This is a genomic window from Streptomyces sp. HM190, from assembly GCF_009857135.1.
Taxonomy (GTDB): Bacteria; Actinomycetota; Actinomycetes; order Streptomycetales; family Streptomycetaceae; genus Streptomyces; species Streptomyces heilongjiangensis.
Genome location: NZ_CP047318.1, coordinates 746,685 through 804,355, shown reverse-complemented (window position 1 = coordinate 804,355; position 57,671 = coordinate 746,685). Strand labels below are relative to the sequence as shown.

At 72.7% G+C, this 57,671-nt stretch carries 43 protein-coding genes and 1 pseudogene (1 of these 44 only partly in view); 27 read left to right on the top strand and 17 right to left on the bottom strand.

From position 1 onward, the window contains the following. Positions 1–18, bottom strand: the beginning of a protein-coding gene (locus GSY65_RS02905) for a hypothetical protein (RefSeq protein WP_159765795.1). 306 nt of this gene lie to the left of the window's left edge; 18 of the gene's 324 nt are visible here — the first part of the coding sequence; the start codon lies at positions 16–18; its stop codon lies beyond the left edge, outside the window. Positions 19–377: 359 nt separating this feature from the next. Here GSY65_RS02905 and GSY65_RS02900 point away from each other — a divergent pair, with 359 nt between their 5' ends. Next, positions 378–1,511 carry a PLP-dependent cysteine synthase family protein gene (locus tag GSY65_RS02900; protein WP_159765794.1) on the top strand — a complete coding sequence of 378 codons (1,134 nt, stop codon included), beginning with the start codon at positions 378–380 and terminating at the stop codon, positions 1,509–1,511. A 109-nt stretch (positions 1,512–1,620) separates the two neighbouring features. Here the strand turns inward: GSY65_RS02900 and GSY65_RS02895 are convergent, their stop codons facing one another. Next, a complete protein-coding gene (locus GSY65_RS02895) occupies positions 1,621–2,448 on the bottom strand; it encodes a DeoR/GlpR family DNA-binding transcription regulator (RefSeq protein WP_159765793.1) in 828 nt (275 codons plus the stop codon). A gap of 289 nt (positions 2,449–2,737) precedes the next feature. Here GSY65_RS02895 and GSY65_RS02890 point away from each other — a divergent pair, with 289 nt between their 5' ends. Continuing rightward, positions 2,738–5,140, top strand: coding sequence for a hypothetical protein (locus GSY65_RS02890; RefSeq protein WP_443043195.1), 2,403 nt, complete (start codon positions 2,738–2,740; stop codon positions 5,138–5,140). Between the two features lie 341 nt (positions 5,141–5,481). Here the strand turns inward: GSY65_RS02890 and GSY65_RS02885 are convergent, their stop codons facing one another. The 4 genes from GSY65_RS02885 to GSY65_RS02870 form a co-directional block, all read right to left on the bottom strand. Next, complete coding sequence (locus tag GSY65_RS02885) at positions 5,482–7,926, bottom strand: right-handed parallel beta-helix repeat-containing protein (RefSeq protein WP_201452760.1); 2,445 nt, start codon at positions 7,924–7,926, stop codon at positions 5,482–5,484. Between the two features lie 111 nt (positions 7,927–8,037). Then, positions 8,038–8,661 carry an Rv1733c family protein gene (locus GSY65_RS02880; RefSeq protein ID WP_159765791.1) on the bottom strand — a complete coding sequence of 208 codons (624 nt, stop codon included), beginning with the start codon at positions 8,659–8,661 and terminating at the stop codon, positions 8,038–8,040. Between the two features lie 251 nt (positions 8,662–8,912). Beyond that, a complete protein-coding gene (locus GSY65_RS02875; RefSeq protein ID WP_159765790.1) occupies positions 8,913–9,737 on the bottom strand; it encodes an MOSC domain-containing protein in 825 nt (274 codons plus the stop codon). 68 nt (positions 9,738–9,805) lie between these two features. After that, positions 9,806–10,258, bottom strand: a complete 453-nt coding sequence (locus GSY65_RS02870; protein ID WP_159765789.1) for a DUF6643 family protein — start codon at positions 10,256–10,258, stop codon at positions 9,806–9,808. 316 nt (positions 10,259–10,574) lie between these two features. Between GSY65_RS02870 and GSY65_RS02865 the strand changes: the two genes are divergently transcribed. Then, entirely contained in the window at positions 10,575–11,897 is a 1,323-nt protein-coding gene (locus GSY65_RS02865) for a TerD family protein (RefSeq protein WP_159765788.1), read from the top strand. A gap of 278 nt (positions 11,898–12,175) precedes the next feature. On the opposite strand, the gene GSY65_RS02860 is transcribed toward GSY65_RS02865, so the two are convergent. After that, positions 12,176–13,351 (bottom strand): glycosyltransferase, encoded by a 1,176-nt coding sequence (locus tag GSY65_RS02860; protein WP_236579682.1) that lies wholly within the window; start codon positions 13,349–13,351, stop codon positions 12,176–12,178. Positions 13,352–13,408: 57 nt separating this feature from the next. Here GSY65_RS02860 and GSY65_RS02855 point away from each other — a divergent pair, with 57 nt between their 5' ends. Next, on the top strand, positions 13,409–14,215 hold the full coding sequence (locus GSY65_RS02855) for a glutamate racemase (protein ID WP_159765786.1): 807 nt from the start codon (positions 13,409–13,411) through the stop codon (positions 14,213–14,215). 50 nt (positions 14,216–14,265) lie between these two features. Continuing rightward, positions 14,266–14,823 carry a hypothetical protein gene (locus GSY65_RS02850; RefSeq protein ID WP_159765785.1) on the top strand — a complete coding sequence of 186 codons (558 nt, stop codon included), beginning with the start codon at positions 14,266–14,268 and terminating at the stop codon, positions 14,821–14,823. 112 nt (positions 14,824–14,935) lie between these two features. Here the strand turns inward: GSY65_RS02850 and GSY65_RS02845 are convergent, their stop codons facing one another. Next, positions 14,936–15,928, bottom strand: coding sequence for an O-antigen ligase family protein (locus GSY65_RS02845; protein WP_201452435.1), 993 nt, complete (start codon positions 15,926–15,928; stop codon positions 14,936–14,938). Between the two features lie 322 nt (positions 15,929–16,250). Between GSY65_RS02845 and lnt the strand changes: the two genes are divergently transcribed. The 4 genes from lnt (at position 16,251) to GSY65_RS02825 (ending at position 21,419) form a co-directional block, all read left to right on the top strand. Then, positions 16,251–17,867, top strand: a complete 1,617-nt coding sequence (gene lnt / locus GSY65_RS02840) for an apolipoprotein N-acyltransferase (RefSeq protein ID WP_159765784.1) — start codon at positions 16,251–16,253, stop codon at positions 17,865–17,867. 67 nt (positions 17,868–17,934) lie between these two features. Then, complete coding sequence (locus GSY65_RS02835) at positions 17,935–18,408, top strand: NUDIX hydrolase (protein ID WP_159765783.1); 474 nt, start codon at positions 17,935–17,937, stop codon at positions 18,406–18,408. Between the two features lie 190 nt (positions 18,409–18,598). Beyond that, the gene (locus GSY65_RS02830; protein WP_159765782.1) at positions 18,599–19,810 is read left to right on the top strand and encodes a hypothetical protein; all 1,212 of its coding nucleotides are present in this window, start codon (positions 18,599–18,601) and stop codon (positions 19,808–19,810) included. A 370-nt stretch (positions 19,811–20,180) separates the two neighbouring features. Continuing rightward, positions 20,181–21,419 carry a cation:proton antiporter gene (locus GSY65_RS02825; protein WP_159765781.1) on the top strand — a complete coding sequence of 413 codons (1,239 nt, stop codon included), beginning with the start codon at positions 20,181–20,183 and terminating at the stop codon, positions 21,417–21,419. A 170-nt stretch (positions 21,420–21,589) separates the two neighbouring features. On the opposite strand, the gene GSY65_RS34245 is transcribed toward GSY65_RS02825, so the two are convergent. From GSY65_RS34245 to GSY65_RS02800, 5 genes are all read right to left on the bottom strand, one after another. Then, positions 21,590–22,807, bottom strand: a complete 1,218-nt coding sequence (locus GSY65_RS34245) for an extracellular solute-binding protein (RefSeq protein WP_159765780.1) — start codon at positions 22,805–22,807, stop codon at positions 21,590–21,592. Further along, on the bottom strand, positions 22,804–23,715 hold the full coding sequence (locus GSY65_RS02815) for a hypothetical protein (RefSeq protein ID WP_159765779.1): 912 nt from the start codon (positions 23,713–23,715) through the stop codon (positions 22,804–22,806). Before GSY65_RS02815 ends, GSY65_RS34245 begins: the two co-directional genes overlap by 4 nt. After that, positions 23,712–25,202 carry a zinc-ribbon domain-containing protein gene (locus tag GSY65_RS02810; RefSeq protein WP_236579680.1) on the bottom strand — a complete coding sequence of 497 codons (1,491 nt, stop codon included), beginning with the start codon at positions 25,200–25,202 and terminating at the stop codon, positions 23,712–23,714. The genes GSY65_RS02815 and GSY65_RS02810 overlap by 4 nt, the downstream gene beginning before the upstream one ends. An 89-nt stretch (positions 25,203–25,291) precedes the next feature. Then, on the bottom strand, positions 25,292–27,625 hold the full coding sequence (locus tag GSY65_RS02805) for a serine/threonine-protein kinase (protein ID WP_159765778.1): 2,334 nt from the start codon (positions 27,623–27,625) through the stop codon (positions 25,292–25,294). Next, positions 27,622–29,340, bottom strand: a complete 1,719-nt coding sequence (locus tag GSY65_RS02800) for a trypsin-like serine peptidase (RefSeq protein ID WP_159765777.1) — start codon at positions 29,338–29,340, stop codon at positions 27,622–27,624. Before GSY65_RS02800 ends, GSY65_RS02805 begins: the two co-directional genes overlap by 4 nt. Positions 29,341–29,435: 95 nt before the next feature. Here GSY65_RS02800 and GSY65_RS02795 point away from each other — a divergent pair, with 95 nt between their 5' ends. Together GSY65_RS02795 and GSY65_RS02790 are read left to right on the top strand one after the other, a co-directional pair. Beyond that, positions 29,436–29,738, top strand: a complete 303-nt coding sequence (locus tag GSY65_RS02795; protein ID WP_236579679.1) for a trypco2 family protein — start codon at positions 29,436–29,438, stop codon at positions 29,736–29,738. A 179-nt stretch (positions 29,739–29,917) separates the two neighbouring features. Further along, positions 29,918–30,881 (top strand): annotated as a pseudogene (locus GSY65_RS02790) (SGNH/GDSL hydrolase family protein); the annotation flags it as partial. Positions 30,882–30,917: 36 nt separating this feature from the next. On the opposite strand, the gene GSY65_RS02785 reads toward GSY65_RS02790, so the two are convergent. Beyond that, positions 30,918–32,012 carry a carboxylate-amine ligase gene (locus GSY65_RS02785; RefSeq protein ID WP_159765775.1) on the bottom strand — a complete coding sequence of 365 codons (1,095 nt, stop codon included), beginning with the start codon at positions 32,010–32,012 and terminating at the stop codon, positions 30,918–30,920. Between the two features lie 748 nt (positions 32,013–32,760). Between GSY65_RS02785 and GSY65_RS02780 the strand changes: the two genes are divergently transcribed. From GSY65_RS02780 to GSY65_RS02760, 5 genes are all read left to right on the top strand, one after another. After that, positions 32,761–33,846 carry an S-(hydroxymethyl)mycothiol dehydrogenase gene (locus GSY65_RS02780; protein WP_159765774.1) on the top strand — a complete coding sequence of 362 codons (1,086 nt, stop codon included), beginning with the start codon at positions 32,761–32,763 and terminating at the stop codon, positions 33,844–33,846. Next, entirely contained in the window at positions 33,843–34,478 is a 636-nt protein-coding gene (locus tag GSY65_RS02775) for an MBL fold metallo-hydrolase (protein ID WP_159765773.1), read from the top strand. The genes GSY65_RS02780 and GSY65_RS02775 overlap by 4 nt, the downstream gene beginning before the upstream one ends. 196 nt (positions 34,479–34,674) lie before the next feature. Then, positions 34,675–35,037, top strand: coding sequence for a bifunctional 3-phenylpropionate/cinnamic acid dioxygenase ferredoxin subunit (locus tag GSY65_RS02770; RefSeq protein WP_159765772.1), 363 nt, complete (start codon positions 34,675–34,677; stop codon positions 35,035–35,037). After that, positions 35,034–36,194 (top strand): NAD(P)/FAD-dependent oxidoreductase, encoded by a 1,161-nt coding sequence (locus GSY65_RS02765; protein ID WP_159765771.1) that lies wholly within the window; start codon positions 35,034–35,036, stop codon positions 36,192–36,194. The genes GSY65_RS02770 and GSY65_RS02765 overlap by 4 nt, the downstream gene beginning before the upstream one ends. A gap of 130 nt (positions 36,195–36,324) precedes the next feature. Further along, positions 36,325–37,476: an aromatic ring-hydroxylating oxygenase subunit alpha gene (locus tag GSY65_RS02760; protein WP_159765770.1), complete on the top strand. Its 1,152-nt coding sequence runs from the start codon at positions 36,325–36,327 to the stop codon at positions 37,474–37,476. Here GSY65_RS02760 and GSY65_RS02755 read toward each other — a convergent pair. Continuing rightward, positions 37,464–38,210: an IclR family transcriptional regulator gene (locus tag GSY65_RS02755; RefSeq protein ID WP_159765769.1), complete on the bottom strand. Its 747-nt coding sequence runs from the start codon at positions 38,208–38,210 to the stop codon at positions 37,464–37,466. The genes GSY65_RS02760 and GSY65_RS02755 overlap by 13 nt on opposite strands. A 200-nt stretch (positions 38,211–38,410) precedes the next feature. On the opposite strand from GSY65_RS02755, the gene betA reads away from it, so the two are divergent. Continuing rightward, on the top strand, positions 38,411–40,081 hold the full coding sequence (gene betA, locus GSY65_RS02750) for a choline dehydrogenase (RefSeq protein WP_159765768.1): 1,671 nt from the start codon (positions 38,411–38,413) through the stop codon (positions 40,079–40,081). A 3-nt stretch (positions 40,082–40,084) separates the two neighbouring features. After that, positions 40,085–40,921: a methylenetetrahydrofolate reductase gene (locus GSY65_RS02745; RefSeq protein ID WP_159765767.1), complete on the top strand. Its 837-nt coding sequence runs from the start codon at positions 40,085–40,087 to the stop codon at positions 40,919–40,921. A 141-nt stretch (positions 40,922–41,062) separates the two neighbouring features. On the opposite strand, the gene purU is transcribed toward GSY65_RS02745, so the two are convergent. After that, positions 41,063–41,935, bottom strand: coding sequence for a formyltetrahydrofolate deformylase (gene purU / locus GSY65_RS02740; RefSeq protein WP_159765766.1), 873 nt, complete (start codon positions 41,933–41,935; stop codon positions 41,063–41,065). A 217-nt stretch (positions 41,936–42,152) separates the two neighbouring features. On the opposite strand from purU, the gene GSY65_RS02735 reads away from it, so the two are divergent. The 9 genes from GSY65_RS02735 (at position 42,153) to GSY65_RS02695 (ending at position 56,448) form a co-directional block, all read left to right on the top strand. Next, positions 42,153–43,622, top strand: a complete 1,470-nt coding sequence (locus GSY65_RS02735; protein WP_159765765.1) for an aldehyde dehydrogenase family protein — start codon at positions 42,153–42,155, stop codon at positions 43,620–43,622. A gap of 20 nt (positions 43,623–43,642) precedes the next feature. Then, positions 43,643–44,731 (top strand): quaternary amine ABC transporter ATP-binding protein, encoded by a 1,089-nt coding sequence (locus GSY65_RS02730; protein WP_159765764.1) that lies wholly within the window; start codon positions 43,643–43,645, stop codon positions 44,729–44,731. Beyond that, the gene (locus GSY65_RS02725) at positions 44,731–46,761 is read left to right on the top strand and encodes an ABC transporter permease (RefSeq protein WP_159765763.1); all 2,031 of its coding nucleotides are present in this window, start codon (positions 44,731–44,733) and stop codon (positions 46,759–46,761) included. The genes GSY65_RS02730 and GSY65_RS02725 overlap by 1 nt, the downstream gene beginning before the upstream one ends. Positions 46,762–46,773: 12 nt before the next feature. After that, positions 46,774–47,751 (top strand): ABC transporter substrate-binding protein, encoded by a 978-nt coding sequence (locus tag GSY65_RS02720; protein WP_159765762.1) that lies wholly within the window; start codon positions 46,774–46,776, stop codon positions 47,749–47,751. A 225-nt stretch (positions 47,752–47,976) separates the two neighbouring features. Further along, on the top strand, positions 47,977–50,415 hold the full coding sequence (locus GSY65_RS02715) for a GcvT family protein (protein WP_159765761.1): 2,439 nt from the start codon (positions 47,977–47,979) through the stop codon (positions 50,413–50,415). Positions 50,416–50,424: 9 nt separating this feature from the next. Beyond that, positions 50,425–51,321 carry a bifunctional methylenetetrahydrofolate dehydrogenase/methenyltetrahydrofolate cyclohydrolase gene (locus tag GSY65_RS02710; RefSeq protein WP_159765760.1) on the top strand — a complete coding sequence of 299 codons (897 nt, stop codon included), beginning with the start codon at positions 50,425–50,427 and terminating at the stop codon, positions 51,319–51,321. Between the two features lie 31 nt (positions 51,322–51,352). Next, entirely contained in the window at positions 51,353–52,585 is a 1,233-nt protein-coding gene (locus GSY65_RS02705; RefSeq protein WP_159765759.1) for a sarcosine oxidase subunit beta family protein, read from the top strand. 28 nt (positions 52,586–52,613) lie between these two features. Further along, positions 52,614–55,853, top strand: a complete 3,240-nt coding sequence (locus tag GSY65_RS02700; protein ID WP_159765758.1) for a sarcosine oxidase subunit delta family protein — start codon at positions 52,614–52,616, stop codon at positions 55,851–55,853. After that, positions 55,846–56,448, top strand: a complete 603-nt coding sequence (locus GSY65_RS02695) for a sarcosine oxidase subunit gamma (RefSeq protein WP_159765757.1) — start codon at positions 55,846–55,848, stop codon at positions 56,446–56,448. Before GSY65_RS02700 ends, GSY65_RS02695 begins: the two co-directional genes overlap by 8 nt. A gap of 261 nt (positions 56,449–56,709) precedes the next feature. Here the strand turns inward: GSY65_RS02695 and GSY65_RS02690 are convergent, their stop codons facing one another. Continuing rightward, entirely contained in the window at positions 56,710–57,492 is a 783-nt protein-coding gene (locus GSY65_RS02690) for a thioesterase II family protein (protein WP_159765756.1), read from the bottom strand. Between the last annotated feature and the right edge of the window lie 179 nt (positions 57,493–57,671).

Sequence of the window (57,671 nt, the reverse complement as noted above, 5' to 3'; positions counted from 1 at the left end):
GAACTCCGGCTCCGCCATGTGCCCCGCCCCCTAGTGCGCCCTCGGCTCTCCGCTGTCGTGATCCGTACCGGACCGTGATCCAGTGTGCCCGAGGGGCGCGTTTCCCCGTGCCACCCCCTCGGGGGGACCGACCAGGTCCGTGCGGTGAAGTCTGCACGTCCCCGCCGTCGAGCACCAGTGCGCACGGTTGGTCGGGGGCAGGGTTCCGGCGCACGCGCGGCATGCGCCCCCCATGCGCCCCGCGCATTGCCGCCACAGCAGTGTCTTTGGGGTGCTCAAAGGCATGTTTATGCAGGTGAGAAGCGTGCGGAAGGTGTCTATCATCGGGACGTCCGACGCTGCGACACGCCGTCGGCGCACCTCGTGAGGAGCACGCCGTGAGCACCCCCCAGACCACTCGCCCTGGCGCGACCCTCGATGTCGACCACAGCGACGCCGATTACCGGACCTGGCTCAAAGAAGCGGTCCGCCGGGTCCAGGCCGACGCCAACCGCTCCGCCGACACCCACCTGTTGCGCTTCCCCCTGCCCGAGCGCTGGGGGATCGACCTGTATCTCAAGGACGAGTCGACCCACCCGACGGGCAGCCTCAAGCACCGCCTGGCCCGTTCCCTCTTCCTCTACGGCCTGTGCAACGGCTGGATCCGGCCGGCCCGCCCCGTCATCGAGGCGTCCAGCGGCTCCACCGCCGTCTCGGAGGCGTACTTCGCCAAACTGATCGGCGTCCCCTTCATCGCCGTCATGCCGCGCACGACCAGCGCCGAGAAGATCCGCCTCATCGAGTTCCACGGCGGCCACTGCCATTTCGTGGACGACTCACGCAAGATGTACGAGGAGTCGGCCCGCCTCGCGGTGCAGACCGGCGGTCACTACATGGACCAGTTCACCTACGCCGAGCGGGCCACGGACTGGCGGGGCAACAACAACATCGCCGAATCCGTCTTCCGGCAACTGGAGTTGGAGCGCTTCCCCGAGCCCGCCTGGATCGTCGCCACGGCCGGCACCGGCGGCACCTCCGCCACCATCGCGCGCTACGTCCGCTACATGCAGTACGACACCCGCATCTGTGTCGCCGATCCCGAGAACTCCTGCTTCTTCGAGGGCTGGACCACCGGCGACCCGGACGTCACCTGCGACTGCGGCTCCCGTATCGAGGGCATCGGCCGCCCCCGCATGGAGCCCAGCTTCCTCCCCGGCGCCATCGACCGCATGATGAAGGTCCCCGACGCCGCCAGCGTCGCCGCCGTACGGGCCCTGGAGCAGGCCATCGGCCGCAAGGCGGGCGGCTCCACCGGGACGGGCCTGTGGAGCGCGCTCAAGATCATCGCCGAGATGGTCGGGGAAGGGCGCCGGGGCAGCGTCGTCACGCTCCTGTGCGACCCCGGCGACCGCTACCTCGACAAGTACTACTCCGACGCGTGGCTGGGGGAGCAGAGCCTGGACATCGCCCCGTACACGGCGGCCATCGAGTCCTTCCTGGCGACCGGGGTGTGGGCGGCGCCCCCGCGGTGACGCGAGCGGTGCGACCGAACGCGAGCGGTGCGACCGAACGCGACCGCCCGTCCGCCCCGTCCACCCGGCGTGACGCCGGCGCCTGGGCGGACCGCCGTCGGCGTCCTCGTCAGAGGTCGCCGTCCTGGTCCTCCCCGGCGACCACCAGCCGCCGCAGGTGCTCGGCGATCTCCGCCCGCGCCTGCGCGGCCAGCCCCGCGTCCGTCACCAGCGTGTCCACCTGGTCGAGCGCGGCGAACGAACTCAGACCCACCGTGCCCCACTTGGTGTGGTCGGCGACGACGACGACGCGCCGCGCCGACTGCACGAGCCGGCGGTTGGTCTCGGCCTCCGCCAGGTTCGGCGTGGACAGGCCCGCCTCGACCGATATCCCGTGGACACCGAGGAACAGCACGTCGAAGTGGAGTGCCGCGATCGCCTGATCGGCCACCGGACCCACGAGCGAGTCGGACGGGGTCCGCACGCCACCGGTGAGCACGACGGTCGCCGCTCCCTGCCGGGGGCCCGTCGAGCGCTGCGCGGCGTGGAAGACGTCCGCGACCCGCACCGAGTTCGTGACCACGGTCAGATCCGGCACGTCCACCAGCCGGTGCGCGAGCGCGTAGGTCGTCGTGCCGCCCGACAGGGCGATCGCCGAACCCGGCGCCACCAACTCGGCGGCGGCCCGCGCGATGTCCTCCTTGGCGCTCAGCTCCAGCCCGGACTTCGCCTCGAAACCCGGCTCGTGCGTACTCGCCTCGGCCACCGGGACCGCGCCGCCGTGCACCTTCTCCACGGCGCCCTGGCGGGCCAGCGCGTCCAGGTCGCGACGGACCGTCATGTCGGAGACGCCCAGCTTCCGCGTCAACTCGTTGACCCGGACCCCGCCCCTGCGGCGCACCTCGTCGAGGATCAGGGCACGCCGCTGCTCCGCGAGGAGGTTCTGATTCTCACTCACGCTCGCTCCGGTCCTTTCGCCCCATTGCGCCCGACACGCACCCATACCCCCTCTGAAGCGGACATTTCCCCGCCCCCGGTCCCGAGGACGTCCCATATTCGCACGCCACACCACTGGTCGCGCCACCACCCGCACACGCGCGAACAGCCCGAATCGCTGTCCGCGCCCGTCACTATCACACGGATCGGGGAGATTCGGTGACCGCAGGTGTACGAGCACCGCTCAGCGGCGATCATCTGTACCTGCACATGACACCTGCCTCGCGGCGCATCACGGGGGAAGCGGACCAGTGGAACGTGCGACGGAGCACGCCGAGTACGGACAACGACCCGGACGGCCCGAGACGGACGGGCGCGAGGCCACCGGCCGCACCGGGACCGACGACGGCACCGCCCTGGAACTGCTCGTCCACGGAGTCGGCGGCACCACCCCCGAGCGCATGCTGGACGATCCGCGCACCGTCCGCGTCACCGGCGACGACACGGCGGCCGTCTTCCGCCGCATCGCCGACGCCGACGCCGAGTCCCGCCCCGCCGACCACCGCGAGGGCCCCGTGCCCGAGGCGTACGTCTGGTGCAACCTCACCTCCGGCAACGGCTCCCGCGCCCTGTGGCTGTTGCTGCTGCCGTTCATGGTCGTCAACCTCGCCCACTGGATGCGCCCCAGCACCCACCGCGGCCGACGGACCGTACGACTGCACGGCCTCCTGGTCCGCCTGACCGGCCTGACCCTGACCGTGCTGCTCGTCGCCGCCGCCTGCGAGGTCGCCCTCGACCTGACCGCCTGGCAGTGCGCGGGCAACCGCGGGTGCGCCGAGGCGCACACCTGGCTCGGCTTCCTCTCCCCGGACCTCTCCCATCACGGCTGGTGGAGCAGCCCGGGCCGCCGCCTGGCCCTGGCCGCCCTGGTGCCCACCGCCCTGACCGTGCTCCTGTGGTACCTCTCCCACCGCACCTGGAGCGAGTACGAGTCCCAGCGCCCCATGGACCGCGCCGAGGTCCGTCCCACCGAGGACGACGCCGAGCCCGTCGCGCTCGGCCGCCCCGGCTTCTGGTACGGGCGCCGCCTCGTTGCCCGGCTGCGCGCCGCCCACACGGCGGCCGGTTTCCTGACGGTCGCGGCGGCCGTGGGCTCGTCCGCCGCCCGCGAGGACCGCCGCCCGGGCGGGCCCGCCGTCCTGGACCTCCTGGGATGGCTGTTCACGGCGGCACTCGTCGTGCTCGCCGGGGCCGTGGTGTGGGTGGTGTGCCGCAGGGGCCGCTCCGAGAGACGCCTCGACCGCGAACTCGACCGACACCTGGTGCGCGGCCTGCCCACGGCCTCGATCGCGGTGCTCGTCCTCGCCATGGGGTACGCGGGCTGGTCCCGCCCCGGCTGGAGCTCGGCGGGCCGGCTGCCGGGGGACCTGACCTTCGGCGGGATCACCCTGGTCCAGGGCATCCTCGTCCTGGCCCTCGGCGTGGTCGCCCGCGTCCTCCACCGTTCCCGCCCCGACCCGAGGACCGCGCTGTACGGCCTGGGCGGGCCCGCCGTCGCGATGCTGGCCTGCGCCCTCGGTGGAGTCATGTCCGCCGGTGTCGCCCAGCGCGTCGCCGACTGGCTCGGCGGCACCGACGACGCCCTCCCCGGCCCGCCCATCCTCCTCACCTGGCAGGCCGCCGTCATCCCGCCCCTGCTGGTGGTCGTGGTGATCCTGCTCGGCTGGCTGGCCCGCCGCACCTGGGTGCTGCGGCGCGAGGAGACGGCGGCGGTGGAAGAGGAGTACGGCCTGGCCGAGGCCGCACGCCGGCGCGCGAGCGGTCCGGACGGCGGGGCCGAACCCCGTGACACCGCCCGGACCCTGCGCATCGCCCGTGCCCGTGCCATGGCCGCCCTCACCGACCGCGCGCCCCGCGTCGTCGGCATCATCTCGACCGTGACGCTGCTGCTCGGCGCCGGAGCGCTGGCCGGCGCGTTCGCCACCGGGCAGACCCCCGCGCGGGCGGCACGGGACTCGTACGCCTTCGTCGCGGGCGCCGCCCAGACCGCGCAGGCGCTCGGGTCCTGGCTGATCGGCGTCGGCTTCCTCCTCTTCGTCACCTGGGGCCGCCGCGCCTACAAGGACGCCTCCGCGCGCCGCACCATCGGCATCCTCTGGGACGTCGGCACCTTCTGGCCGCGTGCCGCGCACCCCTTCGCGCCGCCCTGCTACGCCGAGCGCGCCGTGCCCGACCTCACCTGGCGGATGGCCACCTGGACACAGACCACGGGCGGTCGGCTGGTCATCTCCGGACACTCCCAGGGCAGCGTCCTCGCCGCGGCCGCCGCCTGGCAGCTGACCCCGTCGGTCCGGCGCCGGGTCGCGCTGCTGACCTACGGCTCACCACTGGAGCGGCTGTACGGGCGCTGGTTCCCGGCCCACTTCGGCCCGGAGTCCCTCGCCTCCCTGCACCGAGAGGTCGACTGCTGGCGCAATCTGTACCGTCTCACCGACCCCATCGGCGGCCCCGTGCGGCTGCCGGGCCGGTGCGGGCCGGAGGTCGACGCCGAGCCCTTCAAGGACCCGCTCGCCTACGGCCGCACCGCCGACCATCCGTTGCCCGCCCCGATCCTCGGCCACTCCGACTACCAGGCGGACCCGGCCTTCGCCGCCGAACGCCGGAGCCTGCTGGCCCGTATCGGCCCCGAGGTGCCAGGTCCCCGGGAGTGCTAGGGCGTGCCGCGGCCGACGGCCGGGGCCTGGGGGCGCCGGCTCGGGTCCGGGGGCGCCCGCCCCCGGGGCGCGCCCCGCCTACGCGTCCCGGCAGGACACGTCCCGCTCGGGCCACTGCTCCGTGAGCAGGAACGTGGTCACCACCCGGTCGCCGCACGCGTTGTCCGCGCAACGCCTTCCCCTGCCGGGTCGGACGCCGGACGCCCGAACCACCGGGGCCGCCCGGCATCACCAGCAGCGTGCCGCGCCGTGCTTCCGGGCGCCCCATCCGGCCGGTGCCGCACGAGGGCTCCCCCAGGGGCCGCGTCCCGACGGCGCCGCGGCGGGCGCCGGGGACGCGGTCACGGCAGCTCGGGGAGGTCCTCCGCGTACAGCAACGTCAGGTCGTCGGTGCTGGGTTCGTCGACCTGGGCGACCCGGCTCGCGTGACGCTCCACCATCGCCTCGAAGGTCTGCCGCGCGGTACGGCCGTTGCCGAACGCGGGGCCCTTCGGGAGCGCGGTGAAGTACTTCCGCAGGGCCTCGCCCGCACCCGGCGCCAGCCGGTACTCGTGCTCCTCGGCCTGCTGCTCGACGATCCGCAGCAGTTCCTCGGGGACGTAGTCGTCGAAGGTGATCGTGCGGGAGAAGCGGGACGCCACACCGGGATTGACGGTGAGGAAGCGCTCCATCTCGGCCGTGTAGCCGGCGACGATCACCACCACCGCGTCCCGGTGGTCCTCCATCAGCTTCACCAGCGTGTCGATGGCCTCCTTGCCGAAGTCCCGCCCGGAGTCCTCGGGGGACAGCGCGTAGGCCTCGTCGATGAACAGTACGCCGCCACGGGCCCGTTCGAAGGCCTCCTGGGTGCGGATGGCGGTGGAGCCGATGTGCTCGCCGACCAGGTCCACGCGGGACACCTCGACGAGATGGCCCTTGTCCAGGACGCCGAGGGACGCCAGGATCTCGCCGTAGAGACGCGCGACCGTGGTCTTTCCGGTGCCGGGGGAGCCGGTGAAGACGAGGTGCCGTTTGACGGAGGCGGCCTTCAGGCCGGCCTGCTGGCGGCGGCGTCCCACCTCGATCATGTCCGTGAGGGCCCGTACCTCGCGCTTGACGCTGTCCAGGCCGACCAGCGCGTCCAGTTCACCGAGCACGGCCTTCGACGTCCGGGCCGGCTGCTCGGGGTCCGTGGCGGGGGCGGTGGCCGCCGGTGGCTTCGGTTCGACGGCGCGCTGGTCCGGGAGGGAGCCCAGCAGGCCGGGGGAGCGGGGCGCGCTCTGGGCGGCGGTCTCGTGCGCCACCGGGGGCCGCACGCCGCCGCTCTCGTCGCTGGCGCACTCCTCGACCACGGGTCCGCCGCCGGTGGAGCCGGGGCCGCCCTCCGCGAACTCGTAACCACCGCGCGCGCAGCGCTCCGTACGGCACTTCCGCAGGGTCGCGCGGCAGCCGTCGATGATGTGGAAGCCGTAGCCGCCGCTGCCGGTGACCCGGCAGTTGAGGAAGCTGCCGCGCCCCTCGGCCGAGACGTAGAAGCCCGCCTCGGCGGGCGAGGTCACCGTGCAGCGCTCGATGGTGGGGTCCGCGCCCTTGGTGACGATCACTCCGGTCTGCGTGCCGTCCAGGGTGCAGCCGTTGAGGGTGCCGCCGCTGCCGTGGTCGCGGAACCACGCGCCGGTCGCCGCGTCCCGGATCCGGCAGTCGTCGAGCTGCGCGGTCGCGCCGTCGCTCACCGACACGGCCGTGTTCCGCACCTGCGTCAGATCGCTGTCCACGACGTCCGCGCGCGAGCCGCGGTCCAGGACGAACAGGGCGTCCGGCACGTCGTGGACCCGGCAGGACTCCAGGACCGCTGTGGCCCCGTCACTGACCCAGACGGCCGGATAGTCGCCCGTACTGTCGAAGATCTCGCACTGGTTGGCGTCCACGCGGGTCCCCGGGTCCCACACGGACAGTCCGTTGCGCCCGAACTGGCGCACCGTGGTGCGGGTCAGGGTGAGCACGGAGCGGGAACGCAGGTCCACCGCGTTCTCCGGGATGTCGTGGATACGGCAGTCCGCCAGGGTGAGCACGGCGTCCGTGTCGAGCGTGACGCCGTCCGCGGTCGTACGGTGCACGTCGCAGTCGGTGAGGTGGGCCGTGGCCCGCCCGGTGATCTGGACGCCGCTGCCCCGGACCTCGTAGATCTCGCAACCGACCGCCTCCAGGGCGGAGTTCTCGCCGGTCGCCGTCAGACCCGACCCGGAGGCGTGGTGCACCCGGCACCGGTCGAGCCGCGGGTGGCCGCCGCCGCGCACCGTGACACCGGCCTGCCCGGCCGCGACGACCTCGCACTCCTCGAACACCCCGCCGCCGCCGTCGACCACGGCGATGCCGATCCCGGCGGGATTGTCGACCGTGCACCGGCGCACCGTCGGGCGGGCCGTGCCGCGCACCTCGATGCCGACCGCCGAGCGGGTCACGATCCGCAGGTCCAGCAGCTCGGGCGTGCCGTCCTCGACGAGCAGCGCCGGCGCCGCCGCGTCCTGCCCCTCCACGTGCAGGTCCTGCACCACGGCCGAGGCGGACACCGTGAGCGGTACGCCGTCCACGGGCGCGATGCGGACCGAGCCGGGCGATCCCTCCGGGCCGCGGAGCGTGACCCCCCGGTCCACGACGAGGTTCTCCCGGTACGTGCCGGGAGCGACGATGAGCACATCGCCGTCGCTCGCGGCCTCCAGGGCCGCGGCGAGCGATGTGTACTCACCCGTGCGGCGCCGCCACCGCGATGTACCGGTGTGCGTCACCTGGACCGTGCCCTGTGCCATGGCGTTGCTGTGCCCCCACCTCGTGGAACGCGGGTCGATGCCGAACAGTTCGGCTGGTCGGTCCACCGTAGCGTGCGCGGGCAGGGCGAGTTGACCGGAGTGGGAAGGCCGTCAGCTGCCCGTGCCCGTCCTGCCCCAGTCCGGCCCCGCCTTGTCCCATGCCTGGTCCCAGCGCGCGTACCGGTGGCGGATCATGCGCCAGACGATCAGTCGTCTGCAGCCCTCGACGCAGCCCGCGGCCAGAACGGTCGCACCGAATCCGGCCAGTACCGCGTGGGTCGTCGCGGTCGCGCTGTCGAGCGGCCGGCCGACCGTGCGGCCCCGGGCGTCCGTCCACAGCGCGAAGCGCTTCCCGGGCCGCGGGTCCTTGAGGCCGGACATGACCGTGCCGTGCCGGGCGGTGCCGTCGGGGGCGGTCCAGTCGGCGACCACGCGGCTGTGCCGGTCCCGGGACGTCGACGTCTCGGGGTCGGGGTCGAACGGGTAGCCGGCGACCCGCTTGACGACGGTGGCCGTCACCAGGTGCCGGGCCGCCCGCTGGTCCCGCACGGCCTGCTGCAGGGAGTCCTGGGCGGCGGTGCCGACGACGGCGCCGACCAGCGGGGCTGCGACGAGGATCAGTGTGAGGGCCGCGAACGCCAGCCATGCCTCGACGAGATCGGTCGTCCGGCGCAGGGGATTGCGGCGCCAACGCCACAGCCCGGCGAATGCGCCCAGCCCGCCGATTGCCCGCACTGTCCCACGCCCCCTTCCGCGTCTGTGATAACGCCCTGCGGGGACGCCCACGCGCGGTACCGGTGAAGAGAGAGCGAAATCACCTCTCCGACCGGCCTTCTCATGAACTTCTCACAAAGGCCCAACGGCCGGGCCGTGCACCCGTGTTCCCCGGTGGCCGACCGAATCCAGGATCTTGAATTTTCAAGGTGGATGGTACTCCGCCGCGGAACCGTGGATCTCCACGGGGCGAACACCCCCTATACGCGCGGCTATTCGAGTACGCGCACCGGATCGCCGACCCGAACCGTGCCGCCGGATTCCGGAACGAGGTTCTGCCCGAAGACCAGCTTGTCGCCGAAGCGCCGGTGCCGCGCGAGGGTCCGCAGGGGCTCCCGGCCGCGTTCCGCGGTGTCCTGGTCGGTGGTCGTCACCACGCACCGCCCGCACATCTTGGCGACCCGGAAGGTGACCTCGCCGATGGCGACGCGCCGCCAGTCGTCCTCCGCCCACTCCCGCGTCCCGTCCACCACGACGTTCGGCCGGAAACGGCTCATGGGCAGCGGCCCCTCCTCGGGGTGGTCGCCCCGGGCGATCAGGGAGTTGAGCGCGTCGAGCGAGCCGAGGGTGGTGAGCAGCAGGGGGTAGCCGTCGGCGAAGGAGACCGTCTCGCCGGGGCGGGCGAACTCGGGGTCGACGGGCCGGCGGGTCGCGGGATCGTCCAGGTGGACGAGGCGTACGGGGACGCCCAGGTAGTCGCTGAACCAGGCGTGTGCGGCGGGGTCGGCGGGGACCGCCTCGACCTTGTCCCGCCAGATCTCCACCGTGACGGTCCGGGCGGGTCCGGGCACGGCGACGGTGAGCGGCTCGCGGCCGGGCGCGGACAGTACGACGCCGCCGCCGGGCTCCAGCCCGGCGGCGGCCAACGCCATGCGCGGATGCGGGCGTTGCGTGATGACCTTGCCCGAGTCGTCGACCAGCACCCAGCGACGGTCACCCGCCAGACCCCAGGGCTCCACGACGGCCTGCTCGGGTGCGAAGCCCCGGGCCGCCTTCAGCGGGTGGACGTGGATCGAGTGCAGCGACGGATTCCCCATGCGGGCCATCCTGCCAAACGGCGGTGACCACCCATGCGGAATGGTGCGGTCGGCTCAGCGTCCGCGGCTCAGTACCCGCGGTACTGCTGGCCGTTGTTGTACGGATCCTGCTGGTACGGGGCCGTGGGGGCCGGACGCGGGGCGGCGGGGCGCATGGCCTCGTAACCCGTGCCGGGGGCCATGGGGCGCTGCTGCTGCGGTGGTTGCGCGCCGGGGTAACCGCGCGGACCCCCCGCCTGCTGCGGGATGTACGCGGTGGGCGCCTGCTGTAGCGGCGACGGCTGCTGGGCCTGCGGGTAGCCGTAGGCGGGGGAGGGCTGGGAGGGGCCCGACGGCAGCGCGGGGAGCGCCGACGGGAGGGCGGGCAGGTTGCTGCCCGGGGTGTCGTACGCGGCGGGGACTCGGATCGGCGCGATCTGAGGGGTCCCCCGCTCGGCGACGAGAGAATCGTAGATCGGGGTGTCCGCGAAGGACGAGGCGGAGTAGTAACCGCCGCCGTAGGTGGAGCGGGGGGAGGTCATGGCACATAAGTTAAGCCCACGATGTGCTGGTTGGGGAGACCGATAAGAGGGTTGTTTTCCGTGTCCGCGGTGACGCTGGATCCCCAATGCGAGCGAACTTGGCGAAAAAGGGCGGCGAAAAGGTCTGTGATCGTGTAAAAGCCGAGTTCCGGGCGGGTTACCGGAGGTCGGCCGCCGGACTTTCGGTACGGCTTCTGGGGGTTCGGGCGCCGGGGGAATAGGTTGGGCGCGACAGACGGGCCGGAACGTTCGGACGGACTGCGTGGGACGCGGCCTGGAGATGACCCTGGCGGGTCGACCTTCTGAGGGGGCGGACATGACCATGCTGAAAGGATCGAACGTCGCCGTGCCGACGACCGCGCTACGCGTGGAACTGGGCTGGCGATCCGGCCCCGGTGTGCCGGACGCCGACGCGTCGGCGCTGCTGCTGACGGGCGGGAAGGTCCGCTCCGACGCGGACTTCGTCTTCTACAACCAGCCCGCACACTCCTCCGGCGCCGTCCGGCACGGCGGCAAACGGGACATCGGCGGACAGGTGACCGACTCCCTGCACGTCGACCTCACGCGCGTGGAGTCCGCCGTCGAGACCGTGGTGCTGGCGGCGTCCGCCGACGGAGGAACGTTCGGGCAGGTGCCCGGCCTGTACATCCGTGTGCTCGACGAGCGGGCGGGCACCGAGGTCGCGCGCTTCGACAGCGCGGACGCCGGGGCCGAGACGGCCTTCGTGCTCGGCGAGTTCTACCGCCGGCAGGGCGCCTGGAAGTTCCGTGCCGTCGGCCAGGGCTACAGCAGCGGCCTCGAAGGGCTGGCCACCGACTTCGGCATCACCGTGGACGAGCCCCAGCACGCCGCCGCCCCGCGGACGCCCGCGCGGCCCCCCGTGTCCCCTCCCGTGCTCGCCTCTCCGCAGACGCCCGTGCCGCTGCCGGTCACCGTGCCGCCACCGGTGACGACCGCGCCGCCCGCACCCCCGGCCCCGCCCACCGCGCCGCCCGCCCCCGTGCGTCTCACCAAGGTCACGCTCACCAAGGAGGCCCCGGCGGTCTCCCTGACCAAGCAGGGCGGCACCTCCGGCGCCATGCGCGTCAACCTCAACTGGGAGGTGCGCAAGCAGTTCACCGGGTGGGGCAGCAAGCTGGGCCGGGCCGTCGCCCTGCACGCCGACCTCGACCTCGACCTCTGCGCCCTGTTCGAACTGTCCGACGGCAGCAAGGGCGTCGTCCAGGCGCTCGGCAACGCCTTCGGTGCGCTGCACCGTCCGCCGTTCATCCACCTCGACGGCGACGACCGCACCGGCGCCGTGACGAGCGGCGAGAACCTCACCATCAACCTCGACCACAAGGACGCCTTCCGGCGCATCCTCATCTTCGTCACCGTCTACGAGGGCGCCCGCTCCTTCGCCGACCTCCACGCCACGGTCACGCTCCAGCCCCAGCACGGCGCGCCCGTCGACTTCTCCCTCGACGAGTGCACCGTCCCCTCCACCGTCTGCGCCCTCGCCCTCATCACCAACCAGGGCGGCGACCTCATCGTCCAGCGCGAGGCCCGCTACCTCGTCCCCGAGCGCGGCGTCAGCCCTCAGCGCACGGTCGACTACGCCTACGGGTGGGGCATGAACTGGACGCCCGGCAGGAAGTAGCGGCCCCATGGCAGGAGAAGGGTGCGGTCGGCCGAGGGAGCCCGGTCGGTGTCGTACGGCTGACAAGTCGTACGGCTGACGAGGCCGTGTTTCGAAAGTCCCGTCTGCCCGGCGGCGTCCGGCAGGCACGCTCGCCGCGTTGTCGGGATCGCCCCGATACCACCGGTATCGGGGCGACCCTCCGCCGTGCGATCGCACGCACCGGACGCCGCCGGGCCTGCCCTTCGGGCAGACGACGCTCCTTTCGGAACACTCCCTGGCCCATCCCTGGCCCTTCCCTAGCCCTCCTCGGGGACCGCCTCCGGGCGGGCGTAGGTGCGGCCCTTCCAGGCCGCGCCGCGCCCCCGGTAGTGCTGCACGGCGCAGTCCACGGTCATCAGGAGGTAGAGGACCGCCGTGAACGGCAGCAGCGGAGCGAGCCACGGCGGCTGCCGGTAGTGGCGCAGCATCGGCAGATACGTCGCCGCCATCAGGACCCACGCCGATCCGCCGGCCCACGCCGCCGCCGGGTCGCCCGCCGCCGGCCCCAGCAGGAGCGCGGCAGGCGGCACCGCGTAGACCAGCAGCAGACCGAGAACCGTGCCCGCCAGCAGCAGGGGGTTGTGGCGGAGCTGGGCGTAGGCGCTACGGGACACCATCCGCCACAGATCGCCCAGCCGGGGATAGGGCCGCACGCTGTCCACCCGCTCCGCGAGACCCAGCCAGATGTGGCCGCCGACCCCCTTGACCGCCCGGGCGAGGGCCACGTCGTCGATGACGGCCTGCCGGATCGCGTCCGGGATCCGGGCCCGCTCGGCGGCCTCCGTCCGTAGCAGCACACAGCCGCCCGCGGCGGCCGCCGTGCGCGAGCCCCGCACCCCGATCCGGCGGAACGGGTACAGCTGGGCGAAGAAGTAGACGAAGGCGGGGACCACGAGCCGCTCCCACACGCTCTCCACGCGCAGCCGCGCCATCTGCGACACCAGGTCGAAGCCGCCGCTGCGCGCCGCCGCCACCAGGGCGCGCAGACTGTCCGGCCGGTGCGCGATGTCCGCGTCCGTCAGCAGCAGGTACTCGGGGCCACGCGCGTGTGCCAGACCCATCCCGTGCCGTACGGCCCACAGCTTGCCCGTCCAGCCCGCGGGCGGCTCCCCGGGCGAGGCGACCGTGAGCGGCAGACCATCCCGGCCCAGGGCCAGCTCGCGGGCGAGATCGCCGGTGCCGTCGGTGCTGCCGTCGTCGACCAGGAAGACCTCGGCGCGGCCGGGGTAGTCCTGGGCCAGCAGCGACGGCAGGCTCTCCGGCAGGACGGCGGCCTCGTCGCGCGCGGGGACGACGACGCAGACGTACGGCCAGTCGTTCGGGTCCCGGCTGGGCGGCAGCCGTACATCTGTGCGCCAGAAGAAGCCCTGGCCGAGCAGCAGCCACAGCCAGGCGGCGAGTGATCCGGCGGCGGTCCACGCGATGGCGCTCACGTCGGCAGTCTGCCCCACGGCGGCGGCCCCGCCGAGGCAATCGTCTATCGTGGCCGGGTGAAGATCGCGCTCATGGACTCCGGTATCGGTCTGCTGCCCGCCGCCGCCGCGGTGCGGCGTCTTCGCCCCGACGCGCATCTCGTGATCTCGTCCGACCCCGACGGCATGCCCTGGGGACCGCGGACCCCCGAGGACCTGACGCGACGCGCCCTCGCGGTCGCCGAGGCGGCGGCCGCGCACCGGCCCGACGCCCTGATCGTGGGCTGCAACACCGCGTCCGTGCACGCCCTGCCCGCCCTGCGCGCCCTCCTCGAACCGGAGCTGCCTGTCATCGGCACGGTCCCGGCGATCAAGCCGGCCGCGGCCGGCGGCGGCCCCTTCACCATCTGGGCGACGCCCGCCACCACCGGCAGCCCCTACCAGCGCGGACTGATCGAGGAGTTCGCCGACGGGGTGCCGGTCACCGAGGTGCCCTGCTGGGGGCTCGCCGAGGCCGTCGAGCACGCCGACGACGCGGCCGTCGACGCCGCGATCGCCGCGGCCGCCGCCCTCACCCCCGACGACGTCACGACCGTCGTCCTGGGCTGCACCCACTACGAACTGGTCGCCGAACGCATCCGCGCGGCCGTCCAGAAGCCCGGCCGGCCGCCCCTCGTCCTGCACGGCTCCGCCGGTGCGGTGGCCGCCCAGGCGCTGCGCCGGATCGGCGGGCTCCCGGCCCCCGACGCCGAGTGGACCGAGGCCGGCCTGACGGTCATCCTCAGCGGACGTGAGGGCACGCTGCCGGTGCCCGCCCTGGCGTACGAGGAGGGCAGGCTGCTCCAGGCGATCGGGGCCGCGCTCGCGGTCCAGCCCGAGAAGTGACGTTCCGCGACCAGGTGCCCGCACAGCGGAACCTGAGTACGCTCGGAGCCATGAGGGACCACCCCCACGGCGATCCGGTCACCCCCGAAGCCCTCACCTCAGAGGTCTGGACCGGTCGCGCGACCAATCGCGCCCAGTGGCTCCTGGCGCTCGCCGGCGCCGCCTTCATGGCGCTGGGCATCGAACTCGCGTTCGACTCCGCGTGGACGTCCGGCACGGCCCCGCTGGTCATGTCCGTCGTCGGCTGCATCGCGGCCGGGCTGCTGGTCCTGTTCGGGACGCTCGCCTTCGTGCACGTCTCCGTGCGGGTCGACCGGGAGTACGTGGAGGTGCGCTGCGGCCACATCGGCGTGCCGCGCCGCCGCATCCCCCTCTCCCAGGTCGCCGACGTGCACTACGCCCCCCGTGTCACCCCCCACCAGTGGGGCGGCTGGGGCTACCGCTGGCGCCCCGAGAAGGGCACCGCCGTCGTCGTACGCAGAGGCGAGGCCGTGGTGCTGCGCCTCCTGGACGGGCACACGTTCACCATCACCGTCGACCACGCGGAGACCGCCGTACACGTCATCCGCGCCCGGCTCAGGCCCAGGGCGTCCGGCGCCGCCCGCTGACGCCGAAGGGCGCGCCGGGGAGTCAGGGGCATCGGGAGCTCGGGGGAAATCGGGGGCGTCCGCCGAAGCAACCCCTGGGGTCCCGATCGGTCCGTATCAGTCCCCGCGGGTCTCATCCGCGGGCCGTGTCACGGTCCGGTACGCCTACGCCGCCCTCCTCGTCGGGGAGGGGCCGCGCCGTCGCCATCCCCGCGAGCAGGCCCGCACCCGCCGTCACCGTCGTGAAGCTCAGCGCGTTGCCGACCGTGGCGATCGCGGCCAGCGCGGTCAGGGCCGCCCCCGCGGTGAGCACGACCGGGGTGGACCGCGGGGACCGCCACAGGACGTACAGGACCCAGCAGAACACCGTGACCAGGAGGGCGGCACCGACGAGCCCTTGCTCGGCCGCGAGCTGGAGCGGCGCCGAGTGCGGCTTGTCGTCGGACGGCAGCGCCTGGGCGACCGTGGGGCTCAGCTCGCCGAAGCGGCCGGGGCCGGCACCCAGCAGCGGTTCGGCGCGGGCCATGCCGAGCGCGTCGTGCCACAGCAGGACGCGGTGCGGGGTCAGCCGGCCCTCCAGGGAGTCGGTCAGCCCCGACGGCAGCGCGTGCTCCGCTGTCGCCCAGGTCGCCGCCGCCATCAGGGCGGTGGCCACCGCGAGCCCCGCGAGCCCGGGGCCCCGGCGCATCCGGGCCGCGGCAGCTGAGCAGAGCAGCACCCCGGCGCACGCGACGACACCACTGATCGAACCGAGCACACCCGCCGTCACCGCGACGCCGACGGCCAGCAGCAGCAGCGCGAACCGCAGGCCCGGAGCACGGGCCGCCCAGGCCGCGCAGCAGGCGGCGCCCGCCGACAGGACCAGCAGCGCGGCCGTCGCGCCCGTGTGCCCGAGCGGCGACACGAACGGTGAGCTCGCCGAGGTGTGCGGGGCGGTGACCGCCAGGCCGAGACCGGCGAGCGCCCCCGCGCCCGGCGCCACGACCGGCAGCAGGGCTCCGCAGATGCGCCCCGCCGCATAACCGGCCGACACCGCGAGCACCGCCAGCAGCACACCCTCGGGGCGGCCGCCGCGGGCCGCCGCCGTGACCAGCGCCCAGGCCGCGCACGCCCCGAGCAGGATCACGCCCGTGACATCGGAAACGTTCCGTCTGTCGGACGCGGCCGACGCTCCGGCCGCAGGCTCCGTCCCCCTGGACCTCACAACGCCCCCCGACTGTGCCGGGCCCCGACCGCTCGACCGTGTTCGGCCGCACGTCAGAGGCTCGGGCACACCGTAACGGGTGAGACGCCCAAGTGTGGAAGAGTTGTGCAGGAACGATGCTGCGGAGGTGTGCCGCACTCCCGCCCGAACCGCGTCCGGTGGGCCTCGGAACCGCGCCCGGACCGTATGCGGAGCGCACGGACCGCGCTGTCAGCGCCCGGGGCACGCGCCGTACACTCCCCGAGTGACCGTCACCGCGACTCCCGTAGACGAGCCGGAGCAGCTCGAACCCCAGGCCGCGCCCGTTTCCCGCGCGTCCCGATGGGCCCGTCGGCTCCTCCCGGCCGCCGTCGCGGCGCTCTCCGGAGTGCTGCTCTACGTCAGCTTCCCGCCCCGGACCCTGTGGTGGCTGGCCCTGCCGGCGTTCGCGGGCTTCGGCTGGGTGCTGCGCGGGCGGAGCTGGAAGGCGGGACTAGGCCTCGGTTACCTCTTCGGTCTCGGCTTCCTGCTGCCGCTGCTCGTCTGGACCGGTGTGGAGGTCGGGCCCGGACCGTGGCTCGCGCTCGTCGCCATCGAAGCGGTGTTCGTGGCGCTCGTCGGCGCGGGCACCGCCGTCGTGTCCAGGCTCCCCGGCTGGCCGCTGTGGGCCGCCGCCCTGTGGATCGCCGGCGAGGCCGCACGCGCGCGTGCCCCCTTCAACGGCTTCCCCTGGGGCAAGATCGCCTTCGGCCAGGCGGACGGCGTCTTCCTGCCGCTCGCCGCGCTGGGCGGCACCCCGGTCCTCGGCTTCGCCGTCGTCCTGTGCGGCTACGGGCTGTTCGAGACCGTCCGGCTGGTCGCCGACGCCCGGCGCACCGGCGCCGCGCTGCGCCGGGGGACCGCCGCCGTGGCGGCGCTGAGCGTGGCCGTACCCGTGGCCGGTGCCCTCGCCTCCCGCGGCCTCGTCACCGACCGGGCCGAGGACGGCACGGCGACCGTCGCCGTCGTCCAGGGCAACGTCCCGCGGCTCGGCCTCGACTTCAACGCCCAGCGCCGGGCCGTCCTCGACTACCACGCCAAGGAGACCGAGCGCCTCGCGGCCGAGGTCAAGTCCGGCAAGGTGGAGCAGCCGGACTTCGTGCTCTGGCCGGAGAACTCCTCCGACATCGACCCCTTCGCCAACGACGACGCCCGCGCGGTCATCGAGCAGGCGGCGACCGCCATCGGCGCGCCCATCTCCGTCGGCGGCGTCGTCGAACGCGACGGCAAGCTCTACAACGAGCAGATCCTCTGGGACCCGGAGAAGGGCCCCACCGACACCTACGACAAGCGGCAGATCCAGCCGTTCGGCGAGTATCTGCCCCTGAGGCCGCTCGTCGGCGCCATCAACAGCCAGTGGACGTCCATGGTCCGCAAGGACTTCAGCCGGGGTACCGAGCCCGGCGTGTTCACCATGGACGGCGCCGAGGTCGGGCTCGTCACCTGCTACGAGGCGGCCTTCGACTGGGCGGTGCGCTCCGAGGTCACCGACGGCGCGCAGTTGATCTCCGTGCCCAGCAACAACGCCACCTTCGGCCGCAGCGAGATGACCTACCAGCAGCTCGCCATGTCCCGGGTCCGCGCGGTCGAGCACAGCCGGACCGTCACCGTGCCGGTGACCAGCGGCGTCAGCGCGATCATCATGCCCGACGGGAGGATCACGCAGCGCACCGGGATGTTCGTCGCCGACTCGCTGGTCCAGAAGGTGCCGCTGCGCTCCTCCGAGACGCCCGCCACCAAGGTCGGCATCCTGCCCGAGATGCTGCTGGTCCTGGTCGCGGCCGGTGGGCTCGGCTGGGCGGTCGGGGCCGGTGTGCGCGGGAGGCGCGCGGGTGGCGTGTAGCCGTACGCCGCGCATGCGCTTGCGGCAAGCGTCGGGGTGAGGGAACCGGCCCGTTAGGGTCGACTCCATGGCTACCCCTGAATTCATCAGCACGCTCCGTGTCTCCGCCGGTCATCAGCTCCTCTGGCTCCCGGGGGTCACCGCCGTCGTCTTCGACGACGAGGGCAGAGTGCTGCTGAACCGCCGCTCCGACAACGGCCAGTGGTCGCTCATCGGCGGCATCCCGGACCCCGGGGAGCAGCCCGCCGCCTGCGCCGTGCGCGAGGTCCACGAGGAGACGGCGATCAGGTGCGTGGCCGAGCGGATCGTCCTCGTCCAGGCACTCGCCCCGGTGCGCTACGACAACGGGGACGTCTGCCAGTACATGGACACCACGTTCCGGTGCCGTGCCGTCGGTGGAGAGGCACGGGTCAACGACGACGAGTCGCTGGAGGTGGGCTGGTACTCCCTGGACGCGCTGCCCGACCTGAGCGAGTTCGCGCTGTTCCGGATCAAGCAGTCCATGTCCGACGCGCCCACCTGGTTCGACCCCGTCGTCTAGGGGCGGAGGAGCCCCGCGCACGGTCCCCGCGGGTCCGTAGTACCCCCAAGTTCCCCTTCTCGCAGGGCGGTTGGTGTCACCGGGCCGACGGGGCCGGGCGCGTCCGGGCCGGGGCGGGCGTGTACGTTGGCACATGATCCGTTTCTGACCGCGACGGCGCCGGCACACCGGCGAAGGGGAAATCGAGCACATGGCACGCGTTGCCGTCATCACCGCGCCGAACATCGGGTACCGCAACACGGGCATGGTCACCGTCGACCTGGCGTTTGAGTCTCTCCGGCGGCGGATGGCCGGCCCCGTCGACGCCACCTGGTACACCCTGCACCCACCGGAGACGGTCGACCTGCGGGAGTGCGCCCGCGGCACCGCGTTCCCGTTCCGCTTCCGGCCGCTGGCCGAGCACGTCGACGAGCTGCGCGAGCACGACGCGGTCGTCTTCTGGGGGGACTTCCTGCACGCGCGGCACTACCTGGCGCAGGACGCGACGAACCGCCTCATGGACTTCGGCATGGCGCAGGACCGGGACGCGGCCCGTCAACTGCTGAACCGCACGCTGCTCATGGCGGACCAGCCGGACGAACTCCTCTCGCGCACCCTCAGCTACGGCGGGACGATCCTGCACAACACGCAGTCCGACTACGAGGACAAGGAGTACGGCCCGCTGTTCTCACGCCTGGTGACGCGCAGTCACCGGATCTGGACGCGGGAGCCGCTCTCCGCGGCCAGGATCGCCCGCTTCCGCGGGGACCGCGCCACCGAGTACTTCGGTGCGGACGCGGCCCTGCTGTCCCGCCCCGGCGACCTGGACCACCTCCCGGCCACGGCCTGGTCCCAGGACCTGCCGGAGGGCGGCGCGATCGGCGTGTTCCTCGGCGCGCGTACCGAGATCCCGGCCTGGCTGCCGGACTTCTGCGCGTCCCTCGCGGACCGTCTCGGCGCCCCGCTCGAATGGCTGCCCTGGTTCGACCGGGACGTCCCGGCCCCCGCCGCCCACATCGCGCGGCGGCCCGGCGACCACACCCTCGGCGACCTGCTGCGGGTCCTGCCCCGCTACCGGCTGGTCGTCACCGACACCTACCATCTGGCGGTCAACGCCTGGGGTGCCGGCACCCCGGTGCTGTGCGTGGGCGCCCCCGAGCCGGTGCCGACGACCCACGACGACTATCTGACGCTGAGCGACGTCAAGAAGCACGTGTTCCATCTGGCTTACGACGCGGCGGACTTCTACCTGACCACTCTTCCCGACACCCGCGAGGGCCACGAGCGGCGCCTCGACCGGCTGCTCCGCCTCGTGGAGGGCGGCGGCGCCGACGCCGTCGCGGCACGCATACGTGAGCACGCCGACCAGTCGGCGACCGCCTTCACCGAGACGCTCACCGCGCTGCTCGCCACCCCGCGCTGACCAACCTGGCGCGAGACGTACGGCCGTAGGGCCCAGCTCCCGGCCCGTCACACCAGGCGTCCCGCGTATGGACATTGTGGTTTTCGGATTATCCCTTTCGATGATGCGCTAGCATCCTTACGGAATACTTATGCTCCATTGAGCATGTATTCGCTCAGGCGTGGGGGAAGTGGTCGGCGTTCCAGGGCCGACGTGAAGGGGGGCGAGGGACGTGGGCCGAGTCATCCGCGTGCGTGCCGTGATCGCCGCTCGCGACAGTGTTCCCGATACCGGCGAGTGACGGGCCGCACCGTACGCCCGTCCGCCGCACACGCCCACCCGACACCAGGCACAGACGCCGCCCGCCCTCGCCAACGGAGGACAGACGCCCGTGCATCACACCACCGCCATGCTCATCGAACTCGGGGCGATCATCCTCGCCCTCGGCCTGCTGGGACGCCTCGCCGGACGCGTGGGCTTCTCACCCATACCCCTCTACCTGCTCGCCGGGCTCGCCTTCGGCCAGGGCGGCATCCTCCCCCTGCGGGCCAGCGAGGGATTCGTCGCCACCGGCGCCGAGATCGGCGTCATCCTGCTGCTGCTTCTGCTCGGCCTGGAGTACAGCGCCACCGAACTCGTCACCAACCTCAAGACCCAGTACCCCTCCGGCGCCGTCGACTTCGTCCTCAACGCGGCACCCGGCGCCGCGCTCGCCCTGATCCTCGGCTGGGGCCCGGTCGCCGCCGCCGCCCTCGCCGGGGTCACCTGGATCTCCTCCTCCGGCGTCATCGCCAAGGTCCTCGGCGACCTGGGGCGGCTCGGCAACCGCGAGACTCCCGTGGTGCTCGGCATCCTGGTCCTCGAAGACCTCTCCATGGCCGTCTACCTGCCGATCCTCACCACCGTGCTCGCCGGGGTCAGCCTCGCGGGCGGTGCCGTCACCCTGCTGATCGCCCTGGGCACCGTGGGCATCGTCCTCTACATGGCCCTGCGGCACGGCCGGCTCATCAGCCGCGCCGTCTCCTCCGACAACCCCGAACTGCTCCTCCTGGTCGTTCTCGGGCTCACCCTCGTCGTCGCCGGGGTCGCCCAGCACCTCCAGGTCTCGGCCGCCGTGGGCGCCTTCCTCGTGGGGATCGCCCTGTCCGGAGAGGTCGCCGAAGGCGCCAGCAGCATCCTCACCCCGCTGCGCGACCTGTTCGCCGCGGTGTTCTTCGTCTTCTTCGGCCTGCACACCGACCCCGCCGACATTCCGCCGGTGCTCCTCCCGGCCCTCGCGCTGGCCGCCGTCACCGCCCTCACGAAGATCGCCACCGGCTACTGGGCGGCCCGCCGCGCCGGCATCCCCGCGAAGGGCCGCTGGCGGGCGGGCGGAACCCTGGTCGCGCGGGGCGAGTTCTCCATCGTCATCGCCGGACTCGCCGTCGGCGTCGAACCCCGCATCGGTCCCCTCGCCACCGCCTACGTCCTGATCCTCGTCGTCCTCGGTCCGCTCGCCGCCCGCTGGACCGAACCCCTCGCCCGCCGCGTCACCCGACGCGGCGACCACCGCGCACCGGCCCCGACCGGGGAGCCGGCGGCCGTGGCCGAGCCCGTGGAACCCGTGGAGCCCGTCCACGCGACCGGTTGAGCACCGCGGAGCGGGGGCCGCACTGGCACGGCATCGGCCGGAGCCTCCGAGCCGGACCGTCGCGCCGCGAGGACACCCGCCCCGCGCCGTCCCGCCCGAGGGGCGACGACATGACCGTCAGGGGCGCGTCCGCCCCACCCGGATGAACCGGGGCCCTCGCCGTCGGCCCGTCAACCGCCGCCGCACACCGGCAGGGTCGGGCGGCGGTCACCGCTCAGGGCCTCCAACTCCCGCAGCAGGGAGTCCAGTTCGCCGGGAGAGACCAGGAAACGCAGCACCGCCCGGTGGAACGCGTCCCGCAGGTTCGCAGGCATGGTGTCCGAGGCGTCCCAGCACAGTCGCCGCTCCGCGCCCCGCAGGACCGATCCGATCCGCCGCCTGGGCGCGTCCTCGGGACCGGCCGGCGCCGCGGCCTTGCGGTGGGCGGTGAAGTCCGGCAGTCGGGTGCCGGGATCGGCCAGGAAACGGATCAGCTTCCTCGCCTCGTCCGTCGGATTCAGCAGCGCCGCGAGGTCCCCGGAGACCTCCCAGTGGTCGGCGCCCTCCCGCGCACCCGGGATCACCTCGGCGGAGTGCACGAAGTCGCCCGCCGACTGCTTCCAGTGGCTGTCGCGGAACGAGCCCAGGTGCTCCAGGTTCCGCCGGGGGCAGTCCCGGGCGAAGTTGTCCTGGAGCAGGCGGCCGACCCGGGACCGGTCGCCCGCGCCCACCATGGCGCCCCAGGTCCGCCACGCCTTCCGCACCCGTGGGTCCGTCCACGGGAGATCGCCGTTCGCCCACCGCGCGTACACCTCCGCACCGGCCTGCTGCAGCAGGATGTCCTCCACCCAGTCGGTGCCCGGCCAGCCCGAGGTGGCCCCGGACTCCATGCCCACGCACCAGCGGTCCGGCTCACCGGCGGCCCGCCCGATCCCGTCCCCCGACAGACCGCCCCCGTGCCACACCATGCTCTTCAGACCGGTCTTCACCGGCAGCCAGTACGTGCGCTCCCGGCCGTCCCGGCCCGCCACCCGCGGCACCCAGAACCCGTCGTAGTCACCCGCCTCGAACAGCCCGTCCAGCGGCCGCAGTCGGCCCTCGGCCGCGTACGCCGTCAGCTCACCCGGACCCGGCAGCACCGCCACGTCGGGTTGGGTACCGGCCGCCAGATCGGCCGCCAGCACCTGGCTCAGGGCGGAACTGCCCTGGTACACGACGTCGATGCGGTGCTCCTCCTCGAACGGCCGCACCGCCCGCTCGAACTGCTCCCGCTCGGCGCCGCTCCAGTTGGCGAGCACCGTGACCGACCCCGTCCAGCCCTCCGTCAGACGCACCACCGCGACCACCGTGACCAGCAGCACCAGACACACCCCGGCGGCGACGAGCGTCCTGGCCCGCGGGCGGCTCACCGCGGCACCCTGAACCGGTACTCGGAGATGCGCGGCCCCAGCCCCGACACCGTCAGCACCATCAGCACGACCCCTCCTACGAGGATCCAGCCGGACAGTGACGCCCAGAAGCCGGCGTCCGCCATGTACCGCTCCACGTTCGCCCCGGCCTCGGGGATCCCGTCCGCCGACCGGACCTCGCGCAGCTCGGCGAGCGACTCGGTCATCGCCCGCCGCGCCCGCAGCGTGAACCAGCCGAGGACCGTCACCCAGCCGGCCCACAGGACCGTGGCGGCGAGCAGCCACGGCTGCACGGCGGTACGGAAGCGACGCCGCGCGAACCACTGCGCCTCCACCAGCGCCCCGCACAGCGCGAGGCCCAGCACCACCACCGCGCCCCAGCCCAGCCACAGCGGCCAGGGGAACGACGCCTGCTCACGGGCGACCACCAGCCGCCGGTCCCGTAGTTCGTCGAGGCGCTCGACGATGTCGTCCCGGCCCCGTTCGGCGTAGTGCAGGAACGCCGCGCGCAGCGACGCGTCCTCCTCCTGCCCGGCCAGCTCCACCCACGCCGAGTACACCGTGATCAACCCGGTGATCGTCTTCAGGGTGTGCCGGTCCGCCGGACCGGCCACGTCCTCCGACGCCGCGACGGCGATGCTCTGGTGGGCCACCGATATCCGGGTGTGGAAGTCACCCGTCGCCTCCGGCCCCGGCCCGCTCCCGTCGACGTCGACGGCCGTGTGCGCCTGCTGCACGGCGCTCCTCGCGGTGTCCACGGCCAGGATCCCCGGCGCGCTCGACGACGCCAGCGGTACGGTGTCGCCGTGCACGCCCCGGTAGGACACGAACAGCACCAGCGTGGAGACCACCGCCAGGGACGACAGCACCCACAGCCTGCGCACCAGATCACGACCGGTGGCGTTCACGCCCGTTCCCGCAGGTCGTGACCGCACGACGGGCAGAAGCGCGCCGTCGCCGGAGTCCGCTCCCGGCAGGACGGACAGCGCACGGTGGCGGCGAACGGGTCGCCCGGGAACACGTCGTCGGTGGAGCCCGCGTCGGGCCCGTACGTGCTGTGACTGCTCGCGGTGATCAGATGCTCGAAGTCCACGGCCGCCACCCCGGGACGGAGCCGGACCCGGCCCGCCTCCGCGTCGAGGACCTCCACCAGCCGCTCCAGCCGGTCGAGGGATTGCTCCGCGCCGATGGCGTGGGCGAGCCGCACGGCCCGGCCCAGGTGCTGCTGCGCCGCGTCGCGCCGCCCGTCGCGGTGGGCGTCCGCCGCCGCGGCGACGGCCTCGCCGAGCCGCTGGTGCCGCTCGAAATGCTCGACCTGGACGTCGCTGCGCCCGGACAGAGCCACGTCGTCGGTCCAGTGCACCACGCACGGCAGCGGCGGCGTCACCTCCACCCCGTGACCGCCGGGTACGTCGAGGGCGACGACCGCGAGCTGCAGGTCCTCGCCCAGGGGCAGGCCGGTCGGGTCCGCGGACAGGCACAGCTGGTACCGGCGGACCTCGTCGCCCCACGCGCGCGTGACGAACCGCCGGGTCCCGTCGCCGTCCGTGCCCACCGGCTCCAGTTCCACCTCGGTCGGGAAGACCTGTTTGAGGGAGCGCACCTCGGCCCCGGCCGTCGGGGTCACCGCGATCACCAGCTCCGGGATGCTCTTCGCGAGCAGCCGGCGCACCAGCCGCGCGTACTCCTCGGGCAGGGACGCCTCCTCCCGCACCGACGACGCCGTGCCGTGCAGCCGGCTGGTGATCCGCAGCAGTTCCCGGCCGTCCCAGCCGTCGCCGATGCCCCAGGCGTCGCACACGAACCGTCCCGCGCACGCTTCCAGGACCTCCGACAGCGGCATCAGCTCGTCGTGCTGGTTCCTGCCGTCGGTCAGCAGCAGGACATGCCCGATGGGGGCGTCCGCGTCGATCAGCAGTCCGCGCGCCAGGTCGAGCCAGCTGCCGATGCAGGTGCCGCCCCCGGCCACCAGGTTCAGCACGGCCCGCTCCGCCCGCGCGCGGTGCCGGGCGTCGGCCCGCGCCATGGCCGCCGTCGTCGGATAGACCAGGTCCGCCGACTGGGTGCCCCTCACCACCGCGAAGGGCGTGCCGTCGGGCAGCAGCCGCAGCGCCGCCACGGCCGCCTGATGGGCCGCGCGCAGCTTCTCCTGCGGATACGCCATCGAACTGGAGCAGTCCACGGCCAGCACCTGCGCCAGCATCGGGCCCGCGCCGCCGCTCCGGGTGCCGTCGGCCTCGACGGTCAGGATGGCGTGCATGCGCGGTTCTGGCGCCTCGCGGGAGAGGTACTTCCACTGGCTGAGGCCGAGGCCCACCGTCGTGGTCCCCGCGGCCCCGCCGCCCGCCGTTCTCCCGTTCCCCGCCCACTCGTTCACGGATGCCCCTGTGTCCACGGTGTCCGTGCTCCTCGCCCTCGTCCGCGGGCCTCGGCCCGCCCGGCCCGTCCACGGCCCGCCGACGTCCCGGCCGCGGGCCCGCACCTTCACGCCGTCCGTCGCCGGCCCCGCAGCAGCTCCCGCAGCCGCACCGGCTCCGGGAGCACCGCGTACGCCCGGTCCAGCAGCTCACCGCGCTCGACGGCGCTGCCCGCCTGGTCGGCGAGTCTCCGCAGCGAGCCCGACAGCCGACCGCTCAACGCCCGGCGCGTGTCCAGAGGTCCGAACACCTCGCCGGCCGGGAAGCGCGGCCCCCACCCGCCGGGCGGGCGGCCGGCCAACGCGTTCTCGCGGACCTCGGTGATCAGCCGGTCCCAGGCCGCCGATCCCACGAGGTGCTGGGCGGGGCCCGCCAGCCGCGCCAGCCGCCGGTCCGCGTCGGCCAACTCGTCCACCGTCGGCCCCGATCCGGCCACCCGTCCGGTGAGCACCCGGATCGCGGCGACACGCGCGGCGTCGTAGTGCCGTGACGTCGTCGGCACCTCGTCCAGCACCGCGACCGCCCGCGCCCGGTCCCCCCGCCGCAGCTGGAGCCGGGCGAGCCCGAAGGCCGCGCTGCCCTGCGTCCGGTCCCGCCGCCACACGGCCTCGTAGTACTCCTCCGTCCGGTCCTCCGCGGCCGAGCGGTACTCGGCGCAGAACCCGAGTGCCAGCTTCGGCGCCGACTCCCCGGGCAGCGCGGCATAGGCGGCCGCGAACTCGGCCTCCGCACGCTGCACCTGGCCGCAGGTCAGCCACACCAGGCCCTGGTGCCAGAAGCCCCGCCAGTCATAGGCGCCGCTCCGCTCGCGGGCCCGGTCGAGCCACCGTCCGGCCCGGTCGGTGTCCCCTTCGGCGAGATAGGCGCGGCACAACCACCACGCCGTCTCGACGGTGCCGAGCGCCGGGTCCCGTTCGGCACGTTCCGCGATGCGTTCGGGGCTGCCGGAGACGAGTCCGCCGAGCAGGACGGCCGCGGGGTCCCCGGGATCGGGGATCGGCACCGGCAGCGCCCGCGCGGTGTCCTCCGGGTCCGGTGCCCCGACGGGCAGCTCCGGCGGGTCCGGCGCGGAGCGGCGGGTCCAGTGGCCCAGCGCGGGGACCGTGCCGAGGGCCGCGCCGAACACGGCCGCCGTCGGCTCGAACCGGGTGGAGCGCTCCGGGTACGGAGCGTGCCCGCTGAGCGCCCGGTGCTCCCGCAGCACCTCCCACAGCTGGCGGGACATCTCCGCCGCGGACGTGAAGCGGGCCGCCGGTTCCGCGTGGGTGGCGCGTCTGATCAGCGCGTCGAAGGAGCGGGCGGCGAGCCCCGCGGCGGGCTCGGCGCGCGCTGCCAGGGTCTCCAGGGTCCGTCCGACGGTGAAGAGGTCGGTGTCGACGTGGAAGCCCCGCTGGTCGCGCTCCTTCTTCGGCGGCGCGTAGCCCGAGGTGTAGACGAGCGTGGAGGAGCGGTCGTCGGTCCGCCGGATCGCCCCGAGGTCGATGACCTTGATGTCGCGTCCGTAGTGGATGACGTTCTCGGGCTTCATGTCGCAGTACAGCAGGCCCTGACGGTGCAGGTACTCCAGCGCCCCGAGGATCTTGCAGCCGTAGGTGATGACATGGCCGATGCCGAAGGGCCCGCCGAAGAGGGCCGCGAGGTCCGGGTCGGAGGCCCGCCGTATCCAGTCGAGGGAGCGGCCCCCGACGTACTCCATGACGATGTACCCGGTGGGTTCCGTCTCGCCGGGCTCCTGGTGTCGCACGTACGTCACGATCCGCACGATGTCCCGGTGGTGGAGCGTGGTCAGGGAGCGGCGTTCCTCGACGGCCGACCGCCGGGCGACGGCGTCCCCGGTGTTGATCAGCCCCTTGAGGACGACGTGGAGGTCCGGCACCCGGGTGTCCTCCGCCAGGTAGACCCAGCCGAGGCCGCCCACCGCGAGGAAGCCGAGCACCCGGTAGTGGTCGCCGACCCGGTCCCCGGGGCGCAGCTTCGGTTCGAAGGAGTACGCGCGGCCGCACCGGGGGCAGTAGCCGTGGGCCAGGGCGGGGCCGCCCGGGAAGGCGACGCCGATGGTCCCGGGGCAGTTGTCGACGCCGCAGCGCCGGCCGCCGGTGGGCGGGGCGGCGACGGTGGCCGCGGCCTCCGACGCCTCGGGGGAGGGGACCTCGGGGAGGACCACCAGTCCGTCGTTGTCGAGGGTCTCGTCGGCCGGCCGGGCGGGCCGCGACGTCTGCTTCCCCGGTCCGGAGGTGGAGGCGGATCCGGGCCGGGGTGTGCTTCGGGGGGTGGGCCGTGCCGGGGCTGTCCGGATCTGGTCGGGGGGCCGTCGGTGGCAGGTGTCGCAGAAGCCGGTCACCATGATGCGGCCGCTGCCCGCGCAGTCGGTTCTCGGGCACGGCACCGGTGAGGACGTCATGTCGCGGAGCCACCTCCGTGTCCCCGTCCCCGCGGGGCGCGCTGGTCGACGCGGCGGGTGTACGCCTCCACGGCGGCCTCGGCTGCCCTGACGTCGCAGGGCCTGGCCCGCAGCAGTTCGTGCGCGCGCAGACGGAGAGCGTCCAAGGTCAGGTCCTCCTCGTTGCCTCGTACGGAGTTCAGATGCAGGTCGTGGTAGCCCCGGAGTCGGCCGTCCAGTTCGTCCCGCCGGTCGCGCAGCGCGTCGAGGGTGCGTACGGTCCTGGTCAGCCGTGCGGCAACCCGCTGGGCGAGCCGCTCGTACCGGGCCAGCTCCGGGTGCGGGCGGCCGTCGTCGGCCGTGGCCCGCCGGAGCCTGAGGGCGGCGAGGGCGGCGTGCGCCCGCACCAGGTCGGCGTCGGCGGGGGGCACCTCGTAGGCTCGTACGGCGGTCGTGCCCTCGTGGAGGGCACGGGCGAGCGGACCGGTGATCTCCTCCAGCCGTGCGACGAGCCGGGCCCGGCGTTGCCGTTCGGGTTCGATGACCAGCTCGCTCCGGGCACGCTGGTAGACGGTGCCGGCGTCGCGGAACACCAGCAGGAGGCGGTTGCCCTTGGCGCGCAGGGCCTTCAGCAGTTCCAGCAGCGCGGGTGGATCGGCGGCCTCGTCGACCCCGACGACGACCAGGGTGAGGGTGACGTCCGCGGCTCTGATCCGCTCCGCCACCGGGTCCGCGGGATGCTGCCACAGCCCCATGCGCTCGGCGATCCGCTCGCCGATCTCCGCGGCGGTCAGTCCGGTCGCGTCCACGGCCAGGTCGTGACCGCCGGCCGACGGGACCGTGCCGGGCGGGTCGAGGGAGGCACGGCCGACGGACGCCGCGGTGCGCAACTCCCGGTCGGCGAGGGTGATCGCGCGGCGCAGCGTGGCGGCCCGTACCGCGTCCCCGGCGGGGACCAGGCTGATCTTCACCTGCTGTCCGTCGTCCTGGAGCCAGTCGGCGAGGCGCTGGGCGAACGGTTCGTCGAGCAGGGCCTCGGCCGTGTCCTGCCGGGTCGTCCTGAGCCCGTCGTCCACGGCCGCCCTGCCGCGGGTCCACCGGCGGACCTGGGGGAGGTGGCGGACGATGGTCTCGGCCGGGCTCATGAAGGAGAACAGGTTGCCGTGCTGGTCGGAGATGCCGCTGAGGACCATCCCGATGACCTTGCCGGTCAGGGTGTCCATCACGCCCGAGCCACTGCATCCGGGACTGGCCAGCTCACCGGGGCTCGTCGGGCTCAACTGGACCTGCCCGTCCCGTCCGCAGCCGCCGACGATGCTGGCCCGGAACCAGATGCCGCCGTTGTGGTCGTACGGGAAGCCGTACATCTGGACCGCGCGGTTCGGCGCGGAGAGACGGTACAGCAGGGTCGTCTCCGCCACGGGCCTCGGCCGTTCGAGGCGCAGCAGCGCCACGTCGCCCAGGGGATCGCCGTCGGCGTCCCGGGTGTTGGGCACGTACGCGTCCCCGTCGACCCACGCGGCGACCGAGGGCACCGTGAGACCGGGCGCCGCTCCCACGAACTCGGCGGCGAACCGAGCCTCCCGGTCCTCGATCACATGGGCGCAGGTCAGCACCCGGTCGGGGCTGAGCAGAATGCCGGCGCCCGCGATCCTTCCGTCCGCCCGGCGGATGCGTACGGCCCAGCCCGGCGTCTCGAGTGACGAACCATCAACGACTCCCCCGTCGTCCGCCATACCACAACTATACGAGCGACGCGTCCCGGCGCATACTGGGGCGACAGGGATCAACGGGCGTACGGGGGTGCGAGTTGACGGATGAACCGGGGTTCGTGGGACTGACCGAGGTGATCCGCCAGATCAGGGGCGAACTGGAGCGGGCGCAGGACGAGGCGCAGGGCCGGTCCCTCGGGTTCAGTGTCGACAAGGTGAGCCTGACGTTCACCGTGCAGGTCCACCAGGCCGGTTCGGGCCGCGGTGGTGTGCGCATCGGGGTGGTGACGGCCGAACTGGGCGGTTCCGTCGACCGCCAGACGACCCATCAGGTACAGGTCGAACTGACCCCGCAGACGCGGACGGGCGGCCGCGTCTCCGTCGGCCGAGGCGAGCGGCCGGGGCCGACTCCCGCACCGTGACGGACCGTTGGTGGCGAGCGTCCTCACAGCGATCCTGCTTCTCTTGTTGACAACAGAAAACGGCTGGGACAGCGCGTACAAGCGCGCCTGCTGCCGACGACGGTCACCGATCCCGCCACGGGTGCGGAACGGCGGGTCCTCATCGCCGACAGCGACCGGTCGCCCGAACACGGTCCCCTCGACGCCAAGGGCATCACCTACGCCCAGGAACTCGTCCGGGACCTCTTCGCCAACTACCGCACCCGCTGAGGTTCGGCGGAAAGCAGTCCGTGACCGTACCCGCCGGGCGACGGTGCTGAGCGATCCACTGCCCGGACGGCTATCGCCCGCCGCCTCGCTGGTGATCAGTCTGTACGTGGCCGAGAGCGGCGGTCCCGCCACCGGACACGGCATGGCCCTGCAGACCTCGTACACCGCCGACGGTGACCACGCCGCGCAGGAGGGCCCGGACGCGTGGACCGGGACGACCGGCTCGTGGTTCCACCTCGACGCCGTCACCGTACGGACCCGCCCGCGCGTCGGGTCGGTCGTCACCCTCGGCGACTCCCTCACCGGCGGCTGGCAGTCCACCGCCGACCGGGACCGCCGCTGGCCCGACTGCCTGGCCCGACGGCTCCGCGCCGACCCCGGCACCGACATCGGGGCAGTGGCCAACGAGTCCATCTCGGGGAACGAGGTGCTCGCCGACGGGGCCGGGCAGAGCGCCCTGAAACGGCTGGACCGCGACGTCCTGTCCCACCCCGGCGTCCGCACGGTCGTCCTCTTCGAAGGGTCAACGACATCAAGGCGCACACCGGTGTCACCGCCGACGACCTGATCGCAGGCCACCGCGAGATCATCGGCCGGGCCCACGCCGCCGGGATCTGCGTCGTGGGCGCCACGATCGGCCCGTTCAAGGGCTGGTACGAGTGGGACCCGGCCGCCGAGGCAGTACGGCAGGAGGTCAACGCGTTCATCCGCACCGGCGGGGAGTTCGACGCGGTGGCGGACTTCGACCGCGTGCTGCGCAGCCCCTACGACCCCGAGCGCATGCTGCCGTTCCTCGACAACGGCGACCACATCCATCCCAACGACACGGGAATGCAGGCCCTGGCCGACGCCGTACGCCTGCCCGACCTCTCCTGCGAGCGCCGCGCCCCCTGACCGGGCGGTACCGCCCGGCGTGACATCGTTGCCGGGTCAGGGCAGGGTGCTCTCCGTGGTGATCAGCTCGATCGCCGCCCGTGGACCGCCCGTCGCGAGGGCGGTCCGCTGCCGGTCCGCCCCGGTACCGCCCCGCAGCAGCCGGTGCACCAGGCTCGTCACCTCGCGGGTGTCGCCGGACGCGTCCAGCGCCGGCCCGACATGGCCCAGCAGCCGGCACAGCACGTCACCGGCCCGGTGGCGCAGGCCGTCGGGGCCGATCAGTGTGTCGCTCAACCCTTGGCGGGCGGCGTGCCACATGGCCGCCTCCAGGAGTTCGGGCGGGCAGTCGGGCGGGGGAGTACCGGCCTCCGCCTCGGCGCGCGCGGTCTCCACCAGCGCCCGGACGATCCCGGCGAACATCACCGCGTCGTCGGCGCGCAGCTGCACGTCGGGGCAGCGCACCTCGACGGTCGGGTAGCGCTCCGAGAGGCGGACCTGCCAGTACACCTGGCCGGTGTCGCAGATCAGGCCGCTGTCCACCAGCCGGTGCAGCCGCCGGTCGTAGTCGGCCGCGTCGACGAAGGAGGGCGGCATCCCGCTGACCGGCCAGCGGCCGAAGAGGACCGTGCGCCAGCTGCCGAAGCCGGTGTCGTGGCCGTCCCACAGCGGCGAGTTCGCCGACATCGCGGTCAGCGTCGGCAGCCAGACGCGCAGCCGGTTCAGTACCTCGACGCCGACCTCGCGGCTGGGTACGCCCACATGTACGTGCATGCCGTTGACCAGCTGTTCCGCCACCAGCTGCGGTGCCTGCGCGAGCATGGCCCGGTAGCGGGTCCGGTCCGTGACGGCCATGGACCGCGCGTCGCGCAGCGGCGGTGTCCCGGCGGCGGCGATACGGCAGCCGTGCTCCTCGGCGGCGGCGCCCACGGCGTGCCGCAGCCGCAGCAGGTGCCCGCCGATCTCGTCCAGGGTGTGGCACACCGGGGTGGTCACCTCGACCTGGGACTGGAGCAGCTCGTAGTGCACCTCGTGCTCCTCCGCCAGATGCGCCAGACACGCCGACAGGCGAACCTTCTCGGCGTACGGGACCGGTAGGCCCGTGACAGGGTCGACCAGCATGTACTCCTCTTCCAGGCCGATCGTCGTCATCAGTCGCCCTCTGCTCGGCTCGCTGCCGTGACCGGCACGCGAGGGACCCTGGCCGACACCCGTCCCACGGGGGGTTGATCACCTCAACTCAGGAGCGTGGTACTGGGACGATCCGAGTGCCCAGCCGCTTCACCGCAAACCCGACCCATGTGTGCCCGGCGGCGCCCCGCGCCATGCCGCGCCGGACCACCGGGAACGCTCCGAGGAACCGTTTTGCGTCACGGCCGCGAGAGCCGCCGCGGCCGGGGCGGCGCATCCGTCGTCACCGGGCGCCGACGGATCCACCGACCGGCCGAAGCCCCAGGTCGACCGCGCCGTACATCCTCCCGTCGCCGCCGCTCCCCCCCCCACCATTAGAGACCGCCCCGGTCTCCCCGGCCACTCCTGCCCCAGGCCCCCCGACCGCCCCCGCGCCCCCTCCGGAACCCCTGGGCCCCCGGGGCCCGGGGCTCGCGACCGTCGTGCGTCGCCCGGGGGGTCGGCGCCCGCGCGCGAGTGGGTGCCCTCGCCCCGGTCGGCCTCATGACGCCGGCCATGGGGGAGAGCGGGCCCGGGTCGGCGCCGCGGCGGCCGTGGGGGAAGCCGTACCTCTCCTCGGCGCGGTCGGACCGCGCGTACGCCGTCCGGGATCCACCGGTCACCTTCTTGACCCCCGGTCCGCCAGCCCTGATGCTGTGTTGCGGCACATGCGTTGTGTACCGCCATAAGCAACATCAGGAGCAGGTCTCGTATCAGCCGAGGAGTGGCCATGGCTCACCAGGTCCGTGCTGTCGTCGCGCGGGGGAAGGGCGCCCCCGTCAGCCTGGAGACGATCGTCGTGCCCGACCCCGGTCCGGGTGAGGCGCTGGTCAGGATCGAGGCGTGCGGGGTCTGCCACACCGATCTGCACTACCGCGAGGGCGGCATCAACGACGACTTCCCCTTCCTGCTGGGCCACGAGGCCGCCGGTGTCGTGGAGTCGGTGGGGGAGGGGGTCACCGACGTGGCCCCCGGCGACTTCGTGATCCTCAACTGGCGTGCCGTGTGCGGGCAGTGCCGGGCCTGTCGGCGCGGCCGCCCCTGGTACTGCTTCAGCACCCACAACGCCGTGCAGAGGATGACCCTCACCGACGGCACCGAGCTGTCCCCGGCGCTGGGCATCGGTGCCTTCGCCGAGAAGACGCTGGTGGCGGCGGGCCAGTGCACCAAGGTCGACCGCGCCGCGTCCGCGGCGGCCGCCGGCCTGCTGGGCTGCGGCGTGATGGCCGGCATCGGCGCCGCCATCAACACCGGCGACGTGGGCCGGGGCGACAGCGTCGCCGTCATCGGGTGCGGCGGCGTCGGCGCCGCGGCGGTCGTCGGATCGAACCTCGCGGGCGCGGCGAGGATCATCGCGGTGGACATCGACGACCGGAAGCTGGAGACCGCGAAGAGGCTGGGCGCCACCCACACGGTGAACTCGCGGGACACCGACGCCGTCGAGGCGATCCGCGAGCTGACCGGCGGCTTCGGCGCCGACGTCGTCATCGAGGCGGTGGGCCGCCCCGAGACCTACCGGCAGGCGTTCTACGCCCGCGACCTCGCCGGCACGGTCGTCCTCGTCGGCGTCCCCACCCCGGAGATGAAGCTGGAGCTGCCGCTGCTCGACGTCTTCGGACGCGGCGGTTCGCTGAAGTCGTCCTGGTACGGCGACTGCCTGCCGTCCCGTGACTTCCCCATGCTCATCGACCTCTACCTCCAGGGCCGGCTCGACCTCGACGCCTTCGTCACCGAGACCATCGCCCTCGACGACGTCGAGAAGGCCTTCGAGCGGATGCACCACGGCGACGTGCTGCGCTCGGTGGTAGTTCTGTGACGGCCGGCGCCCGGATCGAGCACCTCGTCACCTCCGGCACGTTCAGCCTCGACGGCGGCACCTGGGACGTCGACAACAACGTGTGGATCGTCGGCGACGACCACGAGGTCGTCGTCATCGACGCCGCCCACGACGCCGACGCCATCGCCGAGGCCGTCGGCGACCGCAGGCTGACGGCCATCGTCTGCACCCACGCCCACAACGACCACATCGACGCCGCGCCCGCCCTCGCCGAACGCCTCGGTGCCCCGATCCTGCTCCATCCGGACGACATGCCGCTGTGGAAGCAGACCCACCCCGAGCGCGCGCCCGACGGTGAACTCGCCGACGGGCAGGTCCTGACGGTGGCCGGTGTCGAACTGACCGTGCTGCACACGCCGGGCCACGCCCCCGGCGCGGTCTGCGTGTACGCGCCGGACCTGACGGCGCTCTTCAGCGGCGACACCCTGTTCGCGGGCGGACCGGGCGCGACGGGCCGGTCGTACAGCGACTTCCCCACCCTCGTCGACTCCCTCCGCGACCGGCTGCTGACCCTGCCGGGCGACACCGTCGTCCACACCGGTCACGGGGGGACGACCACGATCGCCACGGAGGCCCCGCACCTCGGGGAATGGCTCGACCGCGGCTTCTGAGCACGTATCCCGAAGGTCCCCGCGCGGCGCCCGTACCGCCTGTTTCCGCAGGTGGTACGGGCGTTTCGAGCTGTCTTGAGGCGGGCCCGCGGACCCGTCCGAAGCGGCCCTTTCGACGCCTTGACAAGGGTTCAGGGCGACCCCAGACTGATGTTGCGCTTACCGCAATCCGTTTCGCTATACGCACCGAGGTGTCATGATGATTCCCGCGTGCCGTCTCGTGGATCTCCCGCGAGGCGAGGCCATCCGGCTCGACATCGACCCGCCTGTCTCGGTGTTCCACACCGACGACGGCGAGGTCTTCGCCATCGACGACACCTGCACCCACCAGGACGCCTCGCTCGCCGACGGCTGGCTGGAGGGCTGCGAGGTGGAATGCCCGCTGCACGCCTCGAAGTTCGACCTGCGGACCGGGGCGGTCGACGCCCCGCCGGCCAAGCTGCCGGTGCGGACGCACGAGGTCGTCGTCGAGGACGGCACGATCTACGTGAAGGTGTCCACGGACGCCCCCAACCTGCCGCCCTGCGTGGCCGCCCGGCTCGCCGGTGGTCCCGCGTGAGGACGGTGGCCGTGGTGGGCGCCTCGCTCGCCGGGCTCTCGGCGGCACGCTCGCTGCGCAGGCAGGGCTACGACGGACGGCTCGTCGTCATCGGCGACGAACTCCACCGCCCGTACGATCGGCCCCCGCTCTCCAAGGAGTTCCTCTCCGGTGTGCTCGGCGAGAGGGACCTCGCGCTGGAGACGGACGGCGAGGACCTGCGGGCCGAGTGGCTGCTCGGCACCCGGGCCGTGGGACTCGACGCCCGTGAGCGGACCGTCCGGCTCGCCGACGGCGGCTCGGTGCGGGCCGACGGCATCGTCATCGCCACCGGTGCCGCCGCCCGGCAACTGCCCGGCTCCGAGGGCCTCGCCGGGGTGCACGTCCTGCGCACCCTGGACGACGCCCGCGCCCTGCGGGACGAACTCGCCCAGAGCGGACGGCTGGTCGTGATCGGCGGCGGCTTCATCGGCGCCGAGGTCGCCTCCACCGCCTCCGCCCTCGGGCTGGACGTGACGGTCGTCGAGGCGGCGCCCACTCCGCTCGCCGGGCCGCTCGGCGAGGAGATGGGCCGTATCGTCTCCGCCCTCCACGCCGACCACGGCGTACGGCTGTTGTGCGGAGTCGGCGTCAAAGGGCTGAGCGGCGAGGCCAGGGTCGACGCCGTCCTCCTGGAGGACGGCCGGACGGTCCCCGCCGACATCGTCGTCGTCGGCGTGGGCGCCCGCCCGTGCGTCGAGTGGCTGGAGGGATCCGGTGTCGCCCTCGACAACGGCGTGACGTGCGGCGCCGACGGCCGCACCAGCCTCGCCGGCGTCGTGGCCGTCGGGGACTGCGCCTCCTGGTACGACCCGCGCGCCGGACACCACCGCCGCGTCGAACACTGGACCGGTGCCCAGGAGCGGCCCGCCGCGGCCGTCGCCGCCCTGCTGGCGGGCGGCGCGGTGGAACCGGGCGTGCCCCGGCCGCCGTACTTCTGGTCCGACCAGTACGGCGTGAAGATCCAGTTCGCCGGTCACGCGTCCGGCGCCGACAGCGTGACCATCGAGCAGGGCGCCGCCGACGACCGCGACGTCCTCGCCGTCTACCGGCGCGCCGGACACCCGGTCGCCGTGCTCGGGATGAACCAGCCCCGGCTGTTCACCCGCTGGCGCAAGCAGCTCGCCGCCACACCGTGACGACGCGGCCGCACCACCCCCTGCTGCGGCTCCTCATGGCGCGCAGCGTCGCCCCCCACACAACGCCGTCCGGAGTCGCTCTTCCCGGCGCGTGACAGTCCGATCCACGACGTTCCCCGAGGAGTGCACCGTGACCTCGACCAGCCTGCCGGACAGCCTGATCGCCACCCTCCCCGGCTCCTCCTACACGGATCCGCAGATCTTCGCCCAGGAGCAGGAGCACATATTCGAGACCATGTGGTTCTGCGTCGCGCGCGCCTCCGAACTGGCGAAGCCCGGCGCGTTCCGCACCGTCGACGTGGGCCGCGAGAGCATCCTCGTCACCCGCGCCCGGGACAACTCGGTCCGCGCCTACTTCAACGTCTGCCGGCACCGTGGCGCCAAGCTCTGCACGGAGGAGACCGGCGAGGTCAAGCGGGCCTTCCAGTGCCCGTACCACGCCTGGACGTACGACCTGAACGGCAAGCTCGTCGCGGCGCCCAACCTCACCAAGATGCCCGACGTCGGCCGCACCGAGTACGGCCTGGTGAGCGTGGCCGTCCGGGAGTGGCTCGGCTATGTGTGGGTGTGCCTGGCGGAGAACCCGCCCTCCTTCGAGGAGGACGTGATCGGCGCGGTCGTCGAGCGGCTCGGCGACGTCGAGTCCATCGAGCGCTACGACGTCGACCACCTCTCCGTCGGCAAGCGGATCGTGTACGACGTCCAGGCCAACTGGAAGCTCATCATCGAGAACTTCATGGAGTGCTACCACTGCGCCACGATCCACCCGGAACTCACCGAGGTGCTGCCCGAGTTCGCCGACGGATACGCGGCCCAGTACTACGTCGGCCACGGCGCGGAGTTCGGCGAGGAGGTGCGGGGCTTCACGGTCGACGGATCCGAGGGGCTGGACCGCATCCCCGGCGTCTCGGACGACCAGGACCGCCGCTACTACGCGATCACCGTCAAGCCGCAGGTCTTCATCAACCTCGTCCCCGACCACGTGATCTTCCACCGCATGTACCCGGTGGCCGTCGACCGCACGATCGTCGAGTGCGACTGGCTCTACCTCCCGCACGTCGTGGAGAGCGGCAAGGACGTCAGCCGGTCCGTGGAACTCTTCGACCGGGTCAACCGGCAGGACTTCGAGGCGTGCGAACGCACACAGCCGGGCATGAGCTCCCGGATGTACGCCAAGGGCGGCGTCCTGGTGCCCAGCGAGCACCACATCGGCGCCTTCCACGACTGGGTCGGCGAACGCCTCGGCGGCCGGTCCCAGCCGCCGGGAGGTCAGCCCAGGTAACCCATCCGGTGGCTGATCTCCTCGGCGCCCTTCATCAGCACCGGGGCCAGCTCCCGCATGCGCTCCTCGGTGAAGCGGTACGAGGGCCCCGAGGCGGTGACCGCCGCGATGACCTGCCCCTCCCGGTCGAGGACCGGCGCCGCCATGGCGTGCAGACCGATCTCCAGCTCCTCCTGGGTCCAGGCGTAACCGGCCTCCCGCACCTCCGCCAGATGCTTCTCCAGCCTGGTCTTCGAGGTGATGGTGTGCGGCGTGACCTTCTTCAGGCCCGCCTCCGCCAGCAGCGCCGCGCGCTCCCGCGCGGGCAGGTACGCCAGCAGCACCTTGCCGCTCGACGTGGCGTGCAACGGGGTCAGCTGGCCGACCCAGTTGTGCGCGGTGACCGCTCCGGGGCCGCGCACCTGGTAGAGGTTGATCGCGTAGTGCTCCTGGAGCACCGCGATGTTGACGGTCTCGCCGATCTCCTCCGCGAGCCGCTCGCAGACCGGGCGGCCCTGCTGGGTGATGTCGATACGGCCCGTGACCGCGCCGGCCAGGCGTACGATGCCGAAGCCGAGCCGGTACTTGCCGCGCTCGCCCGACTGCTCCACCAGGCCGCGCGCCTCCAGGGCGCCGAGCAGGCGGAACGCGGTGGACTTGTGAACATCGATCTCGGCGGCCACCTCACTGACGCCCGCCTCCCCGCGCTGGGCCAGGATTTCCAGGACGCTGATGGCGCGGTCGACCGACTGCACTCCACCGGACTGTGAATTCGAGGTTTCGGTGCCTTGGCTGTGGTTGCTCACAACGAAACTATACGCGTAGTAAACAACACGATTGCAAGTAACAGGCGCGAAACCCACCCAGCCAAGTTGCGTTGCTCGCAACCTGGTGCGTATGGCGATACCGGTCTAGCATGCCTCGCGTACCGATGGCGCGAGCGAGACGAGGCACCATGGCTCCCCTGCACTACGACTTCGTCATCGTCGGCGGCGGTTCGGCCGGCAGCGCACTGGCGAACAGGCTCTCCGCGGACCCGGCCAACCGTGTGCTGGTCCTGGAGGCCGGCCGGTCCGACTACCCGTGGGACGTCTTCATCCACATGCCCGCGGCGCTGACCTACCCGATCGGCAGCCGGTTCTACGACTGGAAGTACGAGTCCGAGCCCGAGCCCCACATGGGCGGCCGGCGCGTCTACCACGCCCGCGGCAAGGTCCTCGGCGGCTCCAGCAGCATCAACGGCATGATCTTCCAGCGCGGCAACCCCATGGACTACGAGCGCTGGGCGGCCGACCCGGGCATGGAGAGCTGGGACTACGCGCACTGCCTGCCGTACTTCCGTCGCATGGAGAACTGTCTCGCCGCCGACCCGGACGACGAGTTCCGCGGCCACGACGGCCCCCTCGTCCTCGAACGGGGCCCCGCGACCAACCCGCTGTTCACCGCCTTCCTCAAGGCCACCGAGGAAGCGGGCCACGCCCCCACGGACGACGTCAACGGCTACCGGCAGGAGGGCTTCGCCAAGTTCGACCGCAACGTCCACCGCGGCCGCCGCCTCTCGGCCTCCAAGGCCTACCTCAAGCCCGCCAGGAAGCGCCCCAACCTCACGGTGACCACCCGCGCCCTCGTCACCCGCGTCCTCTTCGAGGGCAAGAAGGCCGTCGGCGTCGAGTACCAGCGCGGCAAGGGCGCCCCGAAGCAGGTCCGCGCCAGGGAGGTCATCCTGTGCGGCGGCGCCATCAACTCCCCCCAGTTGCTCCAGCTCTCCGGCGTCGGCAACGCCGAGGAGCTGAGGGCCCTCGGCATCGACGTCGTCCACGACCTCCCCGGCGTCGGCGAGAACATGCAGGACCACCTGGAGGTCTACATCCAGTACGCCTGCAAACAGCCCGTCTCCATGCAGCCGTACCTGGCGAAGTGGCGCGCCCCCTTCATCGGGCTCCAGTGGCTGTTCCGCAAGGGCCCCGCCGCCACCAACCACTTCGAGGCCGGCGGCTTCTGCCGCAGCAACGACGACGTGGACTACCCCAATCTCATGTTCCACTTCCTGCCGATCGCGGTCCGCTACGACGGCTCCGTACCGGCCGGCGGCCACGGCTACCAGGTGCACGTCGGGCCCATGTACTCCGACGCCATCGGCTCCGTGAAGATCAAGAGCAGGGACCCGCGCGAACACCCCGCGCTGCGCTTCAACTACCTCTCCACCGAACAGGACCGCCGCGAATGGGTCGAGGCCGTCCGCGTCGCCCGCACCATCCTCAACCAGCCCGCGCTCGCTCCCTACAACGGCGGGGAGATCTCGCCCGGACCGTCCGTCGAGACCGACGAGGAGATCCTCGCCTGGGTCGCCAAGGACGGCGAGACCGCCCTGCACCCGTCCTGCACCTGCAAGATGGGCACCGACGCGATGTCCGTCGTCGACCCCGCCAGCATGCGGGTGCACGGCGTGGAGGGCCTGCGCGTCGTGGACGCCTCCGTCATGCCCTACGTCACCAACGGAAACATCTACGCGCCCGTGATGATGATCGCGGAGAAGGCCGCCGACCTGATCCTCGGCAGGGAACCGCTGCCCGCGTCCACGGCCGCCTACTACCGCCACCGCGACGCCCAGAAGTCGGCGGGGTAGAGGGTGACCGCCCCGGGGCTCCGTGCGCTGCTGCGCCGCGTCCGCTACGAGGTGCTGCCCGCCAGGGCTACGGAGGAGAAGGTCCTCGCCCATCTGCCGCGCGACGTTGTCGTCACCGTGACGGCGTCCCCCGTCAAGGGTCTGGAACCGACCCTCGACCTCACCGCGCGGCTCGCCGCCCACGGCTACCGGGTCGTCCCGCACGTGCCCGCGCGGCTGCTGCGGGACGACGCCCACCTCAAGGAGACCGTCGACCGGCTCCGCGAGTCCGCCGTCGACGACGTCTTCGTCCCTGCCGGCGACGCCGATCCGCCGGCCGGGACGTACGACGGGGCGCTGCCGGTGCTGCGCCGCCTCGGCGAGCTGGGGCGGCCCTTCGCCGAGGTCGGCGTCACCGGCTACCCCGAGAGTCATCCGCTGATCCACGACGACATCACCGTCCAGGCCATGTGGGACAAGCGCGAGCACGCCACGTACGTCGTGAGCAACCTGTGCTTCGACCCGAGGGTGCTCGCGCGGTGGATCGCCCGGGTACGGGGCAGGGGAGTCGCGCTGCCGGTGTACGTGGGGGTCGCCGGCCCCGTGCAGCGGGCGAAGCTGCTGGCCATGGCGACGAAGATCGGGGTGGGGGAGTCGACGCGGTTCCTCGCCCGGCACCCCCTGTGGTTCCTGCGCTTCGCCGCGCCCGGCGGCTACGCGCCCGAGGCCCTGCTGACCCGGTCCGAGGGCGCCCTCACCGCGCCCTCGGCGGGGGTGGCGGGGCTGCACCTGTTCACCTTCAACCAGATCGCCGAGACGGAAGGCTGGCGCCGCGCCCTGCTCGACCGCCTCGACGGCTGACGGACGGCGGCGGACGGTGCCCGCGGACACTCCCGGGCTCCGCCGGGCACCCTCGCGGGTTGTACACGCGTGCACCCCGCGGGTCGTACACGACAAGGGGCGGGGCTGGAGAGCCAGCCCCGCCCGTGGCCGTGCCCGCCCTCAGCGGAAGACCACCGTGCGGTTGCCGTCCACCATCACCCGGCTCTCGCTGTGCCACTTCACCGCGTGCGCGAGGACCTGCGCCTCCACGTCACGGCCGACGGTGACGAGGTCCTTGGGGGCGAGGGAGTGGTCCACGCGGACCACGTCCTGCTCGATGATCTGGCCCTCGTCCAGGTCGGGGGTCACATAGTGGGCCGTCGCGCCGACGAGCTTGACGCCGCGGTCGTAGGCCTGGTCGTAGGGGCGGGCTCCCTTGAAGCTGGGCAGGAAGGAGTGGTGGATGTTGATCGCGCGGCCCTCCAGCTGCTTGCACAGGTCGTCGGAGAGGATCTGCATGTAGCGGGCCAGCACCACCAGGTCGACGTCGAGGTCCCGCACCAGCTCCAGCAGCCGCGCCTCCGCCTCGGCCTTGGTGTCCCGCGTGACCGGGACGTGGTGGAAGGGGATGCCGTACGTCTCTGCAAGGCCCTCGAAGTCCCGGTGGTTGGAGACGATCGCCGGGATCTCGATGTTGAGGGCGCCGGAGCGGCTGCGGAAGAGCAGGTCGTTCAGGCAGTGGCCGAACCGGGACACCATGATCAGCGTCCGGGTCGGGATGGATGCCTCGCTGAGGTTCCAGGAGATGCGGTACGCCTCGGCGACCGGACCGAACCGGTACCGCAGCGTCTTCAGCTCCGTGTCCGGGTCGCCGACATCGAAGTGGACCCGCATGAAGAAGCGGCCCTGCAGTCGGTCGTCGAACTGCTGGCTCTCCAGGATGTTCCCGGAGTTCCTCACGAGGAAGCCGCTCACCGCGTGGACCAGCCCCGCGCTGTCGGGACACGAGAGGGTGAGGACGTACTCACGGCCAGGGTGCGGTCGAGGGGACATGACAGCCTCCGTCGGTGCGTATTGCACAACAAGGTGAGCGATACGCAACATGGTCGGCTTGCGGTCGCTCCCGGTCAAGGGTGGACGCGCAAGTGTCCGCATGGCTGAATCGTCATCCACCACCCTCTTGACGTAGGTCTTGGCGCCCGCCAGGGTGTTCCACCACAAGCAATGGGATGCATGATGCGCAACGCATGTCAGCTGAAGGGCTTGGCGAGTGGCAGACCTGTATGTGGCGGGGACGTGGCAGGATCCGGTGGCCGGAGGGCGACGGGAGATCCGCTGCCCCGCTGACGGCTCGCTCGTCGCGACCGTCTCGGAGGGCACCCGGCCCGACACCGAGGCCGCGATCGCGGCGGCCCGCGCCGCCTTCGACGAGGGACCGTGGCCGCACACCCCCGAGCGGGAGCGTGGCGCACTGCTGCTGCGGACCGCCGACATCATCGAACGCGACGCGGAGAAGTTCGCCCGCGCCGAGTCGCTGGACACCGGTAAACGGCTGGTGGAGAGCGCGTACGACATCGCCGACGTCGTCTCCTGCTTCCGCTACTACGGCGGTCTCGGCGGCATCGACGCCGGCCGGGTGATCGACACCGGACGCGACGACGCCGTCAGCCGTGTGGTGTACGAGCCCATCGGTGTCTGCGGACTCATCACCCCCTGGAACTACCCCCTCCTGCAAGCCGGCTGGAAGGTGGCCCCGGCGCTCCTCGCCGCCAACACCATCGTCCTCAAGCCGAGCGAGCTGACCCCCTCCACCTCGATCCTGCTGATGCGGGCGCTGGCGGAGGCCGGACTCCCGGCCGGGGCCGCCAACCTCGTCCTCGGCACCGGCCCCGAGGTGGGCGCCCCGCTCTCCGAGGACCCGAGGGTCGACATGGTCTCCTTCACCGGGGGACTGGACACCGGCAGACGGATCATGGCCACCGCCGCCGCCACCGTGAAGAAGGTGGCGCTCGAACTCGGCGGCAAGAACCCCAACGTGGTCTTCGCCGACGCCGACTTCGAGACGGCCGTGGACTTCGCCCTCACGGCCGTCTTCCTGCACTCGGGCCAGGTCTGCTCGGCCGGCGCCCGGCTGATCGTCGAGGACCGCCTGCACGACCGCCTCGTCGACGAGATCGTCCGCCGGGCCCGGCTCATCCGGCTCGGCGGGCCCTTCGACGACAGGGCCGAGACCGGTGCGCTGATCTCCGCCCAGCACCGGGACAAGGTCGAGGCGTACGTCGCCGCGGGCCTCGCCGAGGGCGCCGTCCTGCGCTGCGGCGGCGAACGCCCCACCGACCCGGCGCTCGCCCACGGCTGGTTCTACCCGCCGACCGTGCTCGACGAGTGCCGCCAGGACATGCGCGTGGTGCACGAGGAGTCCTTCGGGCCCGTACTCACCGTGGAGCGGTTCACCGACGAGGACGACGCCGTACGCATCGCCAACGACACCGAGTACGGACTCGCCGGAGCCGTCTGGACGCAGGACGCGGGCAGGGCCCAGCGGGTCGCCCGCAGGCTGCGCCACGGCACGGTGTGGATCAACGACTACCACCCCTATGTGCCGCAAGCGGAATGGGGTGGCTTCGGGCACTCGGGCGTGGGCCGGGAGCTGGGACCGACCGGCCTGAACGAGTACCGAGAGCCCAAGCACATCTGGCAGAACATCCAACCCCGGCCGCAGCACTGGTTCCGCGGCTGAACGCCGAAAAGAGGTCGATCGTGACCCCAACGCAGACCGAGGTACCGCAGCGGCGCGGCACACCTCAGGACCCGGACGGTACCCCGGTCATATCCGTGCGCCGGCTGTGGAAGGTGTTCGGGCCGAAGGCGGAACGGGTGCCGGAGTCGGAGGAGCTGTGCGGCCTCACCCGCCGCGAACTCATGGACCGCACGGGCTGCACCGCCGCCGTGCGCGACGTGAACTTCGACGTCCGCAAGGGCGAGGTCTTCGTCGTCATGGGCCTGTCCGGCTCCGGCAAGTCCACCCTGGTGCGCTGCCTCACCCGCCTGATCGAACCCACCTCCGGGGAACTCGTCTTCGAGGGGGAGGACATCCGCGAGGCGGACGACAGACGCCTGCGGGACCTCAGGCGGAGCAAGTTCTCCATGGTCTTCCAGCACTTCGGGCTGCTGCCGCACCGCCGGGTCGTCGACAACGTGGCGTTCGGCCTGGAGATCCGCGGCATGAGCCGGCCCGAGCGGACCAGGCGGGCCCTGGAGGTCGTCGAACTCGTCGGCCTCTCCGGCTACGAGAACTCCTACCCCGACCAGCTCTCCGGCGGTATGCAGCAGCGCGTCGGCCTCGCCCGCGCGCTCGCCGGGGACCCGGACGTCCTCTTCTTCGACGAGCCGTTCTCGGCGCTCGACCCGCTGATCCGCCGCGACATGCAGAACGAGGTCATCCGGCTGCACCACGAGGTCGGCAAGACGATGGTCTTCATCACCCACGACCTCTCCGAGGCGCTCAAGCTCGGCGACCGCATCCTCATCATGCGGGACGGCCGGACGGTCCAGTGCGGCACCGGCGACGAGCTGGTGGGCGCCCCGGCCGACGACTACGTCCGCGAGTTCGTCAGGGACGTCCCGCGCGGCGACGTGCTCACCCTGCGGTGGATCATGCGGCCGGTCGCCGACGGCGACGCCCTGGACGGCCCCGAGCTGGGCCCGGACGTCGTGGTCCGCGAGGCCACCCGCGCGGTGCTGGCGGCCGACAAGCCGGTCAAGGTCGTCGAGAACGGCGAACTGCTCGGCATCGTCGGCGACGAGGAGATCCTCGCGGTGGTCGCCGGGCAGGAAGGCGGCATGTGATGACCGTCGCCGTGGAGAAACCGGAACAACCACGCAAGCCCGAACCCCCGCTGAGGACCGACGCCGTGCCCCCGGCCGCCGCGTCCGGCGCCCGCACCCGCAAGGTCGGACGCGGCACCGTCGTCGCGGCGATCGTCGTCCTCTGGCTGGTGCTCTTCGCGCTGCTGCACGGCAGGCAGACCCTCACCCTCGCCGCGGCGGACCTCACGGACCTGCACCGCTGGATCAACGACCTCAACGATTCCATCGGCGCCAACCGCAACTCCAACCCGGTCTTCCTCTACTTCTTCAACGAGATCCGGCTGGTCATCGACACCCTGGTGACCTTCGTCCAGGAGCTGATCTCCCAGCCCTCCGCCGGGCGCCCCGTCCCGCAGATCGGCTGGCTCGGCGTCGTCGGCGTCGTCGGCTACGTCTCCTGGGCCGTGGGCAACTGGCGGGTGGCGCTGCTGGCCGTGGCCGGCTTCACCTTCTTCGGGCTGCAGGGGCTGTGGCAGGAGAGCATGGACACCCTGGCCCTCACCGTCTCCGCGGTCCTCGTGGCGCTGCTGTTCGCGATCCCGCTGGGCGTGTGGGCGGGTCTGTCCGACCGGTTCAACCGGATCGTGACGCCCTTCCTGGACTTCATGCAGACGATGCCGACCTTCGTCTACCTGGCCCCGCTGACGCTGTTCTTCCTCATCGGCGGCGCCTCGGCCACCATCGCCACCGTCATCTACGCGGCCCCGCCGGCGATCCGGATCACCGCGCACGCCATCCGGTCCGTCCCCGAGACCACGGTCGAGGCGGCCGACTCGCTCGGCGCGACCCGGCGGCAGGCCCTGCTCAAGGTGCTGCTGCCGATGTCGAAGCGGACCGTGGTGATGGGCGTCAACCAGTCGATCATGGCCGCCCTGGCCATGGTGACGATCGCCGCCCTGATCGACGCGCCCGGTCTCGGCAAGACCGTGATGCAGGCCCTGGAGTCGCTCGACGTGGGCACCGCCTTCAACGCGGGCCTCGCCATCGTCGTCATGGCGATCGTCCTCGACCGGGTGACCACCGCGGCGAGCGCCCGTCAGGAGGCGGCCCGGCACGCGACCGGCCGGTTCGCGACCTGGCGGCGACCGCTGCTGGCCGCGGGCGGTGTGGTCGCGGCCGTCCTCGTCTCCCTGTCGCACACCTATGTGTGGGCTGCGGAGTTCCCCGGCGAGGGCGGGATCGGCAGTTCCATCGCCAAGGCGGCCGACACCACGACCACCTGGGTGCAGGACAGCCTCTCCGGCCTCACCAACGCCTTCCGCGACGCCATCACCTACGGGCTGCTCAACCCGTTCCAGTCGCTGCTCACCGACTCGCCGTGGTGGCTCGTGGCCGCCGTGCTGGTCACGCTGGGCGCGGTGCTCGGCGGACGGCGGGCCGGCGCGGTCGCCGCCGTCTGCGTGGGGCTGCTGGTCGGGACGGGACTGTGGTCGGACGCGATGACGACCCTGGCCTCCACCCTTGTGGCGACCGTGCTGGTCATGGTGCTCGGCGTGGCCTTCGGGGTGTGGATGGGGCGCAGCCTCCTCGTGGACCGGGTGCTGCGGCCGACCCTCGACGCGGCGCAGGTCATGCCGCCGTTCGTCTACCTCGTGCCGTTCCTCGCGCTGTTCGGGGCGACCCGCTTCACCGCCATCGTCGCCGCGATCGTCTATGCGGCGCCCGTCGCCATCAAGATCATCGCGGATGGGGTGCGGGCCGTGCCGGCCGCCACCGTGGAGGCGGCCACCTCCGCCGGGTGCAACACCTGGCAGATCATCACCAAGGTTCAACTGCCGATGTCACGCAGTGCCCTGACACTCGCGACCAACCAGGGCCTGATCTACGTGCTGTCGATGGTTGTTGTGGGCGGCCTGGTAGGAGCGGGCGCCCTCGGCTACGACGTCGTGGCCGGATTCTCCCAGGGGCAGCTGTACGGGAAGGGCCTGGCGGCCGGGTTCGCCATCGTCCTCCTCGGAGTCATGTTCGACCGGATCACTCAGGCCGCGGCGCGACGCGTGAGCGCGTAAGGAGCACTGACCATGGCAACACCAGTACGACAGTGGAGAGCCGGCGTGGCCGGACTGGCCGTCCTCGGGCTCGCCCTGACCGCCTGCGGCGGCGCGAAGGTCGGTGAGGCCCCGGCGGGCTCGGGCGGTTCGGGCGACTCGGGGAAGTGCGGCACCTTCAACCTCGCCGTCAACCCGTGGGTGGGCTACGAGGCCAACGCCGCGGTCGTCGCGTACGTCGCGGAGCACGACCTCGGCTGCAAGGTCACCAAGAAGGACCTGAAGGAGGAGATCGCCTGGCAGGGCTTCGGGACGGGCGAGGTCGACGCCGTCATCGAGAACTGGGGCCACGACGACCTGAAGAAGAAGTACATCACCGACCAGAAGACGGCCGTCGAGGCCGGCGCCACCGGGAACAAGGGGCTGATCGGCTGGTACGTGCCGCCGTGGCTGGCGAAGGCGCACCCCGACATCACCGACTGGAAGAACCTCGACAAGTACGCCGACAAGTTCAGGACCTCCGAGTCCGGCGGCAAGGGCCAGCTCCTCGACGGCGACCCGTCGTTCGTCACCAATGACGAGGCCCTGGTGAAGAACCTGAAGCTGGACTTCAAGGTGGTGTACGCGGGCAGCGAGACCGCGCTCATCCAGGCCTTCCGCAAGGCGGAGAAGGACAAGGAATGGGTGATCGGCTACTTCTACGAGCCGCAGTGGTTCATGGCCGAGGTGCCCCTGGTCAAGGTGAAACTGCCGGAGTACAAGACCGGCTGTGACGCCGACGCGGAGAAGGTCGCCTGCGACTACCCCGTCTACGAGCTGGACAAGATCGTCAGCACGAAGTTCGCCAAGTCGGACAGCCCGGCGTACCGCCTGGTCAAGAACTTCACGTGGACGAACGACGACCAGAACACCGTGGCGAAGTACATCGCCGTGGACAAGATGGCGCCGGAGGCGGCGGCGAAGAAGTGGGTCGAGGCCAACCGCGGCAAGGTGGACGCCTGGATCAAGTAGCGAGGCCGGAAGGCCGGTCGGACGGGCCCGGCGGGCGGCGTGCACAGGGGTGCGCCGCCCGCCGGGCCTCGTCGTTCCCGGGGCCTTCCCCGAGGCCGTTCCCCGACGTCACGGACCCCTTGACACCCCCTCCTCGCGACAGGCACATTGAGTTGCGCAACCTGAACCATGTTGCGCAGACAGCAACTGAACCGGCTGGACTCGTTCTCAATCGGAGGTGCGGCGATGGCGGGACCCCGAGTGGTCATCATCGGAGCGGGCGTCGTTGGCGCGGCACTCGCGGACGAGATCTCCGCGCGCGGCTGGACCGAAGTGACCGTGGTCGACCAGGGGCCGCTCCCCGCCACCGGGGGCTCCACGTCACACGCCCCGGGCCTGGTCTTCCAGACGAACTCCTCCAAGACCATGACGGAACTGGCCCGCTACACCGTCGAGAAGTTCTGCTCCCTCGACGTCGACGGCAAGCCCTGCTTCCTCCAGGTCGGCGGCCTCGAAGTGGCCACCACCCCCGAACGGCTGACCGAACTGCACCGCCGTCACGGCTGGGTCACCGCCTGGGGCGTCGAGGCCCGGCTGCTGACCGCCGAGGAGTGCGTCGAGCAGCACCCCCTCGTCGACCCCGACCGGGTCCTCGGCGGCCTCCTCGTCCCGACGGACGGCCTCGCCAAGGCCGTCCTCGCCGTCGAGGCGCAGATCCGCCGGGCCACCGAGCGCGGCGTGCGCTTCCTCGCCCGCCACGAGGTCCTGGACATCCTCCGGACCGACGGCCGGGTGACGGGCGTCCGCACCGACCAGGGCGACCTGGAGGCCGACATCGTGGTGTGCTGCGCCGGCATCTGGGGCCCGCGCATCGCCCGCATGGCCGGCATGAACCTCCCGCTCACCCCGCTCGCCCACCAGCTCGCCTGGACCGGCCCGATCCCCGCGCTCGCCGGCCAGACCGAGGAGGCGGTCCGCCCGATCCTGCGGCACCAGGACGCCGACCTCTACTACCGCGACCGGTTCGACGGCATCGGCATCGGCTCCTACGGCCACCGCCCGATGCCGGTCTCCGCCGACGACATCCGCTCCTTCGACGACGCGCAGCCGATGCCCTCGGTCCTGAAGTTCACCGAGGACGACTTCGCCGACGCCTGGACCGAGACCCGGTCGCTGCTCCCGGCGACGCAGGAGGCGAAGATCGAGGAGGGCATCAACGGCCTGTTCTCCTTCACCACCGACAACTTCCCGCTCCTCGGCGAGTCCCCCGACGTCAAGGGGTTCTGGGTCGCCGAGGCCGTGTGGGTCACCCACTCCGCGGGCGTCGGCCGGGCCATGGCCGAGTGGCTCGTCGACGGCCACTGCTCGTCCTTCGACCTGCACGAGTGCGACGTCAACCGCTTCGAGCCGCACCAGCTCGCCCCCGAGTACGTCCTGGCCCGCGACTGCCGCAACTTCGTCGAGGTCTACGACATCCTCCACCCCCTGCAGCCCTCCGGAGAGCCCCGCCCGATCCGCCAGAGCCCCTTCCACGCACGCCAGGAGGAGCACGGCGCGTTCTTCCTGGAGGCGAACGGCTGGGAGCGCCCCCAGTGGTACGAGGCGAACGCCTCCCTCGTCGAGGGCCGCGGCATCCCCACCCCGAACGACTGGGCCGCGCGGTTCTGGTCGCCCATCGTCGGCGCGGAGGCGCAGGTCACCCGTGAGACGGTCGCGCTGTACGACATGACGGCCCTCAAGCGCCTGGAGGTCACCGGCCCCGGCGCCGCCGACTTCCTGGAGCGGCTGACCACCGGCAAGGTCGCCAAGTCCGTCGGTTCGGTGACGTACACCCTGCTCCTCGACCACGACGGCGGCATCCGCAGCGACATCACCGTGGCCCGCCTGGGACGCGACCACTTCCAGGTCGGTGCCAACGGCAACCTCGACCTCGACTGGTTCGGCCGGCACCTCCCCGCCGACGGCACGGTCCAGGTCCGCGACATCACCCCCGGCACCTGCTGCGTCGGCCTGTGGGGCCCGCTGGCCCGCAAGGTCCTCCAGCCGCTGACCGACGACGACTTCTCGGCCGACGGCCTGAAGTACTTCCGCGCCAAGCGCGCCCACATCGGCTCCGTGCCCGTGACCGCCATGCGCCTGTCGTACGTCGGCGAACTCGGCTGGGAGCTCTACACCACCGCCGACCTCGGCCAGAAGCTGTGGGACACCCTCTGGGCGGCGGCCCGGCCGCTCGGCGGCATCATCGCCGGCCGCGGGGCCTTCAACAGCCTGCGCCTGGAGAAGGGCTACCGCTCCTTCGGCACCGACATGACGTACGAGCACGACCCCTACGAGGCCGGTGTCGGCTTCGCCGTCAAGCCCGACAAGGGCGACTTCATCGGGAAGGCCGCGCTGGAGCGCCGCAGGCAGGACGTACGGCGCAGGCTGACCTGCCTCACCGTCGACGACCCCTGCTCGGTCGTCATGGGCAAGGAGCCCGTGTACGCCGGGGACCGTGCCGTCGGGTACGTCACCAGCGCCGCGTACGGCTACACCATCGGCAAGGGCATCGCCTACGCCTGGCTGCCGACGGAGGTGGCGGTGCCCGGCACCACCGTGCACATCGGGTACTTCGACCAGCGTGTGGAGGCAGTCGTGGCCGAGGAGCCGCTGTTCGACCCGTCGATGTCCCGGCTGCGCGGCTGAGGAGCCACCGTGACCGTACCGACCGCACCGACCGCACCGTGCACACAGACCGCACGGACACTTGACGGGAAGGCGACGTCCGGCGACGTCCGCCGCGCACTCGCCGGACGCGTGGCCCGACTGACCGCCGCCGGCGGCCGCCCGCCGGGGCTCGGCACGGTACTGGTCGGGGACGACCCCGGCAGCCGCGCCTACGTCGCCGGCAAGCACCGCGACTGCGCGCAGGTGGGGATCGCCTCCCTCCGCCGGGAACTGCCCGCCGACGCCACCCAGCGGCAGGTCGAGGACGTCATCGACGAACTCAACGCCGACCCTGCCTGCACCGGCTACATCGTCCAGCTCCCGCTGCCCCGCCACCTGGACGCGGGCGCCGTCCTGGAACGCATGGACCCGGCCAAGGACGCCGACGGACTCCACCCGGTGAACCTCGGCCGGCTCACCCTCGGCGAGCCCGCACCGCTGCCCTGCACCCCGCGCGGCATCGTCGAACTGCTCCGCCGGTACGACGTCCCGGTCGCCGGCGCCCGGGTCTGCGTCGTCGGACGCGGCATCACCGTCGGACGCCCCCTCGGACTCCTCCTCACCCGCAGGTCGGAGAACGCCACCGTCACCCTCTGTCACACCGGCACGAAGGGCCTCGCCCGGCACGTGCGCGAGGCGGAGATCGTCGTCGCCGCGGCCGGCTCGCCCGGACTGATCACCAAGGACATGCTGCGCCCCGGCGCGGCCGTCCTCGACGTCGGCATCACCCGCACCGACCGCGGGCTCGTCGGCGACGTGCACCCGGACGCCGCCGAGGTGGCCGGCTGGCTCGCGCCGATGCCCGGCGGCGTCGGCCCCATGACACGGGCGATACTCCTCGCCAACGTGGTCGAGGCCGCCGAGAGGAACGCGAACCCCGAATGAACCAGTCCCTTCCCGTGGACGGAGCCGTCCGATGAGCCCCCGTACCCCCGGCGCCGAACTCCCCGAGCACCCCGACTGGCTGTGGCGCACCCCCGAACCGAAGCGGTCCTACGACGTGATCGTCGTCGGCGGCGGCGGACACGGCCTCGCCACCGCCCACTACCTCGCGAAGAACCACGGCATCACCGACGTCGCCGTGCTGGAGAAGGGTTGGCTCGCGGGCGGCAACATGGCCCGCAACACCACGATCATCCGCTCCAACTACCTGTGGGACGAGAGCGCCGGCATCTACGAGCACGCCCTCAAGCTCTGGGAAGGGCTGGCGGACGAACTCGACTACCCGATCCTCTTCTCCCAGCGCGGTGTGCTGAACCTCGCCCACAGCCTCCAGGACGTCCGCGACAGCGTGCGCCGCGTGGAGGCGAACCGCCTCAACGGCGTCGACGCGCACTGGCTCGACGCGGACGGGGTGAAAGAGGTCTGCCCGATCGTCAACACCTCGCCCGACGTGCGCTATCCGGTCCTCGGCGGCACCTACCAGCCCCGTGCCGGCATCGCCAAGCACGACCACGTGGCATGGGGCCTGGCCCGCTCCGCGGACGCGGCCGGCATCGACATCATCCAGAACTGCGAGGTCACCGGCCTCGACGTGGTGGGCGGCCGGGTGGTCGGCGTAAGGACCAACCTGGGACCCATCGCGGCCGGCAAGGTCGCCCTCTGCTCGGCCGGCCACACCTCGGTCCTGGCGGCCATGGCAGGCATCGAACTGCCCCTGCAGAGCCACCCTTTGCAGGCGCTCGTCTCCGAGCTGCTGGAACCGGTCCACCCGACGGTCGTGATGTCCAACGCGGTCCACGTGTACGTCAGCCAGGCCCACAAGGGCGAACTGGTGATGGGCGCGGGCATCGACTCCTACAACGCGTACACGCAGCGCGGCGCCTTCCACATCATCGAGGAACAGATGTCGGCGGCCCTGGAGCTCTTCCCGGTCTTCGCCCGCGCCCATGTCCTGCGCACCTGGGGCGGCATCGTCGACGTCAGCCCCGACGCCTCGCCGATCATCGGCCTCACCCCGGTCGACAACCTCTACCTCAACTGCGGCTGGGGCACCGGCGGCTTCAAGGCCACACCCGGTGTCGGCTGGGTCTACGCCCACACCATCGCCCACGACACCCCCCACCCCCTCAACGCCCCCTTCTCGCTCGACCGTTTCACCACCGGCGCGCTCGTCGACGAGCACGGCGCGGCCGCGGTGGCCCACTAGGACCGCTGGACCACTTGGGAGCCGAACCATGCTGCTCATCCCCTGCCCGTGGTGCGGGCCGCGCGACGAGGCCGAGTTCCACTACGGCGGTCAGGCCCACGTCCCCTACCCCGAGGACCCGTCGGCCCTCACCGACGAGGAGTGGGCGCGCTACCTCTTCTTCCGCGACAACCCCAAGGGCCCCTTCGCCGAACGCTGGAGCCACGCGGCGGGCTGCCGCCGCTGGTTCAACGCCGTCCGCGACACCTCGACCAACGAGATCCTGACGGTGTACCGGACCGGCGAGGAACGCCCGGCGTCGATCGAGCCGAGCCCGGTCGGCGCCCCGCCGCACGCCGCCGGTTCGCGGCCGGGCCCCGCAGAACCGGCCCGTCCGGCCGCGTTCGAGAGCGGGATCGTCCCCGCCGAGGGGAAGCCCGAGGCCGCGCCCCCCGGCGAGGGCCGGCCGACCCAGCCGTTCCGCCACCCCACCCTGGGCCGCGTCCACCGCGACGAGGTCCTGACCTTCACCTTCGACGGCGTCACCTACCAGGGCCACCGGGGCGACACCCTCGCCTCCGCGCTCCTCGCCAACGGCGTCGTCCAGGCGGGCACCAGCATCAAGCTCGGCCGCCCCCGCGGCATCTTCTCCGCCGGTGTCGAGGAACCCAACGCGGTCGTCCAGATCGAGGAGCCCTTCCCCGAGCCCATGCTGCCCGCCACCGCCGTCGAACTGTACGACGGCCTCGTCGCGAGCAGCCTCCCCGGCCAGGGCCGCCTCGCCACCGCCCCGGACCCCGCCCGCTACGACGCCGTCCACGCGCACTGCGACCTGCTGATCGTCGGTGCGGGCCCGGCCGGTCTCGCGGCGGCGGAGGCGGCCGCAGGCAGCGGCGCCCGGGTCATCCTCGCCGACGACCGGCCCGAGCCCGGCGGCAGCCTCCTGGGCACGGGCGAGCACCTCGACTGGGTCGACGCGGTCACCGCCCGCCTCCGCACCGCCCCCGAGGTCCGCGTCCTCGGCCGGACCACCGTCTTCGGCTACTACGACGACAACCACCTCCTCGCCGTGGAACGCCGCACCCACCACCTCGGCGCCGCCGCCCCCGAGAACGTCTCCCGCGAGCGGGTCTGGCGGATCCGCGCCCGCCGGGTCGTCCTCGCCACCGGAGCCCACGAGCGCTCCCTGGCCTTCGCGGACAACGACCGCCCCGGAGTGATGCTGGCCGCCTCGGCCCGCGCCCACCTGCACCGCCACGGCGTCCTGCCCGGCCGGCGCGCGGTCGTCCTCACCACCAACGACAGCGCCTACGCCGCAGCCCTGGACCTCTTCGCGGCGGGCGTGGACGTCGCCGTGATCGCCGACACCCGCGCCGAGGCGGGGGAGTGGGCCGAGCGTGCCCGCGAGGCCGGCATCGAGGTGCTGACCGGCCACGCCGTCATCGGCACCGACGGCGACGCCCGCCTCACCGCCGTGACCGTCGCCCCGTACGGGGAGACCGAGGGCGGCCGGGAGTTCGCCGCCGACCTGCTGCTGGTCTCCGGTGGCTGGAACCCGGTGGCGCACCTGTTCAGCCAGGCCGGCGGCAGGCTGCGCCACGACGAGGCCCTCGGCACCTTCGTCCCCGACACCTGCCGTCAGGCCGTCGAGGTCGCGGGCGGCGCGAGCGGCACACCGGACCTCGCCGGGGCCCTCGCTCAGGGTGCCGCCGCCGGCGCCCGCGCGATCGAGGCCGAGGGCTACACGGCCGGAACGCCGCGCCTGCCGCAGGTGCCCGCGCAGCCCCGTCCGACGCCGCCCCAGCACCTGTTCACCGTTCCCGGCCGTGCCGGCGCCCCCCGCTTCGTCGACCTGCAACGCGACGTCACCGTCGACGACCTGGCCCGCGCCACCGGCGCCGGCCTGCGCTCCGTCGAGCACACCAAGCGGTACACCACCGCCGGAACCGCCAACGACCAGGGCAAGACGTCCGGCGTCCTCGCCAGTGGTGTCGTCGCCGAACTGCTCGGCGTGGACGTCTCCGCGCTCGGTACGACCACCTTCCGGCCGCCGTACACCCCCGTCTCCTTCGCCGCCCTCGCCGGCCGCGACCGGGGCGTCCTCCACGACCCGGTCCGCACGACGGCCCTGCACGAGTGGCACGTCGCGCACGGCGCACTCTTCGAGAACGTCGGCCAGTGGAAGCGCCCCTGGTACTACCCGCGGGACGGCGAGGACATGGGGACCGCCGTGCTGCGCGAGTGCCGGGCGGCCCGCGAGGGCGTCGCCCTCATGGACGCCTCCACCCTCGGCAAGATCGACGTCCAGGGCCCGGACGCCGCCGTCTTCCTCGACCGGCTCTACACCAACATGATGAGCACCCTGAAGGTCGGCATGATCCGCTACGGCGTGATGTGCCGCCTGGACGGCATGGTCTTCGACGACGGCACGGTCATCCGGCTCGCCCCGGACCGCTTCCTGGTCACCACGACCACCGGCAACGCGGCCACCGTCCTCGACTGGATGGAGGAGTGGCTCCAGACCGAGTGGCCCGAACTGCGCGTCCACTGCACCTCGGTGACCGAGCAGTGGGCCACCGTCGCCCTGGTCGGCCCCCGCTCCCGCGACGTCCTCGGCTCGCTCGCACCTGACCTCGCCGTCGCCAACGACGACTTCCCCTTCATGGCGTGGCGGGAGACGACCGTCGCCGGGATCGGGGCCCGGGTCTGCCGGATCAGCTTCTCCGGCGAACTGGCCTACGAGATCAACGTGTCACCGTGGGAGGCCCTCGCCCTGTGGGAGGCGCTGTACGAGGCGGGCGCCCCGCACGGCATCACCCCCTACGGCACCGAGACCATGCACGTGCTGCGCGCCGAGAAGGGCTACCCCATCATCGGCCAGGACACCGACGGCACGGTCACCCCCCAGGACCTCGGCATGGGCTGGGCGGTCTCCAAGAAGAAGCCCGACTTCATCGGCAAGCGCTCCCACGCCCGCGCCGACACCGCGCGCCCCGACCGCAAGCACCTCGTCGGCCTGCTCCCCGAGGACCCCGGCACCTTCCTCCCGGAGGGCACCCACCTGGTCGCCGACAGCGTGCTGCCCGCGCCGCCCGTCCCGATGCTCGGCCATGTCACCTCCAGCTACCGCAGTGCCGCCCTCGGCCGGACCTTCGCGCTCGCCCTGATCAAGGGCGGCCGGGACCGTGTCGGCGAGCGGCTGTACGCCCCCGTCGGCGACCGGCTGGTCCCGGTGACCGTCGCAAGCCCTGTCCTCTACGACCCCGAGGGAGCCCGCCGCGATGGCTGACACCGTCCCCACCTCCGCGCCCCGCAGCCCCCTCGGCGGTGCCGCCGCCCGGCTGGCCGCTGCCACCCGCGCCTCCGCGGGCGCGGTCCGGCTTGCCGAACTCCCCTTCCTCACCCAGGTGAACGTGCGTCTCGACGCCAAGGGCCCGGCGGCCGACGCCGTGGGGCTCGCCCTGGACCTGCCCCTGCCCCTCGAACCCAACACCGTCGTCCGTGCCGGCGAGTCGACGGCACTGTGGCTCGGCCCCGACGAATGGCTCCTGGTGGCCCCGCCCGGCCGGGAGCGGGACCTGGAGACCCGGATCCGGGACGCGGCCGGCGACGAACCGGTCTCCGTCACCGATGTCTCCGCCCAGCGCACCACGCTCCTCGTCGCGGGTCCCCGCGCCCGCGACGTCCTCGCCCACGGCTGTCCGCTGGACCTGCACCCGCGGGTCTTCGGTCCGGGCCGCTGCGCCCAGACGACCCTGGGCCGCACCCAGGTCGTCCTGGTCGCCCGGGACGAACCCCGGGCCGGTTTCTGGGTGCTGGTCCGCTCGTCGTTCGCCGGCCATCTCGCGCACTGGCTGCTGGACGCGGCGACCGAGTACGTGTGAACGCCCCGCCCACCGCGCCCCGAGCGGTGGGCGGAGGGCGCCGGGCGCCGGGCGGTGGGCGGACCGGCTCCGGGCTCCGAGGGGTGGGCGGACCGGGCACCGGGCTCCGCCTACGCGCCGATGGCCTCCGGAACCCGGGCGCACGTCGTGTCGCTCCTCGTCACCGGATGCCCCCGGTACGACCTCACCCGCGGCAGACCCCGCTCCGGGAGCATCTGGGAGCCTGCGGGAGCCGGCTGTCCGCTGCGGAGGTGTCAGGGCTCAGGAGGCGCTCGGGGACGGCGGGTCGGTCCTGGTCAGGGTCTCGGTGATCAGGCGCAGGACGTCGGGGGCCTGGTCGACGAGGTAGAAGTGGCCGCCGGAGTAGGTCCGCATCGTGAAGGGGCCGGTCGTGTGGTCCTGCCAGGCCCGTACGTCGTCCAGGGGGGCCTTGGGGTCGGTGGCGCCGACCAGGGCCGTCACCGGGCAGGTCAGCCGGTGCACCCGCTCGGGGCGGTACAGCTCGGCCGCGCGGTAGTCGCTGCGGATCGCGGGCAGCACCATGCGCAGCACCTCGTCGTCGCCGAGGATGCGGCTGTCGGTGCCGGCGAGCCGTTTGATCTCGGCGAGGAGCGCCTCGTCGCCCTGCCGGTGCACGTCGTCCTCCGCCCGGAACCGGGAGGGGGCACGCCGGCCGGAGGCGAACAGCATCACCGGCACCACCCCGGCGCGTGCCTCCAGCAGTCCCGCCAGTTCGAACGCGAGGGACGCGCCCATGCTGTGCCCGAACAGGGCCAGGGGGCGGTCCGCCTCCGCGAGGACCAACGGCATTAGCCGGTCGGCGAGTTCGGGGATGGTCTCGACGCAGGGTTCCAGGCGCCGGTCCTGCCGGCCCGGGTACTGCACCGCGAGCACCTCGACCCGTGGGGACAGTGCCTGGGACACCGGGAAGTAGAAGCTCGCCGAGCCCCCGGCGTGCGGCAGGCACAGCAGCCGCACGTCGCAGTCGGCGGCGGGGTGGAAGCGGCGGATCCACAGATCCCTGTCCTCGGTCTGCACGGTCACCTGTCGGCTCCGGATGCTGGGGGCTGGCGGTCCTCGGACGCTAACAGCCGCCGGCCACCGCCCGGCCGGCGTCGGCCCCCTGACCCCACCCCTAACCTCCGGGGACGAGGTCAGGGGTGTCGGTACCCGCCCGTGATCTCGTCTACTTGAATCCTGCAATTTTCCAGGACCGCTCGGCC

Excerpts from the sequence above, each read along its gene's own strand:
- GSY65_RS02885 (WP_201452760.1), bottom strand. The coding sequence starts at position 7,926 with ATGGCACAGGGCACGGTCCAGGTGACGCACACCGGTACATCGCGGTGG.
- GSY65_RS02875 (WP_159765790.1), bottom strand. The coding sequence starts at position 9,737 with ATGGGGAATCCGTCGCTGCACTCGATCCACGTCCACCCGCTGAAGGCG.
- GSY65_RS02870 (WP_159765789.1), bottom strand. The coding sequence starts at position 10,258 with ATGACCTCCCCCCGCTCCACCTACGGCGGCGGTTACTACTCCGCCTCG.
- GSY65_RS02865 (WP_159765788.1), top strand. The coding sequence starts at position 10,575 with ATGACCATGCTGAAAGGATCGAACGTCGCCGTGCCGACGACCGCGCTA.
- GSY65_RS02850 (WP_159765785.1), top strand. The coding sequence starts at position 14,266 with ATGAGGGACCACCCCCACGGCGATCCGGTCACCCCCGAAGCCCTCACC.
- GSY65_RS02835 (WP_159765783.1), top strand. The coding sequence starts at position 17,935 with ATGGCTACCCCTGAATTCATCAGCACGCTCCGTGTCTCCGCCGGTCAT.
- GSY65_RS02830 (WP_159765782.1), top strand. The coding sequence starts at position 18,599 with ATGGCACGCGTTGCCGTCATCACCGCGCCGAACATCGGGTACCGCAAC.
- GSY65_RS02805 (WP_159765778.1), bottom strand. The coding sequence starts at position 27,625 with ATGACGTCCTCACCGGTGCCGTGCCCGAGAACCGACTGCGCGGGCAGC.
- GSY65_RS02800 (WP_159765777.1), bottom strand. The coding sequence starts at position 29,340 with ATGGCGGACGACGGGGGAGTCGTTGATGGTTCGTCACTCGAGACGCCG.
- GSY65_RS02785 (WP_159765775.1), bottom strand. The coding sequence starts at position 32,012 with ATGACGACGATCGGCCTGGAAGAGGAGTACATGCTGGTCGACCCTGTC.
- GSY65_RS02780 (WP_159765774.1), top strand. The coding sequence starts at position 32,761 with ATGGCTCACCAGGTCCGTGCTGTCGTCGCGCGGGGGAAGGGCGCCCCC.
- GSY65_RS02770 (WP_159765772.1), top strand. The coding sequence starts at position 34,675 with ATGATGATTCCCGCGTGCCGTCTCGTGGATCTCCCGCGAGGCGAGGCC.
- betA (WP_159765768.1), top strand. The coding sequence starts at position 38,411 with ATGGCTCCCCTGCACTACGACTTCGTCATCGTCGGCGGCGGTTCGGCC.
- purU (WP_159765766.1), bottom strand. The coding sequence starts at position 41,935 with ATGTCCCCTCGACCGCACCCTGGCCGTGAGTACGTCCTCACCCTCTCG.
- GSY65_RS02725 (WP_159765763.1), top strand. The coding sequence starts at position 44,731 with ATGACCGTCGCCGTGGAGAAACCGGAACAACCACGCAAGCCCGAACCC.
- GSY65_RS02720 (WP_159765762.1), top strand. The coding sequence starts at position 46,774 with ATGGCAACACCAGTACGACAGTGGAGAGCCGGCGTGGCCGGACTGGCC.
- GSY65_RS02715 (WP_159765761.1), top strand. The coding sequence starts at position 47,977 with ATGGCGGGACCCCGAGTGGTCATCATCGGAGCGGGCGTCGTTGGCGCG.
- GSY65_RS02705 (WP_159765759.1), top strand. The coding sequence starts at position 51,353 with ATGAGCCCCCGTACCCCCGGCGCCGAACTCCCCGAGCACCCCGACTGG.
- GSY65_RS02700 (WP_159765758.1), top strand. The coding sequence starts at position 52,614 with ATGCTGCTCATCCCCTGCCCGTGGTGCGGGCCGCGCGACGAGGCCGAG.
- GSY65_RS02695 (WP_159765757.1), top strand. The coding sequence starts at position 55,846 with ATGGCTGACACCGTCCCCACCTCCGCGCCCCGCAGCCCCCTCGGCGGT.